Source organism: Kitasatospora sp. NPDC094016, assembly GCF_040304045.1.
Classification (GTDB): domain Bacteria; phylum Actinomycetota; class Actinomycetes; order Streptomycetales; family Streptomycetaceae; genus Kitasatospora.
The window spans coordinates 57,672-115,342 of the sequence record NZ_JBEOUK010000021.1 but is presented as its reverse complement, the minus strand read 5'-3'; the positions used below and the strand labels follow the sequence as shown (position 1 = coordinate 115,342).

The following is a 57,671-nucleotide window of genomic DNA, read 5'->3' as shown; positions in this document are numbered from 1 at the left end:
CTGGGTCTCCAGCAGGCCGAGGAACAGCTGTCCGAGTGACATGCTCCGGGACTATACAGGCCATGTATACACACAGGTGTATAGCGGTCCCCCTCGGGTCCGGCCGTCGGCGCCGACACGGCCGCGGCCTCCCCGAGCAGGACTCGGGGAGGCCGGAGAGGTTCGGTGCCCGGGTCAGTTCAGACCGTGGGCCCGGCGGTCAGGACGCCTGGGCGCGCACCAGCCAACGCTGGTTGGCACTGGCGGTGCAGGACCAGACCCCGAGCGCGGTGCCGTTCGCGTCTGCCCAACCGGGCAGTTCGAGGCACTTGTCGGAGATCGGGTTGTAGAGCGTGCCGTCGTAGCGACGGACCCAGGTCTGCGCGTCGTCGGCGGCGCAGGTCTGGAAGGACACCTTGGTGCCGTTGCCGGCCGGCTTGTCGTTGGTGGTGATGCACCGGTCGGTGCCGGAGACCTTGAACTTGTTGTCGGTGGTCAGGGTGAAGTGCTGGGCGTTGCCGTTGTAGCAGTTGTAGAAGGCGACCGCCGTACCGACGGAACCGCCCCAACTGTCGATGCACCTGCCGGGGTTGTAGGCGCTCTGGATCTGGACGCTGGAGCCGGCCGTGGCGAGCGTGTTGGCCTGCTGGTCGGTGAACGCGTACGGGTAGATCCGGACGTCGCTGACCGCGCCGTTCACGCGGCCGTCAGGCCCAGGGTAGCGGGTGGTGGTCTCCCCACCGATGTTCAGACTGCCGTTGGCCTTCCAGCCCGCAGGGACCTTCGCGCTTCCGGCCGCTCGGCCGTTGACGTACAGTGTCGCGGTCTGGGTGTCCGCGTTGAACGTGCCGGCCAGGTGGGTCCAGACGCCGATCCGGGGCTGCTCGGAGTCGACGGCCGCGTAGTACGTGGTGGGGCGGAGCTGGTCCGACGAGGGCAGGTTGAAGGCCCACTTGCCGTACGTCGCCGAGTACTGCAGGTAGAACGGGCTGCGCTCGTTGCCGGTCAGGGAGACGGCGGTCTGGTAGCCGTTGGTGTTGTTGACCTTGACCCAGGCGGCGACGGTGTAGCTCTGGCCGGGGGGTCCGGAAGCGACTACGTGATCGACTACGCGAAGGCGTACGACGAGGACAAGAACATCCGCCAGCTGGTGGACGAAGAGGTGGAATCGGCTCAGCGGTGGGCGGAGCGGGTCGCGCTGAAGACGGGTCGCAAAGCCTTCAGCATGACCGGTTCGGACGTATCCGCACGGGCCAAGGGTCTCTACCCGGACACGGAGAACTGACAGAAGGCCCTGGGTGACTACCGGCAATGGGGAAGTGCTGATGTGAGGGTGGAAGGGAACAAGGTCACGATGAAGCTCACCGTCCACGTGCTGGATCGGTACGACTTCAACAAGAGCAACAAGGACATCGCCAGCGGCGTCTCCGACAACGTGAACGGTAGGTTCGCGACGCTCGGCTGGGCCAAGCCCTTCACCACACGAGGCGGCCTGGAGAAGACCGTCACGTGGACAATCGGCGCATCCGGGAGCTTGGTCAGCCCGGGAAGCGGCGCGGAACACCGGTGACCTACGGGCCGGGGCCCGGTCCCGATGACACGACGTCCGGGACGGGCCCTGGCCCTGCGGTTCGGTCGGCAAGCTCTTCAACAAACCTAGAAGGTCAGGGATGATGAACCTGTGAAACGTACGTCGGTGAAGGTGACGCAGCGAGCAGATGGCGCTCGGATTCTGCTGTTGATTCCCGCCGCGGTACTGCTCGCATCCGGCTGTGCGTCTGCGCCGGAGACCAGTACCGCCGGGCAAGGTTCGGACCGCCGCCCGACCACTACCGCGCCGACCCCGGCGCAGGTGCGGACGGATGTCGAACCGCTGAAGCGCCGCTTCCCGCAGTTGGGCGAGCTGACCGCGACGAAGTGGGTCGGCCAGGTGCTGACGAAGAACTCCGTGCCGGAGATCCCCGGCCCGACCGACGTGAGCCTGGACGGAGTGGCGCAGGTCGATCCGGCGATCCTGACGGCGACCACGGGCAGCGGGATGTGGCGGGAGAGCGCCATCGAGTGCGGTGTCCCGCAGGAGATCGCCGCTGAGGTCAGGGACACGAAGATGTGGCTCCACAGTGAGGCCTTCGACAAGTCGGTCACGCGGACCCAGTACACGGGGAGCTTCTACTTCGACAAGCAGAGCAGCCGAGTCTACTTCTGCACGGTGAACCCGAAGGAACGAACCAGCTGATTCCGTCACGTTCCCACCTGGGCCCCTCGCCGAAGGCGGCGCGTTCAACGAGGGGCCCAGGTGCGTTCCGACCACACCACGACCCGGTTGGAAGGCTGTCGTCCTCATGCGGGAGGACGTTCTCAAGTTCGGAACGGGTCAGGTGACGTGGTGGACATGGGTCGGCTGCCGCCCGGTGGTTTGCTGCTCACATGATGGCGCGAGATCGGGATCCGAGTCGATGTCTTCCATGACCGGTACGTGGCCGGGTTGGTGCCGGCGTTCACCGCCGGGCCGCAGACGACTTTGTCGCTGGAGGCGCTCGCGGTGCGCACCGCGGTGCATGTCGTCATGCTGGCCGGGGACGGGGGCTCCGTTGTGGTGGGTGTGATGGCGTAGGTGGCGTACTCGACGGGGTAGGGCCTCCGAAGTCGGGAGCATCTGCCTCAGAGTCGTACTGTCCCGCACCGGCGAATCGATCTCGGTGAGTTTGCTCCGCTTTGACAGACACCATCGGTGTGGTGGTCAGGCGCGAGGACGGTTTCGTACTCGGCGGGAATGCCGATTCGATGTCATCGGAGACGGGTCTCCCAGCGGCTCCATTCTGGCCCAAGATGGATAGCACTTAGGTCTCTGGAAAGTGTACGGAAGGTTGCTAGCTATGGCTGAGGCGAACCGTCGATCGGTTAGCGGGTCCACGTTCCGATGGATTTCTACCTGCGCCGTTCGCTATGCCGTGGTCTTCATGGTTGGCTGGATGGCGATATCGCTGACGGCTCCCAGGATGTCGGACCGGGCTGGAGGTTACGGTGCCCGGAAGACTTTGTGGGGATCTTTTCTGGGATACATGGAAGGGGCTTCAGGGATGTTCCTGATGATCGGAGTCCCATCCCTGATATTGCTGGCGCTGATTTCCAGGAGAAGAGGAACCTCTGCGCCTGATGAGTTCAGGGCATTTTCCGCGGCGCTCCTTGTCATCCCTGCGCTGGTGCTCTTCCTAGTTGGCACATGGGTGATGGTCGCCATCCAGGTGGCGGTGCAGATCCTCTTTGCAGCGATCATCATGCCGGTTGCCAGGGAAAAGGAAAGCTTCTAGGATCGTTGAAGCACATGGCCGGTTAAATTAGGTCACGATCAGTTTATGTGGGCGCTCGGATGGATTTCCCGGCCGAGCGCCTCGCAGAATCCAGCGCTTGTTGGGCCGAAGGGATCGTCTGAGGCGGCAGTGAATGTGGATGCTTCGGGCGCGCAACTCAAATAAGTGGTTCTCTGCGAGGCGAGGAGGTGTGTTGCCTCGGACGGCTTCGCCCGCCTGGGTGACTTCGAGTAGTGCGCGTTGAGACGTTTAGAACGGAGGTATCGGGTGATCGAGACTCTGGGGTCAGGCTGGGAACGAGCCCAGGGCCTATTGCGTGTCCTTGCTGTCTCCCTGACTGGCATCTTGCCGCTGGCGGCTTCGTGCACGGTGGCGAAGGAGCCTCTCCCAGCTGTCATCGGGTCCTGGAAGGCGCCCGCCGCTTCGATCCAGTTCCTGGAAGGCGGCAAGATCGGCGAGGTAAGCCTGCTCCCCGCCATGTGTCGTGGAAAGAAGTCCCCGACTGCGGTGAAGTTCACCGGCACCTGGAAGTACGGGGCGCGTTCCGACGCCGGACCTGGCGCGGTCGCCCAATTGGTCTCCGTCGACGGCGATCTGAGGTGCGAGCGGTTCTTCCAGTACGGCAAGGACCAAGGTGAGGAGTGGTTGCGACTGACCGATGCGGACGACGGTGGCGTGCCGTTCGCCGCGTTCCTTCGGCAGTAGGTCCGTTTCGGGAGCCGCCCCATCCGATGTGTCGGATGGGGCGGCTCTCGTAATGGAGGATGGGCGACGCGGGGTCGGGGGTCTTCGTGGTGCTGCGGGGCTGCTACTCCGGGGGTGACTGGGAGATCTATCTACGGGAGGAGCGGAAAGGAGCGGTGGCCAGGTTGGGCGGCCAGTCGCCGGGGGAGCGCGCAGCGGGGCTTCTCCGGGGTGCAGGGGCTCGGAGAGCGATGGCTTCAGCGCCGGGTTGGAATTTCAAGTGGGCCATCTCCACCTGGAACGCCGCCGACTCGGCCAATGCCTCCACGCTGACCTGGGACGTCGAGGGCAAGCTCGCCTCGCTCGCCCAGGGTTCGGCCGTCACGACGTACGTCTACGACGCCGACGGCAACCAGTTGATCCGCCGCAACCCCGGCAAGGTCACCGTCAACCTCGGCGGCGGCGACGAACTCACCTACGACACCGGCACCAAGACCAGCACCGGTACCCGCTACTACAGCATCCCCGGCGGCATCACCCTGGTCCGCGAGAGCCCGACGAAGCTCACGTACCAGTTCGCCGACCACCACGGCACCAACACCCTGTCCATCGCCCGCGACAGCCTCGCCGAGACCCGCCGCCCCACCGACCCCTTCGGCGCCCCGCGCGGCACCACCTCCAGCACCACCGCCTGGGCCGGCGACAAGGGCTACGTGGGAGGCCTCAAGGACGACGCCACCGGCTTCACCAACCTCGGCGCACGCCAGTACCAGCCCACCACCGGCCGCTTCCTCAGCGCGGACCCGCTGCTCCTGCCCAACGACCCGCAGCAGTGGAACGCGTACGTGTACAGCAACAATGACCCGGTCAACAAGACCGACCCCACCGGCATGGCCCTGGAGGAATGCGCCAGCGGGATGGTCAAGTGCTCCAACATGGGCACCAGGATCGAGGGCGAGGGCGAGAACTACCAGAAGATCGTCGCGCAGATCCAGGCGCAGGCCGGCGCACGGCGGGATGGGTACGAGCGCTTTCTGCAGCACCAGTCGATGGCAAAGACTTCGAAGTGGGTTGGCGCGGCGCCCAGCACGGAGGAGATGGAGAAAAGCATGCGGCAGATGCGGCGTGCTACGGGACTGGAGCTGGAGAAGGACTACCTTGCGAAGTCGCCCTACCCGACCTCGCTGCAGGAAGGACAGTCCACGATCAAGATTGGCAAAGTCAACACCGCCGAGGTGGATGTCTGCGCTGCCCTCAACGCCATCACTTGCCTCGACGCCGGGGGCATCAAGGATTGGTCAGAGGAGATGGTGGCTAAGGAGTATCCGGGAATCGGGGATAGGGACGACCGTGTCAACTCCTTTCGGCACCTCATGTGGCAGGCGCGACTCTCCTACGAGCAAGGTGCGGAGAATGCCGAACACTGGGCAATCGCACATGAGGCCTTTGGGCCCCAACCGGACCTGTCCGACTACAACTACCGCGACCATCTCTCGGACCTGGTGAACAATGCCCGCGGCCGGAACATCGGCGTCGAGGCCAGCAGGTACGGGAATGGGCATAGTCGAGACCAGGCCATGCAGTACATCCTTGAAGCTGTCAGGGCGGATATCAGGAACGGGCTCTATGCCCGAAGAGATGACTTCCTGCCGCAGTAGGACTCAATACCGCAAGCAAGTAAGCGAGACCGGGCTGGTATAGCGTCAGCCCGGTCTCGCACCACCTGTGAAAGGCTGGAGAGCTGTGGCTGGTCGATGGAAGCACTTGAAGTCCCGGGAGGGCGTTGTCCTGCTCGTGGGTGTTCTGCTGATCGCGGGTCTGGCAGGGTATCTGAAGGTCCGGTCGGGCGGGCCGGATCCGAAGGACTACGTGGGGCGTTGGGCGTCGCGGGACGAGGTGATCGAGTTGCGGGAGGGGGGCCGGCTCGGTGAGGTGCGGCTCGACGGGTACTTCTGTGCGAAGGATCCCGTCGGGCAGGGGGCGGCGTTGGGGGAGTACCAGGGGAGTTGGCGGACGGGGAGTGTGGACGACGCGGGGTCGGGGGTCTTCGTGGTGCTGCGGGACTACTACTCCAGGGGGGGGGTGACTGCGAGATCTATCTGCAGGAGGAACGAAAAGGTGCGGTGGCCAGTCTGGGCGGTCAGCCGCGGGGGAGCGCGCAGCGGGTCTTCTCCAGGGCGTAAAGGCCCGAAGAACGATGGCTCCAGCACTGGGTGTCAGGGGGTGTCAGGATTCGGGCGGCGATCGTTGGGATGTTGTCAGGGTGGGTGTTGACATCTTCCGCCGCCTGATGCGCCTGGTGTCACTGTGGTTACCGCGATGCGTCGACCGGGGTGCCGCCGTGCGGCGGGCCGGCGGTGCCGGCGGTGCCAGCTCTGGACGCGGCGCTGGTGGTCGACTTCGCGCTGGTCGGCAAGGTCGGGGTGGATACAGGACCGTCCTGTTTGCGCTCCGGTTGCGTCACTCTTCCTCCCTCCTTCGGGCTGTACCTACCAGAATGGCGGGTGTGTATCAGGGTGTTGATTGACGGATTGAATCGAGTCGGCCGGTGGTTCGGTCGGGCGCTGCTGAGATATCTTGTGGCGTGCGTGGCTCCCGTGTACGTTGTCGTGCTCGTTCTTTCAGCATTTGCGCCCGGAGGGCATGACGCGAATGGATTCCCTCGAGTCGACTCCCTGGACAGCCTCAAGCTGCTGGCGCTTATCTTGCTCACAATAACTGTCCCGACACTGTTCTTTCTCTTCCTCGTCTCTTTTGGGGCGGCTAGGGGGAGGAATGTTCGAGGGGTGGCCGCCGTGTTGTTTGCTCTGCCTCCACTGCTCTATCTATTTGCGGGTGCCTGGCCCTTCCTGCCGATGAGCGCACTCGGTGTGATCTACGCAATGGTGGTGATGCCCGCTCCTGTGCCCAGATCCTGATTTTGCGACGTTCGGGTCCCAGGACGCGTGATGCGTGTCGGGGGCCCAGATATTTATTCCGGGTACTTGCATTAACTGTCTGTCCAATCCCTAGTGGGGCTCACCGAGGGGAGGTGTTTCCATTCAGGGCCCACCGTTGATCGGATTCAAATACGACTTCAATTCGAAGGGGGGGGGATTACTTTCGCCTCGGAGCGGGATGACTAGGGTCCGGGTGAGTCGATGGATTGTCGTTTCTGGCTGGGCGGTGCTACCGTATGCTGTCCTTGTCCTGCGAGATTAGGAGCATTGATGGTCGTTCTTGGCATGCTAATCCCGGTCGTCCTGGGATTGGCTGTGGTAGCGAATTTTCGCGGGATTCGTGACTTCTTCGCGTTGTCCGAAAGTGGGGAAACTAAGAAGTCGGCCCCGGTGATCTTGTTGCTCATCAGCTGGTTCTTTATGCTGGTTCCCGGGGCTGCTGTTCTCGACATGGCCATCACGGCACTCCTGCACTGACCTGGTCGGACTGCCGCAGACGGTGGCGCACGACTTCTGTGGCGGCGGGGCGGTCTTCGAGACGGCCCCGCCGCCGGTCGTTTCAGGGATCCTTTGATGGAGGGCGCGTGAAGGGGCGGCGAATCGTCCTGTGGAGTGTGCTCGGTGGGTTGCTGGGTGTCCTCGGGGTGGGCTGGGCCGTGTGGATGATGGTCCGACTTCCGGGCCCTGACGTGCCGGACCCGGTTGGACGGTGGAGCGGTGGAACGGCGACTGTCGAGCTTCTCCCGGAAGGGCGGGTCGGATCGGCACGAGTGCCGGCCCGCGTGTGCAGCGTTGCCTCGGTGGACCGGGAACAGCCGACGGAGATCGAGGGGCGCTGGAAGAAGTCGATCCTCGATGACGTGGGGCCGGGGGTCTACGTGGACGCGACCCGGAAGGACGGGAGCGGTAGTTGTCGGTTCTGGCTGACGGCTGAGGAGAACGGGAAGGACCTGTGGGTCCTGGTCCGCCAGGGGTTCGTCATGAAGAAGGGCTTCTCCGGGGTGTAGGGGCTCGGAGGGTGCCGGCTTCGGTGGCGGGTGTCAGGGGGGCGTCAGGAGTGGGGCGGTGATCGTTGGGATGTCGTCAAGAGCGGTCGAGGTCCGGGGTGGGGTCGGGTGAGGTGGGTGGGTGCCGACTCCTCCGTTGCCTGATGTGCCTGGTCCCACTGGTGGTTACCGCAATGCGCCTACCGGGGTGCCGCCGTACGGCGGGCCGGCGGTGCCGCCGGTGCCGTCGCTGGACGGGACGTTGGTGGTCGACTTCGCGTTGGTGGGCAAGGCCGGGGCGGATGCGGGCAGGGCGGCCGAGGGCATGGCTGCTGCCTGGACGGCGCTCAGCTCGGCGGCCCTGTTCGGTGCGGCGCCCTGGGGGGATGATCCGGCGCTCGGGCAGGGCTTCGACCAGGTCTTCGCCCAGCCGCGGGACGATCTGCTGAAGGCGGTGCAGGCGCTGCCGGACACCTTGCGCAAGCTGGCCGACGCCCTCGGCGCCACGCGCAGCACGTTCGAGAGGGCCGACGAGCACGCCACGGAACTCGCCTGGACGTTCCCGGGGCCCGGTAGCGGCGGCGCGTGATGGCGGTCGACGCCCCCAACGCCTCGCTGCCGGACGGGTTGCAGAACCTGCTGATGATCCTGGTGGGCAACAAGTGGCCCACCGGGAACGAGAGCGCGCTGCGGGCCGAGGCGGATGCCTGGGCCGAGGCGGCGAAGTCGATCCGTGCCTGCGTCCTGGACCTGACGGACGCCAAGTCCCAGCTTGACCAGGGTCTGAGCGGTGCCACCAGGGACGCGTTCGACGCCTATCTGGCCAGGCTGGCCGTCGCCGACGACGCCGCGCTTCCGCTCATCGCCCAGTGCTGCGACGCCGCCGCCGACGCGCTGCGCAACCTGGCGAACCAGATCGAGACCCTGCGCATCGAGATCATCGGTGCGCTGGTGGTCCTGGCCGTTCAACTGGCCGTCGACGCGGCGTTCTTCCTCTTCGGTGGGGCCGAGGCGGCGCCCGTGGAGATCGCCTTCACCAGGGCCCTGGTGTGGGCCTTCCTGCGCAAGGCGCTGATCAGCGCGGTGACCCGGGTCGCCGAGTCGGTGCTGGCCCAGGTGGGCTTCGACCTGCTGGCCCAGGTGATCGAGCTGGGCCAGGGCCACCGCACGTCGATCGACGGCGGCGAGCTGGGCACGGCCGCCATCAACGGGGCGGTGGGCGGCGCGGTCGGTGTCGGTGCCGGGTGGCTCGGCAAGGGGCTGGGCAAGGGCCTGGGAAAGGGGCTCGGGAAGGGCTTCACCTCGCTGACCGGCAAGGAGGCCGGCGCGTTCGCCAAGGGTGCGGCCGGCCTGGTCTGGAACACCGGCTACGGGGCGCTGACCGGGATGGCCGAAGGCGCGGCGCAGGATGCGGTGTTCGGGTTGTCGGGTGACTACGTGTCGGGCGCGGCCAACGGCGCGTTCGCCGGGGCGTGGGGGTGGCGGCACGGGACGATGAATCCCGGGAACAAGTTCTCCATCTCGCCGGGCGACCACATCGAGGGCTGGCTGAACGGCAGGCTGGAGGGCCCGCGCCCACCGCGCGGCGGCACGACGGGGGACGGCACGACGGGGGACGGTACGCCAGGGGGCGGCCCGTCGGAGATCGAGCTCGTCCCGGTCGGGGACCTGCCCCATGAGCTGCCGCCGCTGCCGCCGCAGGACACGGACCTCTCGGGCCTGTTCCACGAGATGGGCCACTTCCCGGCCCCCGTCGGCGACTTCAGGTCGACGCACGGCGGCACCCCGGCTCCGCAGCACCCGCGGCCGCGGACTGTCTCCGACGCCATCCTGGAGGAGCTCGATCCGGGCGTGCACCAGCCCTCCTGATGGGGAGTCAGGAAGGCTGGTGTCGGCGCGGGGGGCGGGGTGTTATCGGCTGCCCGCCGGGGCGAGGGGGGCCAGGGCGCCGGGGTAGAGGTATTCCTTGGCCGGGATCGTGGTGCTGTGGGCCCAGGCGTCGAAGAAGCCCTTGAGGTCCTTGCCCGAGACCTTGGCGGCGAGGGCCTCGAACTGGGGGAAGGTGGCGTTGCCGTAGGCGTGGTCGGCGGTCCAGCGCTTGAGGATGGCGAAGAACGTGTCGTCTCCGACGGTGCGCCGCAGGGCGTGCATCATCAGGGAGCCCTTGAAGTAGAGGGCCGGGGCGAGTTCCTTGCCCTGACCGGGGTCGTACAGCTTGGTGGACCAGTACTCCGGGTTGTTCCTGTTCCCCTCGACGCCGGGGGCGTAGAAGCCGGTGTCGAGGTTGCTGCCCTGGTGCTCGTCCCACAGCTGGTTGGCGTACTGGGCGACGCATTCGGCGATGCAGCCGTCGCGCCAGTCGGTGAACGAGACGCTGTCGCCGAACCACTGGTGGGTGATCTCGTGGACGGCCGCGGAGTCCCAGAAGTAGTTGGTGTAGGTGGGCCGGCTCTGGGTCTCCAGGTCCGGCGCGCCGGTGCCCGTTTCCTTGGTCCAGCTGCGGACGATGGCGCCCGCGGAGGAGAACGGGTAGGGGCCGAACCTGGAGGCCAGGAAGGCGATGATCTCGGGCTGCTGGGCCTCGGTCGCCTTGGCCATGTCGTCGATCGGCACGTCCGGGCCGTAGGCCGTGATGACGGGTGTCCCGTCGGGCAGCGCCGAGCGGTGGACGGTGAACTTGTCGATGGCGACGGTGCTGAGGTAGGTCGCCATCGGCTTGTCCTCGCGCCAGCGGAAGGTGGTCGAGCCGTCCTTGCTGGTGGTCTGGCCGGGCCGGCCGTTGCCGATGGCGGTCCAGCCGTCGGGGACGGTCGCGGCGAGCGAGAAGGTGGCCTTGTCGGACGGGTGGTCGTTGGACGGGAACCAGGAGGTCGCCGAGTGCGGCTCGCCCATCGCGTTGACACCGCCGGACACCAACTGGTGCCAGCCCTCGGGGTCGGGCTTGCCCGCGTACACGACCCGTACGGCGAAGGTGGCGCCGCCGGCGAGTCGGCGGGCGGGCACGATGTCCAGCTTGTGTTCGCCCGAGCGGGAGAACGACTTGGCCGGGGTGCCGTTCACGGTGACGGAGGTGACCTGGAAGCCCTTGAGGTCCAGGGAGAGGCGGTCCAGCGACTGCAGGGCCCGGGCGGTGACGGTCGTGTCGCCGTTCAACTGGTCGGGGTGCGCCGGGTCGTAGGCGATCCGGACGTCGTAGTTCGACACGTCGTAGCCGACGTTGCCGTCCTCGGGGAAGTACGGGTCCCCGATGCCGGCCGCTCCTGCGGGGGCGGCGGTCAGGGCGACGCCGAGGGCGGTGGCGGCGGCCACCAGGGTGGCGGCCCTGCGGCGGTGGTGACTCAGTGGTGTGCGCATCTGGGGCTCCTGGGGGCGGGCGGTCAGGACCGGTTGGCGGCAGGGGCGGCAGGGGCGGCGGGCTTGGCCGGCTTGGCGGTGGCGAACTGCCAGACCACGCCGATCATGGCGTTGGTGCTGGTCGCCTGTGTCGCGGGGTCGACGTTGGCGAGGTTGTCGCACGCGCTGTGGAGGCAGTCCGAGACGCCGCTGCTGAAGCCGGACGACGGGATGCCCGCGTCCCCGAACGGCTGGCTGTCGGAGCTGTCCAGCGGGATGTCGAAGGTCGCCAGGCCCCGGTCGGTGAACCACTTCTCGAAGGCCTGGAAGGCCGCGGTCTCGTTGTTCTTCGCGTCCTTCACCAGGAGGTACACCTGGAGGTTCTTGCTGCCCGCCTGGTCGAGGTTGAGGTACAGGTCGATGGCCTTGCGGTCACCGGCGGACAGGTTCTTGACGTAGTCCGCCGAGCCGACCATCCCCAGCTCCTCCGCCCCCCACCAGGCGAAGCGCAGGTGCCGCTCGGGCTTCAGCTTGGCCTTGGCCACCTGGAGGGCGGTGGTCAGGACGGCCGCCGAGCCGGAGCCGTTGTCGTTGATCCCCGGGCCCATCGGGACGCTGTCCAGGTGGGCGCCGGTGAGCAGCACGTGGTCGGGGTCGCCGCCCGGCCAGTCGGCGATCAGGTTGTAGCCGTCCTTGCCGTCGTGGGAGAAGCGGCGCAGCTGCGTCTGGAAGCCGGCCCGGTCCAGCGCGTGCTTCACGTACGCCACCGATTCCGCGTACCCCTTGGTGCCGTGCGCGCGGTTGCCGCCGTTGCGGTCCGCGATCCGCTGCAGGGCCTGGAGGTGCGGCATCACCTCGGCCGCCTCGACGGTGGGCGCGGCCGGGGCGGGCCTGTGCTCGGCGGCCGTCGCCGCGGCGGCGGGGACGGTGGACAGCAGCAGGGCGGCCCCGAGGACGTGGGCGGCGAGGGACACCAGGCGGCGGGAGGGCATCACGCGGGAGCCTTTCGGAGGCGGGGCCGGGGGCTTCCCCCGGCGGACTCCGCCCACCCTGGTCCGTCGATGTCAGGAACTTGTCGAGAGGCTGTCGGGAACCGGTAGGGGTGCTTCCGGAGGGCGACTTACGATCATCCTCATGTGCGCACATGTCGTGGTCGCCGAGGACGATCCCAAGCAGGCCGACCTGGCCCGCCTGTACCTGGAGCGGGAAGGGCACCGCGTGGTCGTCGTCCACGACGGCCGGGCCGCGCTGGAGCAGGCCCGGCGCGGCCCGGCGGACCTCCTGGTCCTCGACGTGATGATGCCCGTCATGGACGGGCTCGACGTCTGCCGTGCCCTGCGTGCCGAATCCGCCCTGCCGGTGCTGATGCTGACGGCCCGCACCGCCGAGGAGGACCTGCTGCTCGGCCTCGACCTCGGCGCCGACGACTACCTCACCAAGCCGTACAGTCCGCGCGAGCTCGTGGCCCGGGTCCGGGCCCTGCTGCGCCGCGGGTCCCGCCCGCTGCCCCAGCAGGCGGCGACCCCCGCCGCCGCGCCCCCGGCGGTGCTGACCGCCGGGGCCCTCACCGTCGACCCCCTGCGCCACGAGGTCACCGCCGACGGGCGGCCCGTCAGCTGCACGCCCGGCGAGTTCCGGCTGTTGCAGGTGCTGGCCGCCCAGCCCGGTCGGGTCTTCACCCGGGCCCAGCTGCTGGAGCACCTGCACGGCATCGACCGGTACATCACCACCCGGACCGTCGACACCCACGTGATGAACCTGCGCCGCAAGATCGAGCCCCAACCGCGCCGCCCCACCCGCCTGCTGACGGTCTACGGCATCGGCTACAAGCTCGCGGAGGGGCCGCGCGGTGCGTCGTGACGCCCCGCCGCGCCGCAGCCTGCTGGTCCGGCTGCTCGCCCTCTCCGCCCTGGTCTCGCTCTGTTCGATCGCCGCGACGGCCTGGCTGACCGCCCGCACCACGACGGGCGCGATCAGGCAGGAGCAGCGCCAGGCCCTCGCGGACCAGGCCCGGATCTACCACGAACTGCTCGGCTACGCCGCGACCCACCCCGACTGGACGGGTGTGGAGAGCACCGTGCGGCGGCTCGCCGCCGACACCGGGCAGCGCATCCTGCTGACCACGCCGCGCTTCGAGCCGGTCGTCGACTCCGCGGCCGCCGCACCCGGGCCGAGCCAGGCCGCCACCTCCGGGACCCCCGCCACCGACGCCGGGTCACCGACCCCGGGCGCCGCCGACCGGACGGTGCTGCCCAGGACGCCCACCACCACCGTCGACCCGCTCTCCGTCGACCTCGCCATGCTGCCCGACGCCCCGGCCGACCGGATCGACGCCCGCGCCGTGGGCCCGTTCCGGCTGACGACCGCCGAGCGCGCGGCCATGGAGGAGGCCGCCCGGGACCGGGCCGGCTGCCTGCGGTCGGAACTGGGCGTCGAGGCGACCGTCACCGACGACGCCGCCGGCCGCCCCGTGGTGAGCGTCCCCGGCGGCCGGCCGCTCGGCGTGCGCTGCGCGCCCCCGCTGGTGCTGGACGCCCCGACCCGCACCGAGAGCGCCGCCCTCGCCGACCTCACCGCGCTCGTCAACGCCTGCCTGGAGCGCCAGCGGATCCGGCCCGTGACGCTGTCCCTGGGGCTGCAGTGGGCCCCGGCCCGCGACCGGGAGCAGGAGCAGGTGATCTCCGCCTGCCTCGCCAACTCCCGCCGGCAGCAGCTCGTCCGGTACGTGGCGCCGCCGGTGCTGCTGTTCGTCGGCGCGCCCGCCGGCGCGGCGGACCAGGCCCCCGTGCTGTCCGCCCCGCACCGGGGGCGGGTCGCCGAGGTCGCCGCGCTGGTGCTGGCGGTCACCGTGGCGATCACCACGGTGGTCGGGCTGCGGCTCTCCCGGCCGCTGAACGCGCTCACCCGCGCCGCCCGGCGGATGACCGACGGGGACCTCTCCGCCCGGGTGACCGCGACCGGCCGCGACGAGATCGCCGGACTCGCCGCCGCCTTCAACGCCATGGCGCAGCGCCGGGAGCAGCTGGAGGAGCTACGGCGGGCGATGGTCGGCGACATCGCGCACGAGCTGCGCACCCCGCTCAGCAACATCCGCGGCTGGCTGGAGGCCGTCGAGGACGGCGTCGTCACCGCCGACGGCGCCCTGACGGGTTCGCTGCTGGAGGAGGCCCTGCAACTCCAGCACCTGATCGACGACCTGCGGGACCTCGCCGATGCCGACGCCGGTGAACTGGCCCTGCACCGCGAGCCCGTGGACGTCGAGGACCTGCTGGCCCAGGTCGCCACCGCGCACGGCGCCCGGGCGCAGGCGTCGGGCGTGGCCCTGGTCGTCGAGACCGCCGGCGCCCCGGCCGGGTACGAGGTGTTCGCCGATCCGGTGCGCCTGCGCCAGCTGGTGGGCAACCTGGTCGCCAACGCCGTCCGGCACACCCCGGGGGGCGGCACGGTCACCCTGCGGGCCCGGACGGAGTCCGACGCCCTGCTGATCGAGGTCGCCGACACCGGCGGCGGCATCGCCGAGGCGGACCTGCCGTTGGTGTTCGAGCGCTTCTGGCGGGCCGACAAGTCCCGCAACCGGCAGCGCGGCGGCAGCGGTCTGGGCCTCGCCATCGTCCGCAAGCTCGCCGAGCTCCACGGCGGCGGCGTCCACGCGGCCAGCACCCCCGGCGCGGGCTCGGTGTTCACCGTCCGCCTGCCCGCTCCGGCGGCCGCCGGGCGCGGGGGTGGAGCGGGCCGATAGCTAAATAATCGACATATGTTTGCCATTGATCTATGCTCGCGGCCATGGCTAACCGTCAACTACAGGAGCCGACGCGGCTCGTGCTCACCGCGCTCGCCGATGCCCCGCGGCACGGCTACGCGATCGTCCAGGAAGTCCTGGCCATCTCCGACGGCCGGACCAAGTTGCTCACCGGCACCCTCTACACCGCGTTGGACCGGCTCCTCCAGCAGGGGCTGATCCGGATCGACCACGAGGAGGTCGTCGGTGGCCGGATGCGGCGCACCTTCGCCCTCACCGAGGACGGCCGGGACGTCCTGGGCGCGGAGACGGCACGGCTGCGGGCCGGAGTCGTCGAGGCCGAGCGCAGGCTCGCGCTCGGGCGGGGGCCGCGCCTGGGGGCGCTCCGGCTGAGCGGCGGTGCGGCATGACCGCGCAGCAGGCCGGGGCGCTGCCCGGCAGGCTCCCGCTGATCGGCATCTACCCCGCCGCCTACCGGGCCTCGCACGGCGAGGAGATCGCCGCCGTCTTCGCCGAGTCCGTCGAGGGCGCCGACCGGCGCACCGTGCTGCGCGAGTGGGTCACCCTGGCCGCGCACGCCGCCCGGCTGCGGACCCGGCTCAGCTCCGGCGACCCCGCGGGCCGGGCGCTCGCCGGCGCCGCGCCGTACCTGCTGGCCGGCGGGGCGGCGCTGGCCTTCGTCCAACTGGTGATGAGCTTCTTCGTCGCGGACACGCGCTTCGAGCTGATGGGCCTGCACACCACGGCCGCGACCGGGGTGGGCGCGGTGCAGGCGGCCCCCTGGGTCCTCGCGCTGCTCGGCGCCGGCCTCGGGCACTGGGGCGCCGCCCGCCTCCTGGTGCTGGTCGGCGTCGCCGCCCGGATCGGCGCCGCGGTCGGCTACGCCGTCCACCCGGCCGGGGTGCTCTTCCTGTCCCTCTACCAGCTGCCCCTCTGGCTCCTGCTCGGGGTGCCGCTGCTCGTCGCCCCGCCCGACGGCGTCGACCAGCGCGTCCGCGCCCGGGTCGGGACGGTCGTCGCGGCGGCCGTCATCGCGCTGCCGATGAGCGCGCTCGTCCTCGCCTGGCCCTGGCGCGAGTTGGAGGACTACTCCGAGGTCGTCTTCCCGCGCAGCACCCAGATGCTGCTCGACGCGTCGTCGGCCTGGCCCGCCGTGGTGATGGCGACCGCCTTCCTCGTCCACTTCGCCGCCCGCCGGCCCGACCGGCCGCGCGCCGCCGGTGTGGCGCTGGCCGCGCTCCCCTGGGCGGTCATGCTCCCCGCGCCCTACTACTGGGCGCTGCCGCGCGACCTCGCCGACCTCGGGCGCAACCTCGCGGTCGTGGCCGGCCTGCTGGCCGTCGCCGCCGTCCTCGCCGCGCTCGGCCGCACCCTGGCCGCCTCCCGGGACCCGGAGCCGGTCGAGCCGGCCTGACGGCGGAGCCGGCGCCCCGAACCGACCGCCGGTCTCGGGCCGGTCGGTCCGAGGATCCCCGAGTCCCTTCTTCCGGAAGGGGCTCGGGGATCTTTCGCCGATGGTGCGGCGGTCCGGCGCGGTGTGGCGTGGATCACGGCAACGGGTGGCGGCGGCGGGACAGGAGCTGGTGTGGAGAATTCGATACGCGCCCGGGTGCGCGCTGGGGACGCGGCGGCGTTCGGGCTGGTCTTCGAGGACCACGCCCAGGCGGTGTACCGGCACGCCGTGCGGATGACCGGGGACTGGGCCGTCGCCGAGGACGTGGTCTCGCTGACGTTCCTGGAGGCGTGGCGGCTGCGCGCGCGGGTCGATCCCGAGGGGGAGAGCCTGCGGCCGTGGCTGCTGGGGATCGCGGGCAATGTCATCCGCAACACCCGTCGGGCCGCGCGGCGGCACCAGCGGGCGCTGGCCAAACTGCCGCCGCGCGAGGCGGTGCCGGACTTCGCCGGGGAGCTGGCGGGTCGGATCGCCGACGCCGAGGAGCTGGCCGCCGCGAAGGCCGCGCTGGAACGGCTGCGGCCGGCGGAGCGCGAGGTGTTCGCGCTGTGCGTGTGGGAGGGCCTGGACCACGCGGCCGTCGCCGAGGCGCTGGGCCGGCCGGTGGGGACGATCCGCTCGCGGTTGTCGCGGGCCCGGTCCAGGCTACGGGAGTTGACGGCGAAGGAGCTCACCGCGTCGCGATCCGCGCGCTCGGGAAGAGGTGCGCAACGCTCGGGCGCCGGCGGACAGGTAGCAGGTGACCGCGACCTCGCGGTCCGGCCGTACAAGGAGACGACCCGATGAACGCCACCCCCCGGGACCGGTCCGAGCAGACCGAGCGGGAGGAACTGGTCCGGCTGCTGCCGGCCCCGGCGGCCCCGGAGCTCCCCCCGGGCCGCCACCTCCTGCTGAAGGAACACCTGATGGACACCGTCACCGACAACTCCCGGCGCACGGCCCGGCGGCGCAGCCTGGCGTTGCGCCTGGCCCTCCCGGCGGGCCTGGCCGCCGCCCTGGTCGGCGCCCTCCTCGCCACGGGCCCCGGCCGCCCCGCCCCGGCCGCCCGGCACCAGGACACCGAGCACTCGGACGCCCAGCACCAGGACGCCCAGCACCCGGCCGACGGCACCGGCCACACGCTGGGCCGCGTCGACAACGCCGCGTACACCCTCGAAGGCGGTGACGACCTCGTCAAACTCACCATCCTGGAGCAGTACAAGCCGGTGGACCCGGACCAACTGCAGCGCGACCTGGACCGGTTCGGGATCCCCGCCCGGGTCTACGCCGGCCAGCCCGGCTGCCGCGCCTCTGAGCCGGAGCCCCTGGACAACCAGGAGGGCCAGGACAGTTGGGACATGCGGACGGAGGGCGCCGGTCCGATCGTTCTCACCGTCCGCCCCCGCGCCGTCCCGGCCGGCCTCAAGCTCTTCATCTACCTGCCCTTCGCCGGGACCGACCCCGCCCACAGCTCGCGCGAGATGCACACCGGCCTCATGCGGAGCCCGGGCCCGGCCTGCATGCCGTCCCAGGTCTACGTCAACCCCCTGGCGAGCCTGATCCCGACCCCGCCGCACTGAGCGGCTGACAGCTGACAGCTGACGGCTGACGGCTGACGGCTGACGGCCGGCGGGTGCGCGGCGGCAGCGGTAGCCGGCGGAGGCAGGCGATGGCAGGGGTGTCCGCCCGGGGCCTGCCGGGGGGGTGTCGCCGGGCGGGCCGGCGGGTGCGGGGCGGCGGTCCGGTTTGCGCCGGCGCGGTGCGCCGGAGGACGCACGGGGCGCGGGGGCCGAGGCTGGGGAAGCGCTGTGCACCGCTTGACCGGGGGGCGCCGGGGAGGGCGAGGGGCGCCGGGGAAGGGGCGCCGGGGGCGCCCTGGGAGAGGGGCGCCGGGGAAGGGGCGCCGGGGGCGCCCTGGGAGAGGGGCGCCGGGGAAGGCGGGGCGGATCAGGTGGTCGAGCCTCTTCGGAGGTGCTGGAGGCAGTCGGCGATCTCGGCGGGGGTGGAGGGTCCGAGGGCGTCGGCGAGGCGGCCGTGGTGGAGGAAGACGACGCTGTCCGCGCAGGCGGCGGCTTCCGGGTCGGTGGTGACGAGGACCGCCGTGAGGTCGAGGGCGCGGACCGCGCGGCGGAGTGAGGCGCCGATGGCGCGGGCGAGTTCGGGCGAGTCGTCGTGGCCGGGGGTGTCGACCAGCAGCAGGCGCGGGGAGCCGGCCAGCAGCCGGGCCAGCATGGCGTTGTGCTGCTGGACCCGGCCCAGCCTCCGCAGCGGCCGCCGCCAGAGCCACAGTCGGGTGACCCGACTGATCTGCCAGGCCTGGCGGCGGCCGAGTGCGGAAACGCCCGGATCGACGAATTCACGAACCGTCACATTCGGGTGGACGGGCTCGTGTTGGCCCCAGAGTGCACCGACGGAACCCCGTTCACCGTCGGCCCAGTGGACCGTTCCGGTGGACGGGGTGGTGACGCCGGCCATGCACTCCAGGAGTGCCGTGGTGCTGGCGCGTTCGTCTCCCATGACGGCGCAGAAGCGGCCTTTTCGTACGCCGAGTGAGAACTCGCGCAGGACCGCTGTGGGACCGTTCGTGCCCGGGTGGATTTTCGACACGTTTTCCAGCGTGACGGCACAGTCTGGGGCGGCTTCCCGCTCAGCTGGTCCACCTCCCATCATGAATCCGCTCCCGGGCTTCCGTAAATGATGCGTGCGGCGACAAGGCATCGTGCTTGCATGCCCAGAACCTACTCGGTCGTAATGGGTTTAGGCCATGCTGCCCGCATCCGTATGTATGGTGCACTTTCCTAGACCATCCGTGTCAGATCCAGATCACTCCTCGGGGCGTGTTGCGGGTTCGTTACTTCGGGAATCGTCGGTATAGGGCGAATTGTCAGACCAGCGGATCCCCGCGAAGAAGAGCCCCGCCCAGGGGGGTCAGGGTGTGGTGCACTTTGTTGAGCGAGCGCAGGGTGGTGATAAGTCCGGCCGCCCGCAGGACGGCGGTGTGCTGGCTCGCGGCGGCGGTGGAGATACCCACCAGCTCGCCGACCTCGGTGGTGGTGCAGGTGGTCGTCAACACCTGGAGGACGGCCGCCCGGGTGCGCCCCAGCAGGGCGCCCAGGGCCTGGTCGCCGTCGGGCGCCGGGTCCCACAGGTTCTCCCGGTCACGCGGGACGGGGATCGGGTAGAGCAGCAGCAGGGGCCGGTCGCCCTGCTGTTCGACCAGGATCGGCGACCGGGAGAACAGGAACAGCGACGGCGCTATCTCCAGGCCGGTCGACTCCAGTTTGATGTCGTGCCCCGTCCCGGGGACCTCCAGCACCGGGGGGCGCCAGCGGATCGCCGGGTGCAGGGTGCTGAGCAACTGGTCGACGCCGCCGCTCATCATGATCTGGGCCCGGGCGTTCCGGTCGACTTCGAGCAGGGTCGACACCTGGCCCCAGTACGGTTCCACGGCGATCCGGTGGAACGTCTCCAGATCACGCAGGACCCGCGGTCGGAATTCGTTCCCGGATCCGGCCGCGGAGGAGTTTTCGAGAATTCGGTAGAGATCCGGAAAAGGTCGTACGGTGCGGGCGAGTTCGGCCAGTGCCCGGCCGTCCCGTTCACCCGCGACCCGTCGTCGCCAGGAATGGAAGACGGGGCCTCCGCCGCCCGTCGCGAAGGTTTCGAGGGCGCACAGCGCCTCTCTCATCGGATCCAGATGGGCGGCCGACGATACTTTGGCCAGGCTCGCCGGACTGAAGAATATGCGTCGCATTGCTGTTTTCCCCCTTGAAGTTCCGATGCTGTCGCGATCGGAGGTCATCGGTCTCAGGCCGGCATCGCTGCCGCTTCGATCACGCCCTCGGTCGCACAGTTCGGTCCGTCGGGGAGAATGATGGGGTAGAAGAGCGTCGGTCCGTCGGCAATGGTGTGGTCGTCCACCAGGACCGGGGAATCGGGTGCCAGGAAGTAGGACGGCGCGATGGTCAGCCCGACCTCCTCCAGTTGCACGTCCTCGTTCTGCCCGGGTATCTCCAGCGAGCAGGTGGAGAGCCGGACGGTCGGGTGAAGGGTGCTCAGCAGGCTGCGCGCGCCGCAGTCCTGGAGGATTTCCAGTCGCTTCTTCCGGTCGCTCTGGACGGTGAGGGAGATCACGTCCCAGTGCGGGGCGACCATGATGCGGTAGAAGGACTCCAGGTCCCGGAGCAGGCGCAGGTCGGCGCCGTTCCCGGAGTGCCGGGCGCGCCGGACCATGGTGTCCAGGTCGGGGAACGGGCGGATGGTCCGGGCGAGTTCGACGAGCCGCTGGGTGGACCCGAGCCGGTGGGTGGGACCCAGTCGGCGGGCCGGCCCCACGGGGCGGGTCTTATGCCATCGGAGCCGGCGTTTCGCCTGGCGGTGCCGGGAAGCGAGCAGGTCCAGGGCGAAGAGTGATTCGCTGACCCAGTCCGGGGTCGGCATGATACGCGTTCTCAACAGGCTTGCCGACGTGAAGTGCAGACGTGGCACGAGTCCCCCATGAATGCCGTTGATGTAGGCGGGTCGGGAGCCGGGATCCACGGTGAGGTGGATGGTCGATCGTGCGTGACCGCACGTTCGACATGGCCATGCCCGTTCCCGTACCGACTACGCTACGTGGCGCTTCAGGGGGGTGACAGTCGAGTCTTCGCCAGTTCGAAGGTGCAGTTCTCTGCACCTGATCCGGATAGCGGACTCGACTCGGTTCGACCGCCCTCTGACAGGTCGTGTAACCCTTGGGGCGGGTGGGATAAGAGGGATCTGTGGGGCCGGAGTCGCGCCGGACGTGGGTCCGCGCTCTCGGCCTACCTGCCAAGAGCGCGGAAGTTCCTCAGGCGCGGATTCGATCTGCTCGTCAGATCGTGATAAGCACGTTGATCAGAACACCAACGGCGACCACCGCGAGGACGACCCAGGGCCACATCGGACGTTCCTTAGTGGGCTTCCAGCCACTCGAATCGGGCATGACTGCTCCTGGCTTGTATTGGTACGGGGAGATTTACGGCCGGGCCCCCCGGAAGACGGGGGACCCAACGAGGGGCCCGGCCAAGGGAATCGGTGGGGGAACTGTTAGTGCCCTGTTCACCGATTCCGGTCTGTGGTCACCGTGCGCTCTCTGGGAGCCTCAACGGTGACGCTGGTTCGGAAGCCCAGTCATCACGGGTAGTCGTGGTGGTCGAGGCAGGTCTGGCGCAGTTCCTTGATGCGGTCGTTCTGCTCACCGATGTAACCGACCACGGTGCGCACCGCACCCTTCTCGCGGATGTCGGCGTTGCGCATCTTGTCGGCGGTCGACTGGATCGCATTGCGGAGCTTGTCGTCCCCGGCCTGCTTGGCCAGCCCGTCGAGCTCGTCGGCCCGGTCGCGCATCTTCTTGCGGGCCTCCTCCACGTTGTCCGGGAACGGATCGGTGAAGGTCTTGCCGAAGATCTTCGCGCACAGCTCGATCCGGTCGGCGGCCTTGGTACTGACCTGGCAGGCGGACGTTCCGGCGCCGACCAGGAGGACGGCGGCCAGGGTCAGCACGACCGTCCTGCTCCGCCGGTGTCCGGGTTCGGCCCCGTGGCTCCTGCGCATCGGGTACATGCTTCCTCCCTGGGTCCCGTGGGATCCGATGATCTGCTGCCCGTCGTCCCGGCGTTGCTTCCGCCTTCGATGACTCCATCCTGAACCCGGGCGCCGACGATTTCATGGGGGCTTACTTCCGATCCGAGGTGCAGTTCTCTGCACCTTTCTTCGTGCACGTGATCGCCTGTGCTGGGCGTTTTCGCACCGGCTTAAAGACGTGGTGGGCGGTGGGTGGCGCCATGGAGGCTGAGGTCCGTACGGCCGGACGGCATGCGGTGGCCGGGGTTCCGCCCCAGGGCCGTAGCGCACGGACAGCGCAGGGGAGAGAGGGACGACGATGGGCCCAGCACGGACACTCGCGGAGAAGCTGTGGGAGCGCCACGTCGTGGCGTCCCGGCCCGGCGGACCGGACCTCCTCTACATCGACCTCCACCTCACCCACGAGGCCACCTCGCCGCAGGCCTTCGACGGGCTGCGGCTGGCCGGCCGCAGTGTCCGGCGGCCGGGGCTGACCCTGGCGCTGGAGGACCACAACGTCGCCACCACGGCGACCGCGGTGCTCGACCCGGTCAGCCTGGTCCAGCTGGACACGCTGCGCCGCAACTGCGCCGAACAGGGCGTCGAGCTCTACTCGGTCGGCCACCGGCGGCAGGGGATCGTGCACGTCGTCGGGCCCGAACTCGGCCTGGTGCAGCCCGGCATGACGATCGTCTGCGGGGACAGCCACACCGCCACGCACGGCGCGTTCGGCGCGCTCGCCTTCGGCATCGGCACCAGCGACGTGGAGCACGTCCTGGCCACCCAGTGCCTGGAGATCGGCCGGCCGCGCACCCTGGCCGTCGAGTTCACCGGCCAACTCCCCCCGGAGGTCGGGGCGAAGGAGATGATCCTCGCGCTGATCGCCCGGATCGGGGCCAACGGGGCGCAGGGCCACCTCATCGAGTACCGGGGCGACGCGGTGCGCGGGCTCTCCATGGAGGCCCGGATGACGCTCTGCAACATGAGCATCGAGGCCGGCGCCCGGGCCGGGATCGTCGCCCCCGACGAGACCACCCTGGAGTACCTGCGCGGCCGCCCGCACGCCCCCGCCGGGGCGGACTGGGACGCCGCCGTCGCCGACTGGTCCACCCTGGCCACCGACCCCGGCGCCGTGTTCGACCGGACGGTCGTGCTCGACGTGGACGGGCTCACCCCGCTCGTCACCTGGGGCACCAACCCCGCCCAGACCGTGCCGCTCGCCGCCGCCGTGCCCGACCCGCAGACCTTCACCGACCCGCTCGAACGCGCCTCGGCGCAGAAGGCGCTGACCTACATGGGCCTGCGGCCCGGGACGTCGATGCGGGACCTCGCGATCGACGTCGTCTTCGTCGGCTCCTGCACCAACGGCCGGATCGAGGACCTCCGTTCCGCGGCCGGGGTACTGCGCGGGCGCACCGTCGCCGGCGGCACCCGGATGCTGGTCGTCCCCGGCTCGATGCAGGTGCGGGCCGAGGCCGAGGCGGAGGGGCTGCACGAGGTCTTCCTGGCCGCCGGCGCCGAGTGGCGGCTGCCCGGCTGCTCGATGTGCCTGGGGATGAACACCGACCGCCTCGAGGGTGTCGAGCGCTGCGCCTCCACCTCGAACCGTAACTTCGAAGGCCGCCAGGGGGCACGGGCCCGCACCCACCTGGTGTCGCCCGCGGTCGCCGCCGCGACGGCGGTGGCCGGGCGGCTCGCGGCCCCGGCCGACCTGGCCTGACAGCGCCGGCCCGGCCGGAGAGAGGACAGCTGAGTATGGAACCCTTCGTCGAACACCACGGTCGCGCGGTCGCCCTGCGCCGCGACGACGTCGACACCGACCAGATCCTGCCCGCGGAGTACTGCAAGCGGGTCACCAAGAGCGGCTACGAGGACGCGCTGTTCGCCCGCTGGCGCGCCGAGGACGGCTTCGTCCTGGAGCAGCCGCGCCACGCGGGCGCGACGGTCCTGCTGGCCGGCCGGGACTTCGGCATCGGCAGCTCCCGCGAGCACGCCGTCTGGGCGCTGCGCGACTGGGGGTTCCGCGCCGTCGTCGCCACCGGCTTCGGCGACATCTTCCGCCGCAACGCCCTCAACAACGGCCTCGTCCCGGTCGACCTGCCGACCCCCGTGGTCGAGGAGCTGATGGACCTCGCGGAGTCCGCCGAGGGCCTGCGGCTCACCGTGGACCTGCGGGCCGGCCTGCTGCGCCGGCCGGGCGGCGAGCACCCGTTCACGGTCGACGCGCGGGCCCGGGCCCGGCTGCTCGAAGGACAGGACGTGATCGCGGAGACCCTGCTCAGGAGCGGGGACATCGAGGCGTACGAGGCGGGCCGCCCGTCCTGGCTGCCCGAGATCCCGCGCGGCGCGTTCGACCGGGCCGAACAGCGGCTCCAGGACGAAGCGCCGCTCCAGACCGAACAGCGGCTGCGGACCGACGCCGCGGGAGTGAGCCGATGAGCGCCACCACGCACCATGACACCCCGGCCCGCCGCGCCCTGGGCGCCGAGCGGGTCGCCGGACTGCCCGGCGGGGGGCTGGCCGCACTGCTGCTGGAGGGGCTGCCGCCGAACACCGTCGACCTCGCCGTCGGCACTCCGGCCTACCCCGACACGCCGCCCGAGCTGGTCGAGGCGGCGGTGACGGCGCTGCGCGCCGGCGTCCACCAGTACCAGGACCCGGCCGGGCTGGCGCTGCTGCGCGAGCGGATCGCCGCGACCCTGCCCGGCGCCCCGGACCCGGGCTCCGAGATCACCGTCACCGTCGGCGGCAGCGAGGGGCTGGCCGTCGCCCTGCTCTCGTTCGTCGACCCCGGCGACGAGGTGATCGTGTTCGAGCCCTTCTACGAGAACTTCCTCAGCGCCATCGCCCTCACCGGCGCCCGCCCGCGCCCGGTCCGGCTGCGCGAGCCCGACTGGAGCGTCGACCCGGACGAGCTGGCCGCGGCCTTCGGACCGCGCACCCGCGCCGTCATCGTGAACAGCCCGGCCAACCCGACCGGCGTCGTCCTGGATCGCGGAACCCTCGACCTGCTCGCCGAACTGTGCCGGCGCTGGGGCGCCGTGGTGATCTCGGACGAGGTGTACGCCGGGTACGTCTACGAGTCGGCCGGCTACCGCTCGGTCGCCGAGATCGAGGGCCTGGCCGACCGGTCCGTGGTGGTCGGCAGCCTTTCCAAGAGCCATGCGATCAGCGGCTGGCGGCTCGGCTTCCTGCGTGCGGCGCCGGAGCTCACCGCCCTGCTGCGCAAGGTGCACGTGGCCACCACCGGCGGCGCGGCGGCCGCGCTCCAGCACGCCGCGGCCAACGCGGACCTGCTGCTGCCGGAGCGCTGGGACCACGCGGCGGGGATGCGCGAGCGGCGCGACCGGACGGTGGCCCTGCTGCGGGACGCCGGCTTCGACTTCACGCCCCCGGCCGGCGGCTGCTACGTGCTGGCCCGGATCGACGGGCTGACCGACGAGCCCAGCCCGCGGTTCGTCCGCACGCTGCTCGCCGAGACCGGTGTGCTGGTGGCGCCGGGCACCTCGTTCTTCGTCGATCCGGCCGATGGCGAGCGCTACGTCCGGATCGCCTTCAACCGTCCACTCCAGACCCTCGACACCGCTGCCGAGCGGCTTCGCGCCCGCAGCCCGCAGAAGGGAGTCACTCCGTGACAACCGCTATCAGCATCTCGACCGAAGCGCGGCACGACGGACTGGTCCTCGGGATCACCGCCGAGACCGCGGGGAACCGGCTGGTCGACCTCGGCAAGGAGCAGGGGGAGTTCATCCGCTCGCGGATCACCGAGCACGGCGCGGTCGTGCTCAGCGGCTTCGACTGGCAGGAGTGGCCGGAGCTGGACACCTTCGTGAACGCCGTCGTCGGCCGGCCGCTCGACTACACCGAGCGCTCCTCGCCGCGCACCGAGCTGCACCCCGGGGTGTTCACGGCCACCGACCACCCGGCGACCGAGGAGATCTTCCTCCACACCGAGCAGTCGTACAACCTGAACGTCCCGCGCTACCTGTTCTTCTTCTGCCGCCAGGAGTCGCCGGACGGCGGCGCCAGCCTGCTGGCCGACTGCCGCGCCCTGCACGCCGGGCTGCCCCGGGAGACCGCCGAGCGGTTCGAGCGCGAGGGCTACCTGCTCGTCCGCAACTTCCGTCCCGGCCTGGGCCTCTCCTGGCAGGAGGCGTTCGGCACCAGCGACCCGGACGAGGTCAAGGCCTACTGCGACGCCAACAGCATCGAGCTGGAGTGGCTGGAGCGCAACCACCTGAGGACCCGCCAGCTCCGCTGGGCCGTCGCCACCCACCCGGAGACCGGCGTCCGCTCCTGGTTCAACCACCTGACCTTCTTCCACGCCCGCACCCTGCGCGAGGACGTCGCCGACTTCCTGCTGGAGGAGTACGGCCCGTGGGGGATGCCCACCAACACCTTCTACGCGGACGGCGGCGAGATCCCGGACGAGGTCGTCCGGCAGCTCCAGGCCGCCTACCGGGCGCAGCAGATCGACGTCAACGTGCACACCGGTGAGGTCCTGATCGTGGACAACATCAGCGTGGCGCACGGGCGGGCCCCCTTCGTGCCGCCGCGCGACCTGTTCGTCAGCATGGCCGGCGCGCACGCGTGGTCCGAACTCCGCCCGGTGGAGCGGACGTCGGCGCCCGCGGTGGCGCTGCCGACCCCGCCGCAGTGACCTCGGGCAGTACGACGGCCGATGCCGCCGTGGCCGCCGAGCCGGGCCCGCCGCCGCTGTCCCGCAACCGCGAGTACAACGTGCTGTGGACCGCGAACATGGTCTCCCAGCTGGGGGCGCAGGGCACGCTGATCGCGTACCCGCTGCTGGTGCTCGGGCTCGGCGGCTCCGCCTTCGAGGCCTCGCTGGCCGAGTTCGCGATCGCCGGGTCGCGGGCGCTCTCGGCGCTTCCCTCGGGGGCGCTGGCGGACCGGGTCAGCCGCAAGACGCTGATGCTGGTCTCGGAGTTCGGGCGGGCCGTGGCGCTGGGCCTGCTCGCGCTGCTGGTGGCGGTCGGGCACGCGCCGCTGGCGGCCATCGTGGTGGTGGCGGTGGTCGAGGGGGTGTGCACCTCGCTGTTCGGCACCGCCGACCAGGCGCTGCTGCCGAGCGTCGTGCCGTCCTCGCAACTCGCCGACGCCGTCACCCGCAACACCGCCCGCTACTACCTCGCGACCATCGTCGGTCCGGGGATCGGCGGATTCCTGTACGGCGTCCAGCGGTTGCTGCCGTTCGTCGCCCAGGCGGTGACCTCGGCGATCGCCTTCGTCACGTTGCTGTTCCTGCGGCTGCCGGCGCCGGCGCCCGCACCGGCGTCGTCGCCCGAGGACAAGGGCGAGGGCGGGGGCGCGGACCGGGCCGAGAGCGCGTTGCAGGCGATGGCGTCGGGGCTGCGCTGGCTGCGCGGCAACCCGGCGGTGCGGGCCACCGTGCTGTTCGGCACCGCCTTCAACCTGGTGTTCAGCGGTCTGCTGATCGCCGTGGTGGTGATGGCCCAGCAGGCCGGGCGGTCGGGTGCCGAGGTCGGCGCCATCGGCGCCCTGGTCGGCGCGGGTGGCGTGTCGGGTGCGCTGGCGGCCGGGCGGCTGCGCCGCTCGCTCTCGCCGTTCACGGCGCTCATGGTGCTGACCTGGGCCACCGCGGTGCTGGTGCCGCTGCTCGCGGTGGTGCCGACCGGCTGGCCGGCCGGGCTGGTGCTGGGGGCCGCCGCGTTCCTCGCGCCCACCGCCACCGCCCTGGTGGCGGGTCATCAGATGATGGTCACTCCCGACGAGATGCGCGGCCGGCTGGCCGGTCTGATCGGGGTCTCGATGGGCGCGGGCGCGGCGCTCGGCCCGCTGCTGTGCGGGCTGCTGCTGGAGACCGTGCACGCCGTGCCCACCGTGCTGAGCTGTGCGGCGGCGTTCCTGCTGATCGCACTCGGCGTGGCCGTCACCCCCGCGGTCCGCGCCTTCCCCGCCCTGCCCGACAACCGGTAGCAACCGTCCGTGAGTTGAGGAGGGGTAAGCGGAGAGGGGCGGCGCCCGACCGGCGCCGCCCCTCTCCGCGTGTCGTCCTCCGGGCGTTCAGGCCCGCAGGTAGGTGAGCACGGCGAGCACCCGGCGGTGGCCGCTGTCCGGCGTGGGCATGTTGAGCTTGGCGAAGATGTTGCCGATGTGCTTGTTCACCGAACTCTCCGCGATGAACAGCATCTCGGCGATGGTGCCGTTGTTGCGGCCCTCCGCCATCAGCGCCAGGACCTCGCGCTCGCGCTGGGTCAGCGAGGACAGCGGGTCGTCGCCGGCCCGGCGGACCATCAGCTGCGAGATGACCTCCGGGTCCATCGCGGTGCCGCCGTCGGCGACCCGCTCCAGCGCGAGCAGGAACTCCTCGGCGCGCCCCACCCGGTCCTTCAGCAGGTAGCCGACCCCGGAGGCGCTCTGCGCCAGCAGCTCCGTCGCGTAAGCCCGTTCGACGTACTGCGAGAGCACCAGGACGGGCAGGTTGGGCAGTTGCTTGCGTGCCTCGACGACGGCGCGCAGGCCCTCGTCCCGGAACGTCGGCGGCAGCCGGACGTCCACCACGGCGACGTCCGGGCGGTGTGCGAGCAGCGCGGGCAGCAGGTCGTCCCCGTTGTCCACGGTGGCGCACACCTCGTGCCCCTCGCTGTTCAGCAGCAGGACCAGCCCCTCACGGAGCAGGGCGTTGTCCTCGGCGATCAGGATCCGCATGGAATCTCCACCTTCAGTACGGTCGGGCCCCCGGGCGGGCTGAACAGGTCGGTGGTGCCGTCGAAGGCGGCGACCCGGCGCCGGAGTCCGAGGATCCCGCTCCCCGTGCCCTCGGTGGCGCCGCCCTTGCCGTCGTCCTCGACCCTGATCGAGATGGCGTCCGACGCGATCCGCAGCCACACCAGCGCGCTCTGCGCCCCGCTGTGCTTCGTGATGTTGGTGAGCGCCTCGGAGATCACGAAGTAGGCCGCGGCCTCGGCGGCGGCGGGCGCGCGGGGCGCCGCGCCGGCCGACTCGTCGATGTCTATCCGCGTCGGGACCCCGCACAGCGCGGTGAGCGCCCGGACGGCGTCGGTCAGCCCGCGGTCGGCGAGCACCGGCGGGTAGATGCCGCGGACGAGGTGGCGCAGCGACTCCAGCGCCTGCTCGGCGAGGTTCTGGGCCGCGTCCACCATCTCCGGGACCTGCTCGGGCCGTTGGCCGAGCGCGCGCTTGATCATGCCGAGGCGCAGCGAGACGGCGACGATGCCGGCCTGCGCCCCGTCGTGCAGGTCGCGTTCGATCCGGCGCAGTTCGGCGTCGTGCGCGTCGAGCGCCTCGGCGCGGGTCACCGAGAGTTCGCGGACCCGCTGCGCGAGCGCGACCCGGGGGCGGGCGGTCAGCAGCCGGCGGGACATCCGGGCGTGTACGAGGGCCAGCCCGCGCATCGCGGCCATCGCCACCACGGCGTAGCCGATGCCGATGAACACCGCGACGAAGGACTTCAGCCAGGAGTCGACGTTCATCAGGATGATGGAGTTGCGCTCGCCCGACGCGAGCTTCCACCACATCGGTGCGGACAGCCAGTTGAAGGCGTTGCCGCAGATGCTCAGGGCGAAGATGCACAGGGCCGAGCCGACGACGCCGTGGGTGACCACCCAGACCAGGTCCTTGCGGACGGCCGGGTCGCGCAGGGAGGGCTTGCGGGGGCCGGTGCGGCCGGGCTCCAGGTCGCGGTAGGGCGTGCGGACCTCGGTCTCCAGCAGCCGGCCGACCCACCGGCGGTGGACCTCGGCGTACCTGCGCAGCACCCGCAGTGTCCTGGGCAGCAGCAGGAAGCCCGTTCCGACCAGGCAGAGCGCGAAGACGATGGCGATCAGGTAGAACAGCAGCAGCCCGGCGAGTCCGGTCATCAGGCAGAGCAGGACGTAGCCCGCGGCCGGAGGGAAACGGATCACCGTCTGGCGGACCCACTGCTCGGGCTGTAAGCGTCGCAACTCGGCAATGCTGGGGGCGCGCACGGCTCCTAAAACCCTCCGAGTCGTCATCCCGATCACCCTACCACCGTCCCAAATGCGGCGGTGGGTGGCACTTTTCTGCACCATCGACTCTCCAGTTCGTGCCCTGGTTCCGCACCTGTTCCAGGACTTACCTTCGTGAACGTCAAGTAGTGCGTGCGAGTGGTGGAGGCCGGAAGTGAGCAGAAAGGGACGCGGAGCGCGGACGGAGGAGTCCCAGGGCGCGGCCGCGGAGGAGGAGTACGCGGCGCCGCCGCGACCGGACGGCAGTGCCGCGCTGGACGCTCACTGGGTCGTCCGCCTCGACGGGGTCCGGAAGACGTACGGCAAGGGCGCCGGGGCCGTGCACGCGCTGCGCGACCTGTCCCTCGCCTTCGCCCGGGGCACCTTCACCGCGGTGATGGGCCCGTCCGGGGCGGGCAAGAGCACCTTCCTGCACTGCGCCGCCGGGCTGGACCGCCCGGACGCCGGCTCGGTGGTGCTCGGCGGTACCGAGCTGGCGCAGCTCAGCGAGGTCGACCTGACCATCATGCGCCGGGAGCGGGTCGGCTTCATCTTCCAGGCGTACAACCTGATGGCGGCGTTGACCGTCGCGGACAACATCACCCTGCCGCTGATGCTGGCCGGCCGCCAGCCGGACCACCAGTGGTTGCAGCAGGTCGTGACGCAGGTGGGTCTCGCCGACCGGATGAGCCACCGGCCCTCGGAGCTGTCCGGCGGCCAGCAGCAGCGGGTGGCCATCGCCCGGGCGCTGGCGGCGCGGCCCGAGGTGGTCTTCGCGGACGAGCCGACCGGCGCGCTGGACACCCGCACCGCCAAGCAGGTGCTGACGCTGCTGCGCGAGGTCGTGGACACCCTCGGGCAGACGGTGATCATGGTGACCCACGACCCGATCGCCGCCTCCTACGCGCACCGCGTGGTGTTCCTCGCGGACGGGAGCTACGCGGAGGAGATGACGCACCCCACTCCGGACCGGGTGGCCGAGCGCATGACCCGGCTGGGGGAGTGGTGAGACGTGTTCAGGCTCGTCGTACAGACCGTCAAGGAGCGTAAGGCCGGGTTCGTCGGGGCGTTCGTCGCCCTGTTCGGCGCGTCCGTGCTCGTCACGGCCTTCGGAATCATCCTGCAGTCCGGCATCGGCAACGGGGTGCCGGTCCAGCGCTACTCCGGCGCTGCGGTCGTGGTCGGCGGTCAGAAGCACTTCACGGTCCACGAGGCCAAGAAGAGCAAGTCCAAGGACCTCAAGGACGCCGTCGGCGTCCCGATCGACCTGGTCGACAAGGTCGCCAGGACCGAGGGCGTCGACAAGGCCGTCCCGGTGCTCACCTTCCCCGCGCAGGTCGTCTCCAACGACGGCGAGGAGCTGGTCAAGGGCGCCGACGACCGGACGTCCAACGGCACCAACTGGGGCGCGGCCGCGCTCGGCCCGTACGACCGCAACGGCGACGAGCCGAAGCGCGCCGGCGAGGTCGTGCTGGAGAAGTCCGTCGCCGACCACCGCAAGGTGAAGGTGGGCGACAGCGTCAAGATCGCCTCCACCCGGGACGCCAGCTCGTACAAGATCGTCGGCATCGTCACCTACAAGGGCGGCGGCGGGGCGCTGCGCACCCCGCCGGTGTTCTTCTCCGACGACGAGGCGCGCACCCTGTTCGGCCGCACCGACCAGGTCAGCGCCATCGGCGTGCTGGCGCCCAAGGACACCAACGCCGGCAAGCTCGGCGACCGGATCGACAAGGCGCTCAAGGGCTCCGCGATCGACGTCTACACCGGTGACGGGCGCAGCAGCGTCGAGAACCCGGACGTCGCCTCGGCCAGGGGCAGCCTGAAGGAGCTGGCGGGCTCGCTCGGCGGCACCGTCGTGCTGATCACCATGATGGTGGTGGGCAGCACGCTGGCGCTCAGCGTGCACCAGCGCCGGCGCGAGCTGGCGCTGTTGCGCGCGGTCGGCGCGACGCCCAAGCAGATCCACAAGATGATCTCGGGCGAGGCCCTGGTGATCTCGCTGGTGGCCTCGATCCTGGGCTGCTTCCCCGGCATGCTGGCCGCCGGGGTGCTGCGCGGGGCGCTCGGTGCGATCGGCATCCTGCCGGACGACTTCGAGTTCTCCTACGGCCCGATCCCGGCGATCGCCGCGGTCGGCATCGGCGTGATCGCCGCGCAGGTGGCGGCGTTCGCGGTGGCCCGCCGGGTGGTGTCGATCCGGCCGGTGGAGGCGCTCAGCGAGGCCCAGACCGAGCAGCCGGGCATCGGCGGCGCCCGGGTGGCGATCGGGATCCTGCTGTTCGTCCTCGGCTTCTGCGCGTCGCTGCTGCCGCTGTTCTTCGGCAGCATCTTCGCGGTGGCCGCGGCCGGCAGCGGCGGCCTGATCATGGTGATCGCGATCCTCATGCTGGCCCCGCCGGTGGTGGCGAGGGCGACCAGGCTGATGGCCGCGCCGTTCCAGCGGCGGTTCGGGACCCTCGGGTTCCTGGCCGTGGCCAACACCCGGGCCAACGCCCGGCGGCTGGCGGCCGGCATCGGCCCGCTGATCCTGGCGATCGGCTTCGCCTCGGTGCAGCTGTTCATCCCGACCACCACGTCGGGTGCGGCCGAGGCGCAGGCCCAGGCGGGCGTCGTCGCCGACTACACGGTGACCAGCGATTCCGGCGGCCTGCCGGTGACCGCGCCGAAGTTCATCGCCGGCCTGGACGGGGTGGACGCCGCGGCCGGGACGGTGCGGGTGGACCTGTTCGCCTCGACGAAGATGCTCGGCTCGCCGGAGATCTTCGACTACAAGGCGCAGGGGCTGACCCCGGGCAACCTGAGCCGGGTCGTCGACCTGGACGTCTCCGAGGGCTCCCTGGACAACCTGTCCACGGACACGGTGGCGATCAGCAGCGGGGCTTCGGCCACGCTCGGCGCGGGCGTCGGCGGCCAGATCAAGGTGCACATGCCCGACGGGCAGACGCTGGAGCCGAAGGTGATCGCCGTGTACAAGCGCGGCCTGGGCTTCGGCGACATCACCCTGTCCTACGACACCGTGCTCCAGCACAGTTCGCGCCGGATGTACGACTCGGTGCTGGTGCGGGCCAAGGACGGCGCCGACAAGAAGAAGGTGATCGGCGAGCTCACCGGGCTCAACGACCGCTACCCCGGGGTGCACGTCCAGGACAAGGGCGGCCTGTCCGCCGCCCAGGAGAAGGCCGGCACGGCCAACCTGTTCGGCAGCGCGCTGCCGCTGGTCCTGGTCTTTGGGTACATCGCGGTGGCCGTCGCCAACACCCTGGTGATGACCACGCTGTCCAGAGCACGGGAGTTCGCGCTGCTGCGGCTGGTCGGCGCGACCCCCGAACAGGTCATGCGGATGATGCGCACCGAGACGCTGATGCTGATCCTGATCGCGGTGGTGGTCGGCAGTCTGGTGCCCATCGTGCCGTTGATGACGGTGAGCATGGGCCTGACCGGGTCGCTGGTTCCGCACATTCCCCCGCTGCTCTACCTGGGGATCGTGGCGGCGACCTCGGCCCTGGCCGCGGCGGCCGTTCTGGTGCCGACCAAGCTCGCCCTGCGCGCCCGCCCGGTGGAGGCCATCGGACTGCGCGAGTAGCTCCGCCCGCACCATTGCCACACCGACCCGCCGATGGGGTCCGCGACCGCGGACCCCATCGGCGTTTTCGGGTTTCCGGGCAGGTCGAACGGCGTTTCGCAGTGCGGCAACCAGGGTCATTCGGCTGCCGCTTAACGACCCTGACCGGCCCCGCCGCCCGGTGTTAGCCTGCATTCACCAGAGCGAATTCCCCTTTTGCGTAATCCCCGTACCGACGAGCCGTGGACGGAACACGGCCGAACGGGGCTGTTGTGCTGCGCCTTTTTCGGATTCCGGTGAATGCGGTGGGTGGGTTTTAGTGAATTCACAGTCATGGCGTGAAAAGGCCGGACGGCTCGCGCGCGAACACGGTGTGCGCTCCCTCCGGTGCGCCTTCTACGGCGCCGGCGAACTCCACGTCGCCGAGGCGGGTGCGGAGCCCGGGCCGGCGCCCGCCGCGCCGTTCGCCTCGCTCACCAAGCTCTTCACCGCGACGCTGGCCATGCAGCTGGCCTTCGACGGCGACCTCGACCTGGACCTGCCGGTCGGCGAGTACCTGACCGAACCGCCCTTCGCCGAGCTGGAACTGACGACCCGCCACCTGCTCAGCCACTCCTCCGGGATGGTCTGCGACGGCCCCGGCGGCGGCGGGCTGCGGGCCGCCGTCGCGGCCGGCCCGCTGTTCGCCCCCGGCACCGCGTTCTCGTACTCCAACGCCGGGTTCGCCCTGGCCGGAAAGGTCATCGAGGCCGCCGCCGGGGTGAGTTGGCGCAACGCCGTGACGGACTTCCTGCTCCGGCCGCTGGACATCGAGCCGGCCTTCCTGGCGGCCGGCGAGATCCCCCGCGACCTCGCCCCCGCCGCCGCGATCGCCGGCACCGTCACCGACCTGGTCGCGTTCGGCCGGCTCCACCTGGACGACCGCGACGCCTCGCACGCCGCCCTGCTCGACCAGGAGGCCGTCCGGGAGCTGGCCGAACCGCCCTTCGACACCCTGCCGTTCGGCCTGGCCGACGGCTGGGGCCACGGCTGGGCCCGGTACGGCAACGGCGCCGACCACTGGCTCGGCCTCGACGGCGTGGGCGCGGGCGCCACCTGCCACCTGCGGATCCAGCCGGAACGCGGCACCGTGATCGCCCTCCAGGCCGACTCCGCGGCCGGCCTCGGCGCCTGGCAGGACCTGCTGGCCCAGCTCCGGGCCGAGGGCGTGGACGTCGCCGACTACGCGCCGGGCCCCGCCGCCGGCGCCGCGCAGGACCTGTCGGACCGCGTCGGGCAGTGGGCCAACGGCGAGACCGTGTACCGGATCCGCCCCGGCGCCGACGCGGCGGACGGCACGCACCCCGGCGCCACCGTCCTGGTCGACGACGACGGGATGGAGTACGACCTGACCGGCCGAGGCGAGCGCTTCTTCGCCGCCCGGCACCCGCGGCTGCCCGAGGTGGAACACCTCGGCCGCTTCCTGCTCGACCCGGAGACCGGGCGCGCGGACCACATGCAGTTCGGCGGCCGCGTCCTACGACGCGTCGCCTGAACAGGCTGGAGAGCGAACGTGACGATCACCAACGACAGTGTCCTGTCGCCGGCGCAGCAGCGCCTGTGGTTCCTGAACCGCTTCCAGGAGGGCGCCGCCGGCCACACCCACACGGTGGCGCTGCGGCTGGCCGGCGGCCTGGGTCCGGAGCAGCTGCGCGCCGCGCTGGACGCCCTGGTCCGGCGGCACCCGCTGCTGGGCACCGTGCACCGCGAGGCCGAGGGCCGCTGCCGACCCGAACCCGCCCCCGACGGCGGGGCGTTCGCCGGGCTGCGGCCCGAGCCGGTCGCCCCCGACGAGCTCGACGAGGCGCTGACCCGGGCGGCCGGCCAGGGCCTGGACCTCACCCGGGAGCCCCCGCTGCGGGCCCGGCTGCTGGCCACCGGTCCGGACGCCCACGTGCTGGTCCTGACGGTGCACGAGATCGCGGCCGACGAGCGCTCGCTCGCCGTGATCGTCGACGACCTGGCCCGGGCGTACGCGGCGGCCACCGCCACGGCCGCCCCCGGCGCGCCCGAGCCCGCCCCGCAGTACGCCGCGGCCGCCGCCGCCGACCGGGAGCTGAACGGCGCCCCCGAGCGGCCCACCGAGCACGCCGCGGCCGAACTCGCCCACTGGCGCGCGGCCCTGGACGGCGCGCCGGCGCAGCTCGACCTGCCCGTCGACCGGCCGCGCCCGGCCGTCACCCGCTACGCCGCCGACGAGTACCGCGGCGAGCTGGACGGCCCGCTGACCGCGGCCCTCGCCGACCTGGCCGCCGACTGCGGCGCAGGCGTCGAGGCGGTGCTGCACGCCGCCGTCGTGGCGCTGCTCGGCCGATTCGGCGCCGGCGCCGACGTCCCGCTGGTCGGCAGCCTGCCCGGCCGCGACGGCGGGCGGCGCGCCGCCGTGGTCGGCCCGCTGGCCAACCCGGTGGTGCTGCGGGTCGTCCGCCGCCCCGGCGCCTCCTTCCGCGAGCTGGTCGGCGACTGCGCGGCGGTCGCCGACACGGCCCGGCGCCACGGCGGCATCCCGTTCGAGACCGTGGTCGGGGAGCTGCGGCCCGAGCGCGCGCTCAACCGCCACCCGCTGGCCCAGGTGGCCTTCGACCTCGCCGAGGACCTGCCCGCCCGGCTCGACCTCGGCCCGCTCGACGCCCGGGTGGAGCAACTTCCCCGCCAGCACTCCCCGTTCGACCTCCAGCTGCGCTTCCGCAGCGCGCCCGACGGTTCCGGGCTGCGGCTGGCCGCGACCTTCAGCACCGAGCTGTTCGACCCGGCGACCGTCCGGCGGCTCACCGACGCGCTGCCGCGCCTGCTGGCCGCCGCCGTCGCCGCGCCGGACGCCGACCCCGACGGCTACGAGGTGCTGGACCCGGCCGAGCGGCACGCCCTGCTGACCACGTGGAACGCCACCGACCGGCCGGTGCCCGACGCCGACGTCTCCGCGCTGTTCCGGGCCCGGGTCGCCGCCCAGCCCGCGCGGACCGCCCTGATCGCCGGCGACACCGTGCTCAGCTACGCCGAACTCGACGACCGGGCCGAGCGGCTGGCCGGCGAGCTGCGCCGCCACGGCGCCGCCCCGGGCCGGCTCGTCGCGCTGGCGCTGCCGCGCTCCGCCGACCTCGTCGTCGCCCTGCTCGCGGTGGCCCGCACCGGCGCCGCCTACGTGCCGCTCGACCCCGACTACCCGGCCGACCGGATCGGCTACATCCTCGACCACGCCGCCCCCTCGGCGCTGGTCACCGACAGCGCGACGGCCGGGCGGCTGCCCGCCACCGCCGCCCACCGGGTGCTGCTGGACGACGAGGAGCTGCGCGCCAGGCTGGCGACGGAGCCCGCCGGGCCGCAGGGCCCCGCCGCGACCGCCGCCGACCCGGCCTACGTCATCTACACCTCCGGCTCCACCGGCCGGCCCAAGGGCGTCGTCATCAGCCGCCACGCGCTGACCAACTTCCTGGTCTCGATGGCCGACCTCTTCCCGCTCGCGGCCGAGGACGTCTGGACCTCCGTCACCACGATCGCCTTCGACATCGCCGCCCTGGAGCTCTACCTGCCGCTGGTCGGCGGCGCCACCGTGGTCCTCGCCGACCGCGCGACCGTCACCGACCCCGCCGGGCTGGGCGCCCTGGTCGGCCGCACCGGCACCACGATCATGCAGGCCACCCCCAGCCTCTGGCAGGCCCTGTGCGACGAAGTCCCGCAGGCGCTGAGCGGCCTGCGGATGCTGGTCGGCGGGGAGGCCCTGCCGGCCGCCCTCGCCGAGCGGATGCGCGCGCTCGGCAGCGAGGTCACCAACCTGTACGGGCCCACCGAGACCACCATCTGGTCCACCGCCGCCCGCCTGGACGACCGCCCCGGCGCGCCGACCATCGGCCGGCCGATCGGCAACACCCGGGTCCGGGTCCTCGACGAGGCGCTGCGCCTGGTGCCGATCGGCGCCGCCGGCGAGCTGTACATCGCCGGGGACGGCGTCGGCACCGGCTACCTGCACCGCGAGGACCTCACCCGGGACCGCTTCCTGCCCGACCCGTACGGCGCCGAGGGCGAGCGCATGTACCGCACCGGCGACATCGTCCGCTGGGCCGCCGACGGCAACCTGGAGTACGTCGGCCGCGCCGACTTCCAGCTGAAGGTCCGCGGCTTCCGGATCGAGCCCGGCGAGATCGACGCCGTCCTGGAGCGGCACCCCGCGGTGGCCCGCGCCGTCACCGTCGCCCGCGAGTACGCGGCCGGCGACACCCGGCTGGTCTCCTACGTGGTGCCGGCCGGCGAGGGCGGCGCCGACCCGGCCGAACTGCGCGCGCACGCCGCCGCCACGCTGCCCGGCTACATGGTCCCGGCCGTGGTGGTGCCGATCCCCGAGATCCCGCTGACCCCCAACGGCAAGACCGACCGGGCCGCGCTCCCGGATCCGGGCACCACCGCCGCCGGCAGCGGGCACGGGCCGCGCAGCGCCCGCGAGGAGCAGCTCTGCGACCTGTTCTGCGAGGTGCTCGGCGTCGCCTCGATCGGCGTCGACGACAGCTTCTTCGACCTCGGCGGCCACTCCCTGCTCGCCACCCGGCTGATCGGGCGCATCCGCTCGGTGCTGGACGTCGAGGTGCCGATCCGCACCCTGTTCGAGTCGCCCACCGTCGCCGGGCTGGCCGGCCGGCTGGGCAGCGAGCCCGCCCGCCGGGCCGGGCTGGTGCCGGTCGACCGAGACCGGCCGCTGCCGCTCTCCTACGGCCAGCAGCGGCTCTGGTTCCTGTACGACTACGAGTCCCAGGGCACCGAGTACAACTCGCCGCTCGGCCTGCGGCTGACCGGGCCGCTCGACCGGGACGCCCTCGGGCGCGCCGTCGACGCCCTGGTGGCCCGGCACGAGGCGCTGCGCACCACCTTCGCCACCGAGGGCGGCCAGGGCGTGCAGGTCGTCCACGCCCCGGCCCACCGGCCGGTGCGCTTCACCGACCTCGCGGCCGAGGGGCGCGTCGACGACCTCGACCAGCTGCTGCGCACCGAGCTGAGCCGCTCCTTCGACCTGCGCGGCGGCCCGCTGCTGCGCCCCTGGCTGATCCGGCTGGCCGATGCCGAGCACCTGCTCGTCCTCGACATGCACCACGTCGTCACCGACGGCTGGTCCAAGGAGGTGATGGCCCGCGAGCTCGTCGCCCTGCTCGGCCAGGAGGCCACCGGCCGGCCCGCCGCGCTGAGCGAACTGCCCCTGCAGTACGCCGACTTCGCGGTGCACCAGCACGGCGAGCGGGGCGCCCGGGAGGCCGCCGACCTCGCCTACTGGAAGCGCCGGCTGGACGGCGTGGTGCCGCTGGAGCTGCCGACCGACCGGCCCCGGCCCGCCACCCGCGCCACCCGGGGCGCCGGCCACTCCTTCGAGCTGAGCCCCGAGCTGGTGGCCGCCCTCACCCGGCTCTGCCGCCGGGAGGGCGTCACCCTGTTCACCGTCCTCACGGCGGGCGTCCAACTGCTGCTGTCCCGGTACGCGCGCCAGCGCGACGTCGCGGTCGGCACCATCGTCTCCGGCCGCGAGCACAGCGAACTGGAGGACGTGCTCGGCTTCTTCGTCAACACGCTGGTGCTGCGCGCCCGGACCGCCCCCGACACGACCGTCGGGGCCTTCCTGGCCGACGTCCGGCAGGGCGTGCTGGAGGCCTTCACCCACCAGCACCTGCCGTACGACCGGCTGATCGACGAGCTCAAGCCGGACCGCGACCCCAGCCGCACCCCGCTGATCCAGGCCGCGCTGATGCTCAAGCGGGCCCAGGACGCGCTGCCCGGCCCGGACGGCCTGCGGGTCGAGGAGAGCGCCCTGCCGCGGATGCACGCGCTGTTCGACATCGGCTTCGAGTTCGAGGAGCGCGACGGGCGGCTCGGTGGCCTGGTCGAGTACAGCACGGCGCTCTTCGATCCGGTGACCGTCGCCCGGATCGCCCGCCACCTCACCGTGCTGCTGGAGGGCATGGCGGCGGCCGACCCGGACCGCCTGGTCGACGAGCTGCCGCTGATGGACGAGCAGGAACGCCGGCTGGTCACCACCGGCTGGAACGCCACCGCGACCGGCGCCCGGTTCCACACGGCGACCATCCACGGGCTGGTCGCCGACCAGGCCCGGCGCACCCCGGACGCCGCGGCCGTCACCACCGAGGACTGCAGCCTGACCTTCGCCGAACTCGACGCGCTGACGGACGCGCTGGCCCACCGGCTGGCCGACCGCGGCGTCGGCCCGGGCACCGTCGTCGGCGTCCGCACCCGGCGCGCCGCCGAGATGACGATCGCCCAGCTCGCCGTGCTCAAGGCCGGCGGCGCCTACCTGCCGCTCGACCCCGAACTGCCCGACGACCGGACGGTCTACGTGCTCCAGGACGCCGGGGTGCCGGTGCTCCTCACCCAGCGCGACCTGCCCGGCCCCGAGGCGCCGGACGGTGTCGAGGTGCTGTACGTCGAGGACACCGGGCCCGGCACGCACGACGGGCCGCCCGAGGTCGCCGTCGGCCCGTCCGACCTCGCGTACGTGATCTACACCTCGGGCTCCACCGGCAAGGCCAAGGGCGTGCTGATCGAGCACCGCGGCGTGGTCAACCTGTGCGACTGGTACCGGGACTTCTTCGACGCCGGGCCCGGCGACCGGGCCACCCAGATGGTGCCGCCCGGCTTCGACCCGACGGTGCTGGAGCAGTGGGGCGCCCTCGCCTGCGGCGTGGAGATCCGGTTCGCCTCCGACCGCGTCCTGGAGGACCCGCACCTGCTCGCCGGCTGGATCGTCGAGCAGGGGATCACCCTGATCCTCATCCCGGCGCCGCGCCTGGAGGCCCTGCTCGACCAGCCCGCGCTGCACCAGGGCCGGGTGCGCCACATCCTCACCGGCGCCGACGTGGTGCGCCGCCGGCTGCCGCGCGGCTCGACGATGGCGCTGTCCAACCTGTACGGCCCGACCGAGACCACCGTGCTCACCACCGGCACGGTGCTGGAGGCGGAGGAGGACGCCCCGGTCGGGCGGCTGCCCTCGATCGGCCGGCCCATCGCCAACACCACCGGCTACGTGCTCGACGAGCACCGCGAGCCCGTCCCGGTGGGCGTGCCCGGCGAACTGTACGTCGGCGGCGCCGGGGTGGCCCGCGGCTACCTGGGCCGCCCGGAGCTCACCGAGGAGCGGTTCGTCCCGGACCACCTCGCCGCCACCGCCGGCGCGCGGCTCTACCGCACCGGCGACCTGGTCCGCTGGCTGCCCGACGGCACGCTCGAGTTCCTCGGGCGGATCGACAACCAGGTCAAGGTGCGCGGCTACCGGATCGAGCTGGGCGAGATCGAGACCGCGCTGCTCGACGACGAGAGCGTCGAGCAGACCGCGGTGGTCGCCCGGACCAAGCCGTCCGGGCAGACCGCGCTGACCGGCTACGTGGTGCCCGCGGACGGCACCGCCGACCCGGAGAAGATCCGGGCCCGGCTCGCCGAGCGGCTGCCCGGCTACATGGTCCCGCCGGTGGTCATCGTCCTGGACGCGTTCCCGATGACCACGAGCGGCAAGATCGACCGGCGGGCCCTGCCGGAGCCGGAGGAGCAGCGGCCGGCCGCCGAGCCCACCGCGCCCCGGGACGAGACCGAGGCGGCGCTGGCCGGGATCTGGGCCGAGGTGCTGGGCGTGCCCGTCGTGGGGGCCGAGGACAACGTCTTCGACCACGGCGCCAACTCGGTGCTCACCCTCCAGGTCACCGCCCGGATCCGGGAGGTGTTCGGCGTCGGGGTCTCGGCCCGGCACGTGTTCGCCGCCCGCACCGTGGCGGCCCTCGCGGACCAGGTCCGCAAGCAAGTACTCGAAGACGTGCGCCGGACACCGGCGGACCGGACGACGACGCGCGGTGGCGCGCGGGGGAGCAACCGATGACAGACCAGCGACACAGCGAGGGCCAGGACGCCGACGAGATCCTGCGGCAGCGGCTGGCGGCCGCCGGCGCCGGCGGCGGCGACCGCGACGCGATCCGGTCCGGCGGCGACGGCCCGGCCCCGCTCTCCTTCGGCCAGGAACGGCTCTGGTTCCTCCAGGAGTTCGAGACCGACGCGGTCGAGTACACCACCTCCTTCGGCCTCCGGCTGCGCGGCGGCCTCGACCTGGCCGCGCTGCGCACCGCGCTGACCGGCCTGGTCGAGCGGCACGAGCCGCTGCGCACCGTCTTCACCACCGAGGACGGCGTGGCCCGCCAGGAGGTCCGGCCCGCCTACGCCCCGGATACCGAGCCGGTGGACCTGAGCGCGCTGGGCACCGGGGAGCGGGAGGCCGAGTTCGCCGCGCTGCTGCGCCGCGAACTCGCCACCCCCTTCGACCTCGCCAGCGGCCCGCTGCTGCGCTCCACGGTCGTGCGGCACGGCCCGGACGACCACGCGCTCTTCCTCAACCTGCACCACATCGCCGCCGACGGCTGGTCCAAGGGCCTGCTGACCGGCGAGCTCGGCGAGCTCTACCGGGCCGCGGTCGAGGGCCGCCCGCACACCCTCGCCCCGCTGCCGGTCAGCTACCGCGACTACTCCCGCTGGCAGCGCGAGCGCTGCACCGAAGACCGCCTGGCCGGGCAGCTGGACTACTGGCGCGACGAGTTGGCGGACATCCAGCCGCTGGAGCTGCCCACCGACCGGCCCCGCCCGGCGGTGCGCACCACCGTCGGCGCCCTGCACACCTTCCAGGTCGACGCCGAGGTCGCCACCGGGCTCGACACGCTCGGCGCCGAACGCGGCACCACGCTCTTCGCCGTGCTCGCCGCCGCCACCCAGGTCCTGCTGGCCCGGCACACCGGCCAGCGCACCGTGAGCCTGGGCACCGTGTCGGTCGGCCGCGACCGCACCGAACTGGAGCCGCTGGTCGGCTTCTTCGTCAACACCCTGGTCCTGCACGGCCGGATCGACCTGGACGAGGACTTCGGCGACCTGCTGGAGCGCACCACCGACCAGCTCTGGGACGCCCTCAGCAACCAGGACGTCCCCTTCCACCGGCTGGTGGACGAGATCCAGCCCGAGCGCGACCCGAGCCGCACCCCCTTGGTGCAGGCCGCCCTCGTGCTCCAGAACGACCCCGGCGCCCTGCCCGACTTCGGCGGCCCGGCCGTCGAGGAGTTCCGCGCGCCCTCGGTGTCCTCCATCTTCGACCTGACGCTGGAGTTCACCCCGGCCGCCGACGGCACGCTGGGCGGGACGGTGGAGTACAACACCGACCTGTTCGACGCCTCGACCGTCGACGCGCTCTGCACCCGGCTGCTGCTCCTGCTGGCGGGCGTCGCCGCCGACGCCGACCGCCCGGTCGGCGACCTGCCGCTGCTCACCGCCGCCGAACTCGACACCGTCACCCGCGACTGGGCCGAGAACCGGGTGCCCTACCCGGCCGACCGGACCGTCCACTCGCTGGTCGCCGAGCAGGCCGCGGCCACCCCCGACGCCATCGCCGTCACCGCCGCCGAAGGCGAGCTGACGTATCGTCAGCTCGATGAGCGGGCCGACCGGTTGGCCCGGCTGCTGCTCGACCGCGGCGCCCGCCCCGGCCAGCACGTCGCGGTCTGCCTGCCCCGCGGCACCGGCCTGGTCGTCGCCCTGCTGGCCGTGCTCAAGGCCGGCTGCGCCTACGTCCCGCTGGACCCGGACTACCCGGCCGACCGGCTGGAGTTCATGCTCGCGGACACCGGGGCCGCGCTCTGCGTCACCGACCGGGAGCTGCTCGAACGGCTGCCCGACCTGGCCGTCCCGGCCCTGCTGCCCGCCGAGCGCACCGCCGAGCTGGCCGCCCTCCCGGCCGGGCCGCCGGCCGCCGACGCGGGGCCGCAGAGCGCCGCCTACGTCATCTACACCTCCGGCTCCACCGGCCGGCCCAAGGGCGTCGTGGTCGAGCACCGCTCCATCGTCCGGCTGGTCCGCGGCGCCGACTACGCCCCGCTGGCGGCCGACGACGTGGTGGCGCAGGTCGCCGACGCCACCTTCGACGCGGCGACCTTCGAGTTCTGGGGCCCGCTGGTGGCCGGGGCGCGGATCGCCGTCATCACCAAGGACGTCCTGCTCGACCCGCCGGCCTTCGCCGCCGCGCTGCGCTCGACCGGCGCCACCGCGATGTTCCTCACCGCCGGCGTCTTCAACCAGGTCGTCGGCCTGGAGCCCACCGCCTTCGGCGGCATGCGCCACCTGGTGGTCGGCGGAGAGGCGCTCAACCCGCGCCGGATCGCCGAACTGCTGGCCGGCGGCGCCCCGCCGCAGCGGCTGGTCAACGGCTACGGCCCGACCGAGACCACCACCTTCGCCGTCTCCCACCTGATCCGCGAGACCGACGGCGTGCGCGCCATCCCGATCGGACGCCCGATCTCCAACACGGCGGTGTACGTCCTCGACGAGCGCCGCCGCCCCGTCCCGCCCGGCACGCCCGGCGAGCTCTGGATCGCCGGCCCCGGCGTCGCCCGCGGCTACCTGGGCCGCCCGGAGCTGACCGAGGAGCGCTTCCAGCCCTCGCCGTTCGCGGCGGAGCCCGGCGAGCGGATGTACCGCACCGGGGACGTGGTGCGCTGGGCCGACGGCCTGGTCGAGTACCTCGGCCGCGCCGACACCCAGGTCAAGGTCCGCGGCTACCGGATCGAGCCCGGCGAGGTCGAGGCCGTCCTGGAGGCCCACCCCGCGGTGGCCGAGGCCCTGGTGGTCGCCCTCGCGGACGGCGACCACAAGCGGCTGGTCGGCTACCTGCGCGCCGAGCCCGGCGCCGTCATCGCGCCGCAGGACCTGCGCGCCTTCGCCGAGCAGCGGCTGCCCTCCTACAGCGTCCCGACCGCCTTCGCCACCCTCGACGCCTTCCCGCTCACCCCCAACGGCAAGGTCGACGTCCGGGCCCTGCCGGCACCGGACGCCCCCCTGGAGCGGGAGGACTACCGGGCCCCCGAGGACCCGGCCGAGCAGGCGCTCGCCGAGGTCTGGTCGGAGGTGCTCGGCATCGGCAAGGTCGGCGTCGACGACAACTTCTTCGAACTCGGCGGCGACTCCATCCTGAGCATCCAGGTGGTCGCCCGGGCCCGCCGGGCCGGACTCGTCATCACCTCGAAGGACATCTTCTCCCGGCAGTCGCTCGCCGACCTCGCCCGCGCCGCCCGCCCGGTCGAGGAGGCCCCGGTCGTCCTGGCCGACGCCGACGACCACGAGCCGGCCCCGCTCGGCCCCGTCCAGGAGTGGTTCTTCGCCCACCACACCCGCGGCGCCCACCACTTCAACCAGTCCGTGCTGATCACCCTGGACGGCGCGGTCGACGAGCCCGCGCTGGCCCGCGCCCTGGCCGGCCTCGTCGGCCGGCACGAGGCCCTGCGCACCCGCTTCGCCACCGGCCCCGACGGCCGGCGGGTCCAGACCGTCACCGCCCCGGACGCCGACGCCGCGCCGGCCGAGGTCCGGATCGAGCGGATCACCCTGGACCAGGCCGCCCCCGGCGAGCGCGCCGCCGCCATGCGCACCCTCGCCGAGGCCGCGCAGGCCTCGCTGGACCCGGCCGAAGGGCCGCTGGTGCGCACCCTGCTGTTCGACCACGGCGCCGGCGAGCCCGCGCGGCTGCTGCTCACCGTGCACCACCTGGCCGTGGACGGCGTCTCCTGGCGGATCCTCCTGGAGGACCTGGAGAGCGCCTACCGGCAGGCCGTCCGCGGCGAGGACGTCGACCTCGGCCCGGTCGGCACCTCGTACCGCGGCTGGGCGCGCCGCCTCGCCGCCTTCACCCGGGACGGCGGCCTGGACGACGAGCTGGCGCACTGGGCCCGCCCGGTGCCGGCCGGCTCCGCCGACCTGCCCACCGACCGGGAGGGCCGCAACAGCGTCGGCGACACCCGCGCCGTCTCCGCCGGCCTCGACGCCGAGCGCACCCGGCAACTGCTCCAGGACGTGCCCGCCGTCTACCGCACCCAGGTCAACGACGTCCTGCTGACCGCGCTCGGCCGCGCGCTCGCCCGCTTCACCGGCCGGGCCCGGACCCTGATCACCCTGGAGGGCCACGGCCGCGAGGAGATCCTGGACGGCACCGACGTCTCCCGGACGGTCGGCTGGTTCACCTCGATCTTCCCGGTGCTGCTGGAGTCCCCGGCCGACCGCCCGCTCGGCCGGCTCATCCGCGACACCAAGGAACTGCTGCGCGCCGTGCCCGGCCGCGGCGCCGGCTACGGCCCGCTGCGCTACCTGCGCGGCGACCAGCCGCAGGCCGCCGCCCTGGCCGCGGCGCCGCAGCCCCAGGTCAGCTTCAACTACCTCGGCCAGTGGAGCGACGCCGCGGCCGGGAGCGAGCTGTTCCGCGCCGTCGAACCCGACTACGGCCTGGACCACCACCCGGACGAGGAGCGGCCGCACCTGCTGGACATCGTCGGCGAGGTCCGGCACGGCGTGCTGACCTTCGACTTCCACTACGCGCCGCAGCGCCACGACCAGGCCACCGTGCAGCGGCTCGCCGACGACTTCGCGGCGGCCCTGACCGAACTCGTCGAGCACTGCCTGACCCCCGGCGCCGGCGGCGCCACCCCCGGCGACTTCCCGCTGCTCACCCTCGACCAGGCGACCGTCGACCGGCTGGTGCCGGCCGGCTCCGCCGTCGAGGACATCCACCCGCTGACCCCGATGCAGAGCGGGATGCTCTTCCACACCCTCAACCAGGACGGCGTCGGCGCCTACTCCGACCACGTCGCCTTCCGGCTGGAGGGCGTCCGCGACGTCGACGCGCTGGCCGCCGCCTGGCAGCACGTGGTCGACCGCACCCCCGCGCTGCGCACCCGGCTGGTCTGGGACGGCGTCCCCGAGCCCGTCCAGGTGGTCGAGCGCTCCGCCCGGCTGACGGTCCGCCGCCTCGACTGGACCGGCCTGCCCGCCGCCGAACTGGACCGCCGGCTCAAGGCGCTGATCGACGAGGAGCGCGCCACCGGGATCGAGCTGTCCCGGGCGCCGCTGATGCGCCTCGCCCTGGCCCGCGAGGACGAGCGGACCGTCCGCGTCGTGTGGACCTTCCACCACGCCGTCCTGGACGGCTGGAGCACCTCGCACCTGTTCGCCGACCTCTTCGCCGCCTACCAGGCGCTCACCGACGGCAGGGGCAAGGCCCCGGCGCTGCCCGAGCGCCGGCCGTTCCGCGACTACGTCGCCTGGCTGGCCCGGCAGGACAAGGACGCGGCCGCCGCCCACTGGAGCGCCCTGCTGGGCGACCTGGACGCGCCGACCCAGCTGCCGTTCGGCCGCTCGGTGCCCCAGGGCCACGAGTCCCAGTCCGCCGGGCAGGTCCGGGTGGGCCTGTCCGGCGCCGAGACCGACGCGCTGGTCGCGATGGTCCGCCGCCACCGGCTCACCCTCAACACCGCCGTCCAGGGCGCCTGGGCGATCCTGCTGGCCCGCCACTCCGGGCAGCGCGACGTCTGCTTCGGCACCACCGTGGCCGGCCGCCCGACCGAGCTGCCCGGCGCCGACACCATGGTCGGCAACCTGCTCAACACCCTGCCGCTGCGCACCGAGGTCGACCAGGACGCCCCGCTGGTGGAGTGGCTGGCGGCCCTCCAGGCCGAGCAGGCCGAATCCCGGCGCTTCGAGTACTCCTCGATCGCCGAGATCCAGCGCAGCAGCAAGGTCCCGCGCGGCAGCGCGCTGTTCCAGACCCTGGTGGTGTTCGAGAACTACCCGGGCAACGGGGCCGCCGCCGAACGCCACGGACTGCGGCTCAGCGACGTCCGCGCCGTCGACACCACCAGCTTCACGCTGGACCTCACCGCCTACGACGACGACGGCTCGCTGACCCTGCTGCTCTCCTACGACCCGGCGCTCTACGACCGCGCCCAGGCCGAGGTGCTGGCCGACCAGCTCGCCGTCCTGCTCGGCAGCATGCCCACCGCCCCCGGCCAGCGCGTCGGCGACGTCCCGATGCTGTCGCTGCGCGCCCGCGACCGCGTCCTGTACGAGTGGAACGACACCGGCACCCCGGGCGCCGACGCCTGCCTGCACGAGCTGATCGCCGAGCAGGCGCAGCAGACCCCGGACGCCGAGGCGGTGGTCTTCGAGGAGACCGTGCTGACCTACGCGGAACTGGAGGCCCGGGCCAACCGGCTCGCCCAGCACCTCGTCGGCCAGGGCATCGGCCCGGAGACCGTCGTCGCCATCTGCCTGGACCGCGGCCCGGACACCGTCGTCGCCGCCCTCGGCGTCCTCAAGGCCGGCGCCGCCTACCTGCCGCTGGACCCCACCCACCCCGCCGAGCGGCTGCGCCTGGTGCTGGACGACAGCGCCGCCGCGATGCTCGTCACCCAGCGGGACCTCGTCGAACGGCTCCCGCTGTGCGACGCGACCGTGCTCTGCCTGGACGCCGACCGCGAGGAGATCGACAGCTGGCCCGCCGAGGCGCCCAGCACCGAGGTGACCCCGGACAACCTCGCCTACGTCATCTACACCTCCGGCTCCACCGGCAAGCCCAAGGGCGTCACGGTCGAGCACCGCAGCGTCGCCCGGGCCGCCGCGGCCTGGCGCGAGGCCTACCGGCTCGACCGCGGCCCCGTCCGCCAGCTCAACCTCGCCAGCATGGCCTTCGACGTCTTCGTCTCCGACCTGACGCACGCGCTGACCGCCGGCGGCGCCCTGGTGCTCTGCCCGAAGGACGCCACCACCGACCCGGCGCGCCTGCTCGACCTGATGGAGCGCCAGCGCGTCACCCACGTCGAGACGGTGCCCTCGCTGGCCAACGCGCTGGCCGACGAGGCCGCCCGCAGCGGCCGGGCCTTCCCGCCGCTGCGCTACCTGGCCGTCGGCTCGGACAACTGGCGCACCGACGACTGCCGGCGGCTGCTGAAGAGCGTCGCCCCCGGCACCGTCGTGCTCAACTCCTACGGCGTCACCGAGGCCACCGTCGAGTCCTCGTACTTCACCGTCACCCCGCAGAGCCTGCCGGACGTCGCGTCCGTGCCGATCGGCCGGCCCATCCCGGGCACCCGGATGTACGTCCTGGACGCGGACCTGGAGCCGCTGCCGGTCGGCGTCGTCGGCGAGCTCTTCCTCGGCGGCACCGGCGTCACCCGCGGCTACCTGGGCCGCCCCGACCTCACCGAGGAGCGCTTCTCCACCGACCCGTTCACGCCCCACCCCGACGGCCGGCTCTACCGCACCGGCGACCAGGCCCGCTTCCTGCCCACCGGCGACGTCGAGTTCCTCGGCCGCGGCGACGACCAGGTCAAGGTCCGCGGGTTCCGGGTGGAACTCGCCGAGATCGAGGCCGTCCTGCGCCGCCACCCCGACGTCCTGGAGGCCGTCGCGGCGCTGCGCTCCGAGCCGGGCGCCGTCCTGACCGGGTACGTCGTGCCCCGGCCCGGCACCGCACCGGAGAGCGCCGAACTGCGCCGCTACCTGGAGGGCTCGCTGCCCCGCCACATGGTGCCGCAGGCCTTCGTCCGGCTCGACCGGCTGCCGCTGAACGCCAACGGCAAGGTGGACCGGCGGGCGCTGCCGGCCGCGGCCGCCGACGACCGCCCGGTCACCACCAGGACGGCCCCCCGCAACCCCGCCGAGCAGGCGCTCGCCGGGCTCTGGGCGGAGGTCTTCCGGGTGCCCGAGGTCGGCGTCGACGACAACTTCTTCGACCTGGGCGGTGACTCGATCCTGAGCATCCAGGTCGTCTCCCGGGCGCGGCAGTTGGGACTGCGCCTCAGCTCGCAGGACATCTTCAGCCACCAGACCATCGCCGGGATCGCCGCCGCGATCTCGACCCACGAACCCGAGGAGCCGGCCGGCGTGAACACCGAACCCGTCACCGGAAGGGCGCCGCTGACCCCGATCCAGCGCGCCTTCTTCCACCACCACACCGAGGCCCCCCAGCACAGCACCATGTCCGTGCTGGCCGAGCTGCGCGAACTTCCCGACGAGGCGCACCTGCGCACCGCGCTCGACGCCCTCCTCACCCACCACGACGCCCTGCGCACCCGCTTCCGCACCGTCTACGGCCGCTGGCAGCAGGAGATCGCCGCCCCCGGCGACGGCTGGCCGCTGGAGCGGCTGGACCTCACCCTGGAGGCCGACCCGGAGGGCGCGCTGCTGGCCGCCGCCACCGCCGCCCAGTCCGGCTTCGACCTGGCCGAGGGCCCGCTGGTGCGGGCCGTGCTGGCCGACCTCGGCGGCACCGCCGGCGCCCGGCTCTTCCTCACCGCCCACCACCTGGTGGTCGACGCGGTCTCCTGGCAGACCCTGCTCGGCGACCTGGAGACGGCCTACCGGCAGGCCGCCGAAGGCCGGCCGGTCGACCTCGGCTCGCGCGGCACCTCCTTCCTCGACTGGTCCCGCCGGCTCTCCGAGCACACCGCGGTCGGCGGCTTCGACGAGGAGCTGGACCACTGGTTCGCGGCCGGCCGCGCCGGCGGCGAGCCGCTGCCCGCCGACCTCACCGGCACCCCGACCGTCGCCACCGCCGCCGCCGTCCGGGTCGGCCTGGACGCGGAGAGCACCGACGCGCTGCTGCGCGAGGTCCCCGCGGTCTACCGCACCCAGGTCAACGACGTCCTGCTGACCGCGCTCGCCCGGGTGCTCGCCGACTGGACCGGCCGCTCCGCGGTCCTGGTGGACCTGGAGGGCCACGGCCGCGAGGAGATCTTCGACGACGTCGACCTGAGCCGTACCACCGGCTGGTTCACCACCTCCTTCCCGGTCGCCCTGGACACCGCCGACGGCGCCGACTGGGGCGCCCGGCTCCGCTCCGTCAAGGAGCAGTTGCGGGCCGTCCCCCAGCGCGGCATCGGCTACGGCGCGCTGCGCCACCTCAGCCCGGCCGGGGCGCCCGGCGAGCTGCTCGCCGAAGGCCCCCGCGCCCAGGTCGGCTTCAACTACCTCGGCCGGGTCGTCGACGGCCACGACGGCGGCCTGCTGCACGACGTGCGGCTCGGCTACGGCACCGAGCAGGCGCCCGGGGAACTGCTGGAGTACCCGCTCGACATCGTGGCGTACGTGCGCGACGGCAAGCTCGGCTTCGAGCTGTTCCACTCCACCGCGACCCACACCACCGAGACCGTCCAGCGGGTCGGCGACCAGCTCGTCGAGGCCCTGCGCGGGATCGTCGCGCACTGCCGCGAGGCCGGCGCCGCCGCCTCCGGGGCCACCCCCTCGGACTTCCCGCTCGCCCGGGTCGACCAGCCGCTGCTGGACGAGCTGACCGCGCTGGGCCGGATCGCCGACCTCTACCCGGCCACGCCGATGCAGCACGGCCTGCTGTTCCACAGCCTCACCGAGGAGGGCGAGGGCGTCTACCTCGGCCAGCTGTCCTTCCTGCTGGAGGGCGGCGTGGACGCGGACGCCTTCGCCGAGGCCTGGCAGCGCCTCGCCGACCGGACCCCGATGCTGCGCACCGCCTTCGCCCGGGTCGACACCGACCAGCCGCTCCAGGTGGTCCGCGAGCACGTCACCGTGCCCGTCGAGCGGCTGGACTGGAGCGCCCTGCCGGCGGCCGAGCGCGAGCAGCGGTTCGCCGCGTACCTCGCCGAGGACCGCACCCGCGGCATCGACCTGGCCGTGGCGCCGCTGATGCGCCTGGCCCTGATCGACGAGCCGGACGGCGCCCTGCGGGTCGTCTGGACCTCGCACCACCTGCTGCTGGACGGCTGGAGCAGCGCCGAACTCGTCTCCGAGGTGGTCGACGACTACCTCCGGCTCACCGGCCACGACCGGCCCGGCCCGGCCGCCCGCCGCCCGTTCCGCGACTACGTCGCCTGGCTCGGCGAGCAGGACCTGGCCGACGCCGAGCGCTACTGGCGCGAGCTGCTGGACGGCTTCACCGCTCCGACCGCGCTGCCGGCCGACCGGGCCGGCGAGGAGGCGGCCCGCCAGGGCAGCGAGGCGACCAGCGTCTTCCAGCTGGAGCCCGAGGTCAGCGAGCGGCTCGCCGAGGTCGCCCGGCGCCACCGGCTCACCACCAACACGCTCGCCCAGGGCGCCTGGGCGCTGACGCTCTCGCGCTACGCGGGGGAGCGGGAGGTCTGCTTCGGCTCGGCCGTCTCCGGCCGCCCCGCCGACCTGCCCGACGTCGAGTCGATGATCGGCCTGTTCATCAACAACCTGCCGGTGCGGGTCGAGGTCCGCCCCGAGCAGCCCGTCCTCGACTGGCTGGGCGACCTCCAGCGCGACCAGGTCCAGGCCCGCAGCTACGAGTACGTGTCGCTGGCCCAGATCCGCGGCTGGACCGGGCTGCCCGCCGGGGTCGACCTGTTCGACAGCTACGTGGTCGTCGAGAACTACCCCTTCGACGGCGAACTGGGCTCCGACCAGGGCATCCGGATCCGCGACGTGCGCTCCCAGGAGCCCACCAGCTACGCCATGGTGCTCGCGGTCTTCGCCGGCGAGCAGCTGTCCTTCCGGCTCGCCTACGACCCCGGGCTCTTCGACGCCGACACCGCCGACCGGGTCACCGGCGACCTGCGCGCCCTGCTGGAGGAGATCGCGGCCGAGCCCGAGCGCACCCTCGCCGAGCTGCGCGCGCTGGCCCCCGCCCACCGGGAGCGGCTGCTCACCGGCCACAACGAGACCGCCACCGCGCTCACCACCGACGCCCTGGTGCCCGAGCGGTTCGCCCGCCAGGCCGCCGCCACCCCGCAGGCCGTCGCCCTGGTCCACGGCGGCGAGCGGATCACCTTCGCCGAGCTGGACGAGCGGGCCAACCGGCTCGCCCACCACCTCGCCGACCGGGGCGTCGGCCCCGAGGTGCCGGTCGCGGTCTGCCTGCGGCGCGGCCCCGGCCTGATCACCGCGCTGCTCGCGGTGCTCAAGGCGGGCGGCGTCTACACCCCGCTGGACCCGGCCGCCCCGGCCGAGCGCCTGCGGCTGCTGGTCGAGGACGTCAAGCCCCGGGTGGTGATCGCCGACGAGGCCGCGAGCACCACGCTGGCGCTGCCCGCCGACGTCGCCCTGGTCGTCCCGGAACGGGAGCGGGACGCGATCGCGGCCCGGCCCGCGACCGCCCCCGACCCGGACCTCGCCCCGGAGCACGCCGCCTACGTCATCCACACCTCCGGCTCCACCGGCAAGCCCAAGGGCGTGCTGGTCGAGCACGGCAGCCTGGCGAACCTGCTCGACAGCCACCTGCGGACCGTCTTCGAGCCGCTGCGCGAGGCCTGCGGCGACCGGCAGGTCCGGGTCGCCCACCTGGCGCCCGCGTCCTTCGACGCCTCCTGGAACCCGGTGCTGTGGATGGTCGCCGGCCACGAACTGCACCTGGTCGACGACGAGGTGCGGCGCGACGCGCACGCCCTGGTCGCCTACCGCGCCGAGCAGCGGATCGACTTCCTGCAGACCACCCCGTCCTGGTTCCGCCAGCTCGACGACGCCGGACTGCTCGCCCCCGGCAGCCACCCGCTGCGCGGTGCGGCGCTCGGCGGCGAGGCGATCGGCCAGGCCCAGTGGGACCGGCTGCGCGCCCAGTCCGACCTGATCGCCTACAACTTCTACGGGCCCACCGAGGCCACCGTGGACGCGCTGGTCTGCCGGGTCGCCGACAGCCCCCGGCCCGTCCTCGGCCTGCCCGTCCAGAACGTCCGGGCCTACGTCCTGGACCCGGAGCGCAACCTCGCCCCGGTCGGCGCGCCCGGCGAGCTGTACCTGGCCGGCGACGGCCTCGCCCGCGGCTACCTGGGCCGCCCCGACCTGACCGAACAGGCCTTCCTGGCCGCGCCGTTCGACCCCAAGGAGCGGCTGTACCGCACCGGCGACCGGGTCCGCCGGCTGTCCGACGGCCGGCTGGAGTTCCTCGGCCGGCTCGACGACCAGGTCAAGCTGCGCGGCTACCGGATCGAGCCGGGCGAGATCACCGCGGCCCTGGACGCCCACCCGGGCGTCGCCGAGTCCGTCGTCCTGGTCCGCGGCGAGGCCGAGCACGCCCGCCTGGTCGCCTACCTGCGGCCGGCCGCGGGCGGCGTCCCCGGCGCCGCCGAGCTCGCCGGCTACCTCGCCGAGCGGCTCCCGGCCCATCTGGTGCCGGCCGCCTTCACCGAGGTGGAGTCCTTCCCGCTCACCCGGCACGGCAAGATCGACCGGGCCGCGCTGCCCGACCCCGCCGAGACGGCCGTCGAGGCCGCCGAGGAGTGGGTGGAGCCGCGCGACGAGACCGAGAAGCTGATCGCCGCGATCTGGTCCGAGACCCTGCACGTGGAGCGGGTCGGCGCGCACGACAGCTTCTTCGCCCTCGGCGGGCAGTCCCTGACCAGCGTGCAGGCGATCACCAGGATCAAGCAGACCTTCGGCATCCGGATCGCCTTCCGCAGCCTCCTGGAGAACCCCACCGTGGCGGGGGTGGCGCGACTCGTCGAGGACGCGCTGCTGGAGGAACTGGAGCGAGAGGCCGCGCGCCAGTCGGCGCCGGCGGCGGAGTAGGGGCAACCGACATGAGTGAGACCCAGACGTCCACGTCCCGCGAGGACCGCATCGCGGCCCTGCCCGAGCACCTGCGGGCCCTGCTGCGGGACCGCCTGGCGGGCGCCGAGGCGCCCGCCGCCGAGGCCGTCGCGAGCACCGCGCTGCGGCCCGCCGACCGCGACCGCCCGCTGCCGATGTCCTTCGCCCAGCAGCGGATGTGGTTCCTGTACGAGTTCGACCCGGAGTCGGTCGGCTACAACTCCTCCTTCGCGCTGCGGCTGCGCGGCGACCTCGACCGCGCCGCGCTGCGGGGCGCGCTGGCCGCCGTCGTCGACCGGCACGAGGCGCTGCGCACCACCTACGACCAGGTGGACGGCGTCCCGGTGCAGGTCCCGCACCCGAGCGTGGACATCCCGCTGCCGGTCGTGGAGGCCGGCGGCGGGACGCCCGAGGAGCGGGAGGAGGAACTGCTGCGCCTGGTCCGGGAGGAGGCCGGCCGGCCCTTCGACCTGCGCACCGGCCCGGTGCTGCGGACCCTCCTCGTCCGGCTCTCCGACCACGAGCACGTGCTCGTCCTGAGCATCCACCACATCGCGCACGACGGCTGGTCGCTGTCGATCGTCACCCGCGAGCTGGGCCAGTACTACGCGGCCGCGCTCCAGGGGCGCGAACCCGACCTGCCCGCGCCGGGGCCGCAGTACGCGGACTACTCGGTGTGGCAGCGCGAGCGGGCCTCCGGCGGGCGGCTCGACGAGCAGCTCGACTACTGGCGCGAGCAGCTCGACGGCGTCCCCGTGCTGGAGCTGCCGACCGACCGGCAGCGCCCCGCCGTGCCCACCGGGGCGGGCGCCTTCCACGAGTTCAGCGTCCCGGCGGAGACCGTCGCCGGGCTGCGCGAGCTCACCGAGTCCGCCGCGGCGACGCTGTTCATGACGCTCACCGCGGCCACCCAGCTGCTGCTGGCCCGGCTCTCCCGGCAGGAGGACGTCGCGATCGGCACCCCGGTGGCCGGCCGCGACGAACCCGAACTCGCCGACCTGGTCGGCCTGTTCCTCAACACCCTGGTGCTGCGCGCCCGGATCGAGCCGGGCCTGGGCTTCCGGGACTTCCTGGGCCAGGTCCGCGACACCGTGCTGGCCGGCTTCGACCACGCGGAGGTCCCGTTCGAGCGGGTGGTGGACGCCGTCCAGCCCGAGCGCGACCCCAGCCGGATGCCGCTCGCGCAGGTGCTCATCGTCCTGCAGAACGCCCCCGAGGCCGTCCTCGACCTGCCCGGGCTGACCATGGAGCAGCTGGCCCTGCCGCAGGCGAGCACCGGCTTCGACCTCGTGGTGGCCTTCGAGGAGCGTTCCGACGGCAGCCTCTGGTCCGCCCTGGAGTACAGCACCGACCTGTACGACGAGGCCACGGTGCGCCGCTTCGCCGGCCACCTGACCACCCTGCTCGGCTCGATCGCCGCCGACCCCGACCAGGAGCTGGGCCGGCTCGACCTGCTCGACCCTAAGCAGCACAACCGGCTCACCGTGGACTGGGCCCGCAACCCGGTGGCCTTCCCCGAGCAGGACCCGGTGCACCTGCTGGTGGCCAAGCGGGCCGCCGAACGCCCCGACGGCCTCGCGGTGGTGCGCGGCGACGAGCGGCTCAGCTATGCCGAACTCGACCGCCGGGCCGGGCTGTTGGCCGAGGTGCTGCGCTCCCGCGGCACCCGCCCCGGCGACGTCGTCGGCGTCTGCTGCGAGCGCGGCCCCGACCAGGTGGCCGCCACCCTCGCGGTGCTCAAGGCCGGCGCCGCCTTCCTGCCGCTGAACCCGCGCTTCCCGGCCGCCCGCCGGGAGCTGATGCTGGCCGAGACCGGCGCCGGGTTCGTCTTCACCGAACGCGCGCTGGCCGCCGACGCGGGCGAGTCCGCCGCCGAGCCGCTGATCCTGGAGGACCTGCGCCCGCAGCTCGACGCGCACACCGGCCCGGTGCCCGAGGGCGACCGGGTGGGGCCGGACGCGCTCGCCTACATCGTCTACACCTCCGGCTCCACCGGGACGCCCAAGGGCGTGCTGCTGGGCCACGGCGGCCTGACCAACGTGGTCAACGCCTCCCGGCTGATCGTCGGCACCGGCCCCGAGAACACGGTGACCCAGCTCTCCTCGCCCAGCTTCGACGGCGCGGTCTGGGAGACCTTCCTCGCCCTCGTCTCCGGCGCGGCGCTCGCCCTCCCGGCGGACGAGTCCGAGGCGCTGGGCAGCGAGCAGTTGCGCGCCATGGCGGGGGGCCGGCCCACCGTCCTCGCGCTGCCGCCCGCGGCCCTCGCGGCGGTCGAGCCCGAGGCGCTGCCCGCCGGCTCGGTGGTGCTCGCCGTCGGCGACCGCTGCCCGGTCGGCCTGGCCCGCAAGTGGTCGCGGGTCCACCGCTTCATCAACGGCTACGGTCCGACCGAGAACACCGTCGGCGCCACCATGTTCGAGGTCCAGGACGAGGAGGCCGGCAGCCGGCTGTCGATCGGCCGGCCGCTGCCCAACACCGAGGTCTACCTGCTGGACCCGCACGGCAACCCGGTGCCGCCCGCCGTCACCGGCGAGATCCACCTCGGCGGCCGCGGCGTCGCCCAGGGCTACCTGGGCCGCCCGGAGCTGACCGAGCAGCGGTTCGTCCCGCACCCCTTCGCGGACGACCCCGGGGCCCGGCTCTACCGCACCGGCGACCTCGGCGCCTGGCTGCCCGACGGGCGGATCGACTTCCGCGGCCGCGCCGACGACCAGGTCAAGATCCGCGGCTTCCGGGTCGAGCCCGGCGAGATCGAGTCGGCCATGCAGCGCCACCCCGCGGTCGACCAGGCCGCCGTGGTGATCCGCGAGAGCGACCGCGGCAAGCAGCTCGTCGGCTACCTGGTCGCCGCGCCCGGCCGTGACCGGGGCGAGGCGGTCCGCGAGGTCCGCGAGGCCCTGACCGAGGAACTGCCCGCCTTCATGGTGCCGGCCGCGCTGATCCCGTTGGACGCGATGCCGCTCACCACCAACGGCAAGGTCGACCGGGACGCCCTGCCGGACGCCCGGGAGGCCCTGACCAGGGTCTCCACCCCGCCGAACGGCCCGGTGGAGACCGCGCTGGCCGAGGTGTTCCGCTCGGTGCTGGGCATCGAGGACGTCGGTGCCGAGGACGACTTCTTCCTGCTCGGCGGCGACTCCATCCTCTCCACCCAGGTGGTCGCCCGGGCCCGCCAGGAGGGCCTGCACTTCACCGCCCGGGACCTCTTCCAGCACAAGACCGTCGCGGCGCTCGCCAAGGCCGCCGGGACGGGGGAGAGCGGCCCGGCCGAGGAGGACCCGTACGCCACCGGGCCCGTGCCGCTGACCGCCGTGCAGCAGTGGTTCTTCGAGCACCACACCGTCAACCCGGGCCACTTCAACCAGTCGCTGCTGTTCGAACTCGTCCCGGGCGCCGACACGGAGGCCCTGCGCGCCGCCCTGGCCGCGCTGGTCGGGCAGCACGACATGCTGCGCGCCCGCTACACCCGCGACGCCGGGGGCACCTGGTCCCAGGAGGTGGCGGCCGAGGCCGACGGCTGCTGGGACTTCCAGCGGCTCGACCTCGCCGGGGCGCCGGACGCCGAGGAGCGCGCCACCGAGGCGTTCCGGCAGGCCCAGAGCGGCCTGCGGCTGGCCGAGGGGCCGCTGCTGCGCGCCGTCCTGGCCGACCTCGGGCCGGACCGCCCGGCCCGACTGTTCCTGACCGCGCACCACCTGGTGGTCGACGGCGTCTCCTGGCGCATCCTGCTCGACGACCTGCGCTCCGCCTACGCCGACCTGG

The 57,671-nt window shown here is 72.7% G+C and carries 37 protein-coding genes (2 of these 37 cut by a window edge); 27 read left to right on the top strand and 10 right to left on the bottom strand.

Annotated elements, in window-relative coordinates:
• Positions 1–42, bottom strand: the 5' end (the start) of a protein-coding gene (locus ABT015_RS20670) for a PadR family transcriptional regulator (RefSeq protein WP_350881047.1). It extends 492 nt beyond the left edge of the window; the window shows 42 of its 534 coding nt (coding positions 1–42); the start codon lies at positions 40–42; the stop codon falls past the left edge of the window.
• A gap of 157 nt (positions 43–199) precedes the next feature.
• The gene (locus ABT015_RS20665) at positions 200–1,291 is read right to left on the bottom strand and encodes a LamG-like jellyroll fold domain-containing protein (protein ID WP_350881045.1); all 1,092 of its coding nucleotides are present in this window, start codon (positions 1,289–1,291) and stop codon (positions 200–202) included.
• 42 nt (positions 1,292–1,333) lie between these two features.
• On the opposite strand from ABT015_RS20665, the gene ABT015_RS20660 reads away from it, so the two are divergent.
• The 10 genes from ABT015_RS20660 to ABT015_RS20615 all read left to right on the top strand — a co-directional run bounded on the left by ABT015_RS20660 (position 1,334) and on the right by ABT015_RS20615 (position 9,768).
• The gene (locus tag ABT015_RS20660; protein WP_350881043.1) at positions 1,334–1,549 is read left to right on the top strand and encodes a hypothetical protein; all 216 of its coding nucleotides are present in this window, start codon (positions 1,334–1,336) and stop codon (positions 1,547–1,549) included.
• A 126-nt stretch (positions 1,550–1,675) separates the two neighbouring features.
• A complete protein-coding gene (locus tag ABT015_RS20655; RefSeq protein ID WP_350881041.1) occupies positions 1,676–2,215 on the top strand; it encodes a hypothetical protein in 540 nt (179 codons plus the stop codon).
• Positions 2,216–2,455: 240 nt separating this feature from the next.
• Positions 2,456–2,593, top strand: coding sequence for a hypothetical protein (locus tag ABT015_RS20650; protein WP_350881039.1), 138 nt, complete (start codon positions 2,456–2,458; stop codon positions 2,591–2,593).
• A 466-nt stretch (positions 2,594–3,059) separates the two neighbouring features.
• Positions 3,060–3,290 (top strand): hypothetical protein, encoded by a 231-nt coding sequence (locus ABT015_RS20645; protein ID WP_350881037.1) that lies wholly within the window; start codon positions 3,060–3,062, stop codon positions 3,288–3,290.
• 267 nt (positions 3,291–3,557) lie between these two features.
• Positions 3,558–3,995, top strand: a complete 438-nt coding sequence (locus tag ABT015_RS20640; RefSeq protein WP_350881035.1) for a hypothetical protein — start codon at positions 3,558–3,560, stop codon at positions 3,993–3,995.
• Between the two features lie 230 nt (positions 3,996–4,225).
• The gene (locus ABT015_RS20635; protein ID WP_350881033.1) at positions 4,226–5,632 is read left to right on the top strand and encodes an RHS repeat-associated core domain-containing protein; all 1,407 of its coding nucleotides are present in this window, start codon (positions 4,226–4,228) and stop codon (positions 5,630–5,632) included.
• Between the two features lie 1,551 nt (positions 5,633–7,183).
• Positions 7,184–7,390: a hypothetical protein gene (locus ABT015_RS20630; RefSeq protein ID WP_350881031.1), complete on the top strand. Its 207-nt coding sequence runs from the start codon at positions 7,184–7,186 to the stop codon at positions 7,388–7,390.
• A 323-nt stretch (positions 7,391–7,713) separates the two neighbouring features.
• Positions 7,714–7,920 carry a hypothetical protein gene (locus tag ABT015_RS20625; protein WP_350881029.1) on the top strand — a complete coding sequence of 69 codons (207 nt, stop codon included), beginning with the start codon at positions 7,714–7,716 and terminating at the stop codon, positions 7,918–7,920.
• A gap of 220 nt (positions 7,921–8,140) precedes the next feature.
• Entirely contained in the window at positions 8,141–8,488 is a 348-nt protein-coding gene (locus tag ABT015_RS20620; RefSeq protein WP_350881027.1) for a type VII secretion target, read from the top strand.
• Complete coding sequence (locus ABT015_RS20615) at positions 8,488–9,768, top strand: WXG100-like domain-containing protein (protein WP_350881025.1); 1,281 nt, start codon at positions 8,488–8,490, stop codon at positions 9,766–9,768. Before ABT015_RS20620 ends, ABT015_RS20615 begins: the two co-directional genes overlap by 1 nt.
• Before the next feature lie 42 nt (positions 9,769–9,810).
• On the opposite strand, the gene ABT015_RS20610 is transcribed toward ABT015_RS20615, so the two are convergent.
• Entirely contained in the window at positions 9,811–11,253 is a 1,443-nt protein-coding gene (locus ABT015_RS20610) for a M1 family metallopeptidase (RefSeq protein ID WP_350881023.1), read from the bottom strand.
• Between the two features lie 23 nt (positions 11,254–11,276).
• Positions 11,277–12,224, bottom strand: a complete 948-nt coding sequence (locus ABT015_RS20605; protein WP_350881021.1) for a M20/M25/M40 family metallo-hydrolase — start codon at positions 12,222–12,224, stop codon at positions 11,277–11,279.
• 142 nt (positions 12,225–12,366) lie between these two features.
• Between ABT015_RS20605 and ABT015_RS20600 the strand changes: the two genes are divergently transcribed.
• From ABT015_RS20600 to ABT015_RS20575, 6 genes are all read left to right on the top strand, one after another.
• Positions 12,367–13,092 (top strand): response regulator transcription factor, encoded by a 726-nt coding sequence (locus ABT015_RS20600; protein ID WP_350881019.1) that lies wholly within the window; start codon positions 12,367–12,369, stop codon positions 13,090–13,092.
• Positions 13,082–14,971, top strand: coding sequence for a sensor histidine kinase (locus ABT015_RS20595; RefSeq protein WP_350881017.1), 1,890 nt, complete (start codon positions 13,082–13,084; stop codon positions 14,969–14,971). The genes ABT015_RS20600 and ABT015_RS20595 overlap by 11 nt, the downstream gene beginning before the upstream one ends.
• A 44-nt stretch (positions 14,972–15,015) precedes the next feature.
• Positions 15,016–15,381 (top strand): PadR family transcriptional regulator, encoded by a 366-nt coding sequence (locus tag ABT015_RS20590; RefSeq protein ID WP_063351477.1) that lies wholly within the window; start codon positions 15,016–15,018, stop codon positions 15,379–15,381.
• Positions 15,378–16,385: a hypothetical protein gene (locus ABT015_RS20585; protein WP_350881015.1), complete on the top strand. Its 1,008-nt coding sequence runs from the start codon at positions 15,378–15,380 to the stop codon at positions 16,383–16,385. Before ABT015_RS20590 ends, ABT015_RS20585 begins: the two co-directional genes overlap by 4 nt.
• Before the next feature lie 171 nt (positions 16,386–16,556).
• Positions 16,557–17,210: an RNA polymerase sigma factor gene (locus tag ABT015_RS20580; protein ID WP_350881013.1), complete on the top strand. Its 654-nt coding sequence runs from the start codon at positions 16,557–16,559 to the stop codon at positions 17,208–17,210.
• Positions 17,207–17,983 (top strand): hypothetical protein, encoded by a 777-nt coding sequence (locus tag ABT015_RS20575; protein ID WP_350881011.1) that lies wholly within the window; start codon positions 17,207–17,209, stop codon positions 17,981–17,983. The genes ABT015_RS20580 and ABT015_RS20575 overlap by 4 nt, the downstream gene beginning before the upstream one ends.
• Positions 17,984–18,350: 367 nt before the next feature.
• On the opposite strand, the gene ABT015_RS20570 is transcribed toward ABT015_RS20575, so the two are convergent.
• The 4 genes from ABT015_RS20570 to ABT015_RS20555 all read right to left on the bottom strand — a co-directional run bounded on the left by ABT015_RS20570 (position 18,351) and on the right by ABT015_RS20555 (position 21,977).
• A complete protein-coding gene (locus ABT015_RS20570; protein WP_350881067.1) occupies positions 18,351–19,070 on the bottom strand; it encodes an ATP-binding cassette domain-containing protein in 720 nt (239 codons plus the stop codon).
• 217 nt (positions 19,071–19,287) lie between these two features.
• Positions 19,288–19,851 carry an ArsR/SmtB family transcription factor gene (locus tag ABT015_RS20565; RefSeq protein WP_350881009.1) on the bottom strand — a complete coding sequence of 188 codons (564 nt, stop codon included), beginning with the start codon at positions 19,849–19,851 and terminating at the stop codon, positions 19,288–19,290.
• A 359-nt stretch (positions 19,852–20,210) separates the two neighbouring features.
• Positions 20,211–20,843 carry a hypothetical protein gene (locus tag ABT015_RS20560; RefSeq protein WP_350881007.1) on the bottom strand — a complete coding sequence of 211 codons (633 nt, stop codon included), beginning with the start codon at positions 20,841–20,843 and terminating at the stop codon, positions 20,211–20,213.
• Positions 20,844–21,557: 714 nt separating this feature from the next.
• The gene (locus ABT015_RS20555) at positions 21,558–21,977 is read right to left on the bottom strand and encodes a DUF8711 family protein (RefSeq protein ID WP_350881005.1); all 420 of its coding nucleotides are present in this window, start codon (positions 21,975–21,977) and stop codon (positions 21,558–21,560) included.
• A 328-nt stretch (positions 21,978–22,305) separates the two neighbouring features.
• On the opposite strand from ABT015_RS20555, the gene leuC reads away from it, so the two are divergent.
• From leuC to ABT015_RS20530, 5 genes are read left to right on the top strand one after another with little or no spacing between them, the layout of a single operon-like run.
• Positions 22,306–23,706: a 3-isopropylmalate dehydratase large subunit gene (gene leuC / locus ABT015_RS20550; protein ID WP_350881003.1), complete on the top strand. Its 1,401-nt coding sequence runs from the start codon at positions 22,306–22,308 to the stop codon at positions 23,704–23,706.
• Positions 23,707–23,741: 35 nt separating this feature from the next.
• Positions 23,742–24,425: a 3-isopropylmalate dehydratase small subunit gene (leuD, locus tag ABT015_RS20545; protein WP_350881001.1), complete on the top strand. Its 684-nt coding sequence runs from the start codon at positions 23,742–23,744 to the stop codon at positions 24,423–24,425.
• Entirely contained in the window at positions 24,422–25,621 is a 1,200-nt protein-coding gene (locus ABT015_RS20540; protein WP_350880999.1) for a pyridoxal phosphate-dependent aminotransferase, read from the top strand. The genes leuD and ABT015_RS20540 overlap by 4 nt, the downstream gene beginning before the upstream one ends.
• Entirely contained in the window at positions 25,618–26,646 is a 1,029-nt protein-coding gene (locus ABT015_RS20535) for a TauD/TfdA family dioxygenase (RefSeq protein ID WP_350880997.1), read from the top strand. The genes ABT015_RS20540 and ABT015_RS20535 overlap by 4 nt, the downstream gene beginning before the upstream one ends.
• Positions 26,643–27,944, top strand: a complete 1,302-nt coding sequence (locus ABT015_RS20530) for an MFS transporter (protein ID WP_350880995.1) — start codon at positions 26,643–26,645, stop codon at positions 27,942–27,944. Before ABT015_RS20535 ends, ABT015_RS20530 begins: the two co-directional genes overlap by 4 nt.
• Before the next feature lie 87 nt (positions 27,945–28,031).
• On the opposite strand, the gene ABT015_RS20525 is transcribed toward ABT015_RS20530, so the two are convergent.
• Positions 28,032–28,676, bottom strand: coding sequence for a LuxR C-terminal-related transcriptional regulator (locus ABT015_RS20525; protein ID WP_350880992.1), 645 nt, complete (start codon positions 28,674–28,676; stop codon positions 28,032–28,034).
• On the bottom strand, positions 28,664–29,932 hold the full coding sequence (locus ABT015_RS20520; RefSeq protein WP_350880990.1) for a sensor histidine kinase: 1,269 nt from the start codon (positions 29,930–29,932) through the stop codon (positions 28,664–28,666). Before ABT015_RS20520 ends, ABT015_RS20525 begins: the two co-directional genes overlap by 13 nt.
• Before the next feature lie 298 nt (positions 29,933–30,230).
• On the opposite strand from ABT015_RS20520, the gene ABT015_RS20515 reads away from it, so the two are divergent.
• From ABT015_RS20515 to ABT015_RS20490, 6 genes are all read left to right on the top strand, one after another.
• A complete protein-coding gene (locus ABT015_RS20515) occupies positions 30,231–30,965 on the top strand; it encodes an ABC transporter ATP-binding protein (RefSeq protein WP_350881065.1) in 735 nt (244 codons plus the stop codon).
• A 3-nt stretch (positions 30,966–30,968) separates the two neighbouring features.
• Entirely contained in the window at positions 30,969–33,539 is a 2,571-nt protein-coding gene (locus tag ABT015_RS20510; RefSeq protein ID WP_350880988.1) for an ABC transporter permease, read from the top strand.
• A gap of 352 nt (positions 33,540–33,891) precedes the next feature.
• On the top strand, positions 33,892–35,052 hold the full coding sequence (locus ABT015_RS20505) for a serine hydrolase domain-containing protein (protein ID WP_350880986.1): 1,161 nt from the start codon (positions 33,892–33,894) through the stop codon (positions 35,050–35,052).
• 18 nt (positions 35,053–35,070) lie between these two features.
• Entirely contained in the window at positions 35,071–41,415 is a 6,345-nt protein-coding gene (locus tag ABT015_RS20500; protein WP_350880984.1) for a non-ribosomal peptide synthetase, read from the top strand.
• A complete protein-coding gene (locus tag ABT015_RS20495; RefSeq protein WP_350880982.1) occupies positions 41,412–53,888 on the top strand; it encodes a non-ribosomal peptide synthetase in 12,477 nt (4,158 codons plus the stop codon). Before ABT015_RS20500 ends, ABT015_RS20495 begins: the two co-directional genes overlap by 4 nt.
• Before the next feature lie 11 nt (positions 53,889–53,899).
• Positions 53,900–57,671, top strand: the 5' portion of a protein-coding gene (locus ABT015_RS20490; RefSeq protein WP_350880980.1) for a non-ribosomal peptide synthetase. 839 nt of this gene lie beyond the right edge of the window; 3,772 of the gene's 4,611 nt are visible here — the first part of the coding sequence; its start codon is at positions 53,900–53,902; its stop codon lies off the right edge, out of view.

Coding starts and splice junctions, on each gene's coding strand:
- ABT015_RS20605 (WP_350881021.1), bottom strand. CDS start 12,224: ATGCCCTCCCGCCGCCTGGTGTCCCTCGCCGCCCACGTCCTCGGGGCC.
- ABT015_RS20540 (WP_350880999.1), top strand. CDS start 24,422: ATGAGCGCCACCACGCACCATGACACCCCGGCCCGCCGCGCCCTGGGC.
- ABT015_RS20560 (WP_350881007.1), bottom strand. CDS start 20,843: ATGCCGACCCCGGACTGGGTCAGCGAATCACTCTTCGCCCTGGACCTG.
- ABT015_RS20610 (WP_350881023.1), bottom strand. CDS start 11,253: ATGCGCACACCACTGAGTCACCACCGCCGCAGGGCCGCCACCCTGGTG.
- ABT015_RS20575 (WP_350881011.1), top strand. CDS start 17,207: ATGAACGCCACCCCCCGGGACCGGTCCGAGCAGACCGAGCGGGAGGAA.
- ABT015_RS20590 (WP_063351477.1), top strand. CDS start 15,016: ATGGCTAACCGTCAACTACAGGAGCCGACGCGGCTCGTGCTCACCGCG.
- ABT015_RS20495 (WP_350880982.1), top strand. CDS start 41,412: ATGACAGACCAGCGACACAGCGAGGGCCAGGACGCCGACGAGATCCTG.
- ABT015_RS20600 (WP_350881019.1), top strand. CDS start 12,367: ATGTGCGCACATGTCGTGGTCGCCGAGGACGATCCCAAGCAGGCCGAC.
- ABT015_RS20555 (WP_350881005.1), bottom strand. CDS start 21,977: ATGCGCAGGAGCCACGGGGCCGAACCCGGACACCGGCGGAGCAGGACG.
- ABT015_RS20615 (WP_350881025.1), top strand. CDS start 8,488: ATGGCGGTCGACGCCCCCAACGCCTCGCTGCCGGACGGGTTGCAGAAC.
- ABT015_RS20570 (WP_350881067.1), bottom strand. CDS start 19,070: ATGGGAGGTGGACCAGCTGAGCGGGAAGCCGCCCCAGACTGTGCCGTC.
- leuC (WP_350881003.1), top strand. CDS start 22,306: ATGGGCCCAGCACGGACACTCGCGGAGAAGCTGTGGGAGCGCCACGTC.
- ABT015_RS20635 (WP_350881033.1), top strand. CDS start 4,226: ATGGCTTCAGCGCCGGGTTGGAATTTCAAGTGGGCCATCTCCACCTGG.
- ABT015_RS20525 (WP_350880992.1), bottom strand. CDS start 28,676: ATGCGGATCCTGATCGCCGAGGACAACGCCCTGCTCCGTGAGGGGCTG.
- ABT015_RS20660 (WP_350881043.1), top strand. CDS start 1,334: ATGAAGCTCACCGTCCACGTGCTGGATCGGTACGACTTCAACAAGAGC.
- ABT015_RS20645 (WP_350881037.1), top strand. CDS start 3,060: ATGTTCCTGATGATCGGAGTCCCATCCCTGATATTGCTGGCGCTGATT.
- ABT015_RS20585 (WP_350881015.1), top strand. CDS start 15,378: ATGACCGCGCAGCAGGCCGGGGCGCTGCCCGGCAGGCTCCCGCTGATC.
- leuD (WP_350881001.1), top strand. CDS start 23,742: ATGGAACCCTTCGTCGAACACCACGGTCGCGCGGTCGCCCTGCGCCGC.
- ABT015_RS20630 (WP_350881031.1), top strand. CDS start 7,184: ATGGTCGTTCTTGGCATGCTAATCCCGGTCGTCCTGGGATTGGCTGTG.